Raw genomic sequence first — 56,551 nt, forward strand, 5'->3', positions numbered from 1 at the left:
CGCTCAGACACCCAGGGGTCGGTGATGAACTCGTCCGGCTGCCGTTCCAGGGCGCTGAGGACGGTGTTGGTGGAGACGGAGACGCCGGGGACGACGGCGGCGACATGGGCGTTGACCAGGTCGGTGAGCTGGTCGCGGTCGTCACGGCGGAAGGGGCGCACCTCAAGGGCGGACATACGGGACCTCCGGGTCGTGGTGGTGAGCGGGGAGGCCGCCATGAGATGCGGTACGCCGACGAGGGTACGCGGGGTCGGGAGCGTCCGGCCAGGGGGGTGCCGGACGGGTGCCCTCCCGCATCGGCACCGCGGGCGGCGTCGTCCTCGGCCTCACCGTCAGCGTCGGCGGTCTCCTGAGCCCCCGGCTCGGACACCTGGCCGACGACGCCACCTCGCTGCGGATGGCCCTGACCCTCCTGATCGCCATGCCCGTCCTGAGCCGACTCCTCTTCCGCGGCCTGGACGCGCCCTGGATGGCCGGTCGCCCGGTGCGGGCTTAGCGTGCTTCGGGAGGCACTCCCTGCGGAAGGAACGCCATGAAGCTCGACAAGCCGGTGACCGGTGGCCCCTGCTGGACCGAGCTGGGGACGAGTGATCTTGAGGGGGCCAAGCGGTTCTACACGCGGTTGTTCGGCTGGCGGCCCGAGACGGATCCGCGGCCGGAGGCGGGCGGCTACACGATCGCCCACCTCGGGGAGGCCCCCGTCGCCGCCCTGTCGCCGCTGTACCAGGAGTCGCAGCCGGTCGCCTGGAACGTGTCCTTCGCGGTGGCGGACGCGGACGCCGCCGCGGCGAAGGCGGAGGCCGTCGGGGCGACGGTGCTGGTCGGGCCGATGGACGTGTTCGACGTGGGCCGCTTCAGCGTGGTCCTGGACCCGACCGGGGCCGCCTTCCAGATGTGGCAGGCGCGCACCTTCCCGGGCGCCGGGGTGTTCAACGCGCCCGGCTCACTGGGCTGGGTGGAGCTGATGACCCGGGCGCCCGAGCGTGCCGTGGCCTTCTACACGGCGGTGTTCGGCTGGAGCGTCAACGCCTCCGAGCACTACACGCAGTGGGGCGTCGACGGGGCCGACTTCGGCGGCATGGTGACGATGGACGAGAAGTTCCCGCACGAGGTGCCGCCGCACTGGCTGCCGTACTTCGCGGTCGCGGACGTCGACGACACCGCGGCCGCGGCGACGGCGGCCCACGGCACGATCCTCATGGAGCCCACGTCGGTGCCCGAGGGCCCGCGGCTCGCGGTGCTGCGGGATCCGCAGGGCGCGGTCTTCGGTGTGTACGACGCCTCCTACGCACGCTGAACCGGCCTTGCGCTGGAGGGCACTCCAGCTCCTAGCGTCGACCGCACGGACGACCCGAAGGGACAATGGACGTGCGGTACACACTGTTCGGCAGGACCGGTCTGCGCGTGAGCGAGCTGAGCCTCGGCACAATGACCGTCGGCGACGACTGGGGCTGGGGCGCCGACAAGGAGACCAGCGCCCGGATCCTCGACGCGTACTCCCCCACGCTCGAATGAGCTCACGCGGGGGCACCCCCATCGCGGGCGGCAACTTCGTCGACACCGCGAACAACTACACCGACGGCAGCTCGGAACGCATCCTCGGGGAGCTTCTCCAGGGGCGGCGCGACCGGTTCGTGCTGGCGAGCAAGTACACGTGCGGGATCCGGGACGGCGACGTCAACGCCGCGGGCAACTCCCGCAAGAACCTGGTGCAGTCGGTGGAGGCGAGCCTGGAGCGGCTGCGCACCGACCGGCTGGACGTGCTGTGGGTGCACGCCCGGGACAACTTCACCCCGGTCGAGGAGGTCATGCGCTCCCTGGACGACCTGGTGCGCACCGGCAAGGTGCTGTACGTCGGCGTCTCGGACTGGCCGGCCTGGGAGATCGCGCAGGCCAACACCCTGGCGGAGCTGCGGGGTTGGACCGCGTTCGCCGGATCGCAGCTGCGCTACAGCCTGCTGGAGCGGACCCCGGAACGTGAACTGCTGCCGCAGGCGCGGGCGTTCGACCTGGCCGTGCTGGCCTGGGCGCCGCTGGGGGGCGGGAAGCTCACCGGGAAGTACCGCACGGGCGGGACGGGACGTCTGACGGGCGAGAACGGCGAGCCCGACCCGCGCCAGGAGGACATCGTCACCGCGGTCCTCGACATCGCCGAGCAGGGCGGCTGGAGCCCGGCCCAGGTGGCCCTGGCCTGGCTGCTGGGCCGGCCGGGCAATGTCGTGCCCGTCATCGCGGCGACCGGGGAGAGCCAGCTCGCCGACAACCTCGGCGCGGTCGACATCCGGCTCGACGCCGACGCGGTCGCCCGGCTCGACGCGGTGAGCGCGGTCCCGCTGGGCTTCCCGCACGACTTCCTCCGCGAGCCGCAGATCACCCGCAACGTCTACGGCGACCGCTGGACGGAGATCGACGACCGCCGCTCCACCCATCGCCGCACCGTGCACGACGTCCTCTGACGCCCACCCGCGCGGCGCCAGTACGGCGGCCTCGTACGCGAGTTGATCCGGCAGGAATCCGTTTGGCCACCCGCCTGCCGGGCGCGTCCCCCACTGATGTTTTGCCCGCAAGGCACCCCTCACCTGCCGTGCTCCGCCGAATGCTCCCCGTGTACACCCTTGCGCTCGCGTGCGCGCCGCGTGGCACGGGCATTCCTTGACCGACCGTCGGGCGACGCGCCCGGCACCGTCGAGCGGGGAGGGGCGCGTGTACCTACCGGCTTCGCCCGGCTGGCTGCTGGTCGCGCTGTGCGCGGCGACCGGCGCCTACTGTCTGCTGCGGATGCGCAGCAGCGTCGAGGAGCAGCGCAGCGCCGCGGGCGGCGAGGCGCTCATGGGCTTCGGCATGGCCGCCATGGCCGTGCCCGCCGCCGTGTTCACCCCGCCGTCGTGGGCGTGGCCCGGCTACGCGCTCGTCTTCGGGCTGGCCGGCCTGCGCGCCCTGTGGGCGGCGCGCGCGAGCGCCCACCATCTGCACCATCTGGTGGGCACCGGGGCCATGGTCTACATGGCGGTCGTGATGGCCTCCTCCCCCGCCCACCACGCCGGGCACGGCGGTTCCGGCGTCCCGGTGGTGACGGGCCTGCTCCTGCTGTACTTCACCGGCTACGTGCTGCTGGCCGGCGTCCGGCTGGTCCCGGCCGGTGCGGGCGGGGGTGCGGTGCGGCTGGGCGACCGGCCCGAGCTGGCGCGCGCCTGCCGGCTGTCGATGGGGATCGCCATGGTCGCCATGCTGCTGACGCTGTGAACCTGCCGTGGTCTGCGTCACTTTGCCGCGACAGGCCATACCCCAGGGCAGTACCGCGCTCATAGGCTGCTCCCATGATGGTCCCCGCGGCACTGCTGCTGCTCGCCGCCGTGACCGCTGTCGTCGCCCCGCGGCTCCTCGCCCGGGCCGACTGGCCGGACCGTGAACCGGTGGTCGCCCTGTGGGCGTGGCAGTGCGTGGTGGCGGCCGTACTCCTGTGCTGTGCGCTGTCGATGACGCTCAGCGCGGCGGCGGCCTGGCAGGCAGTGCGCGGTCACGTCTTCGCGCCGGCCCCGCAGTCGGTCGTGGAGGCCTACGCCCACGGCGTGACCGGCCCCTGGGCGGCGGCGACCGCGGTGGCGCTCGCGTGCGGCGGGCTGTGGAGCGGGGCGATGCTGGTCCGCGAGGTGGCCCGGGCCCGGCGCCGGGGCCGGCGGACCGAACTCCTGGTGCGGGCCCCGCTCCTGCCCGGCGAGCAGCCGGGTCCGGACCGCCTGGTGATCCTGGAGGGCGAGCGGCCGGACGCCTGGTGGCTGCCCGGCGCGGTGCCCCAACTGGTCATCACCACGGCCGCGTTGCGCCGCCTCAAGGGCAGGCAGTTGGACGCCCTGCTCGCCCATGAGCAGGGTCATGCGCAGGCCCGCCACGACTGGCTGCTGCACTGCTCGGCGGCGCTGGCCGCCGGGTTCCCGCAGGTGCCGGTCTTCGCCGCGTTCCGCGACGAGATGCACCGACTGGTCGAACTCGCCGCCGACGACACGGCCTCGCGCCGCCACGGGCGCCTCACCACCGCCCTGGCACTGGTCGAACTCAACGAGGACCGGGGCGTGTTCGGCCCCTGCCCGACCCCGCAGGCGCAGGTGCCGCACCGGGTGAACCGGCTGCTCACTCCCCCCGACCGGCTCACCGCGGGGCGCCGGCTGCGCCTGACGGCCGCGGCGGCGCTGGTGCCGGTGGTGCCGGTGCTGGTGACCTTCGTACCGGCCCTGCGGGCGCTGGGGTAGCCGGGCCCACCGCGGCCGCATTGGCCTCACGCCCCACAGGTGGGCGAGGATCGCAGTATGAGCACGCGGTCCGTCGACGCCCCGCCCCGCCGCCCCGTCCACCGCGCCGCCCTCCGCTGGGCCGGCGCGCTGGGGCTGTGTTCCACGCTACTGCTCGTCCTGGTCGCGGTCGCCTGGCACCCGTTGATCACCCTCGACGGGGACATCGCCGAGACCACGCACCGCTGGGCGGTCGAGGAATCCGGCGTCACCCGGGCGTGCCGGATCCTGACCGACTGGGTCTGGGACCCCTGGACGATGCGCCTGCTGGCCGCGGTCGTGGCGCTGTGGCTGGTGCGGTGGCGGGCGGCGCACTGGGCGGCCCTGTGGCTGGCGGCGACAACCCTGCTGAGCTCGCTGCTCCAGCAGGGCCTGAAGGCCGCGGTCGACCGCTCGCGCCCCGTCTGGCCCGACCCCGTCGACTCCGCCCACTACGCGGCCTTCCCCTCCGGTCACGCCATGACCGCCACGGTGGTCTGCGGCCTGCTGCTGTACCTGCTGCACCACTACGGCGCCGGCCGTGCCCTGTGGCGTACGGCGGTGGCGGTGGCGGTGGTCTCCGTCGTCGGCGTCGGCCTGACCCGCGTCTGGCTGGGCGTGCACTGGGGCACGGACGTCGTCGGCGGCTGGCTCATGGGTGCCGCGGTGGTGGCGCTGGCGGTCGCGGCGTTCGTCCGGTGGCGACCGTGAGCGGTCGCGTTTGCCCCTGACGGGGTTCTGTCCCCTCGTAGGATCCGACCATGACCGCAGTCCTGTTCGATTTCTCCGGGACCCTCTTCCGGATCGAGTCCACCGAGTCCTGGCTGCGCGGGGCGCTCGCCGAGCGGAAGGTCGAGCTGTCCGGAGCGGAGCTGGCCGAGGCCGTCCGGGGGCTGGAGGCCGCGGGGGCGCTGCCGGGCGGTGCCGCCCCCGCCTGGCTGCCCGAGGACGTCGCCAGCGTCTGGGGCGTCCGGGACAAGACCCCGGAACTGCACCGCGCCGCGTACACCGGCCTCTCCCGCCGCGTCCCGCTCCCGGACGAGCGGCTGCACGACGCCCTCTACGACCGCCATATGACGCCCGCCGCCTGGCGGCCGTACCCGGACGCGGCGGAGGTGCTGGGCGCGCTGCGGGAGCGCGGTATCCGGGTCGGCGTGGTCAGCAACATCGGCTGGGACCTGCGGCCGGTCTTCCGCGAGCACGGCCTCGACCGGTACGTGGACGTCTACGTCCTGTCCTACGAGCACGGTGTCCAGAAGCCGGACCCGCGGCTGTTCCGGGCCGCGTGCGCGGAGCTCGGCGCCGATCCGGGCGAGGTCCTGATGGTCGGCGACGACCGGCGGGCGGACGGCGGGGCCGCGGCGCTGGGATGCGGGGTGCACTTCGTGGACCATCTGCCGGTGGCCGAGCGGCCGGACGGGCTGCGGCCGGTGCTGGGCCTCGTCCCGCCCGCCCCGGAGAAGTAGCCCAGGGCCACTTTCCGAGCGGGGAATGCGCGCCCGCCTCGGGCGATCCCCCGCGTCGCCCGAGGCAGACGGCAGCCCTGACCGGCCGACCGCAGGGGTCGGACCGGACGCGCTGAGTATAGTTGGCTGGCAGCCAGTCAACGCAGGAGTTACAGGATGTCCCCGCGCAGCGCCTCGGTCAACGAAGAACTGCGCCGGCGTTCCCGGGAACGGCTGCTGCAGGCGGCGGTAGAGCTGGTGAGCGAGCACGGCTACGAGGCGACGACGCTCGGCGACATCGCGGACCGCGCCGGTTCGGCGCGCGGGCTGGTCTCGTACTACTTCCCCGGCAAGCGCCAGCTCGTCCAGTCGGCCGTGCACCGGCTGATGCACCGCACGCTGGAGGAGGCACTGGAGCGCGAGCCGCGCGCGGAGGACGGTCCGGAGCGGATGGCGCGGGCCATCGACGCCATCCTGGGGCTCGCCCAGGACCGGCCGGTCCTGATGCGCCAGCACATGGCGGGGCTGCTCCAGGCCGAGGGGTTCGTCCCCTGTCCCGAGCAGCGGCGGCTGGCCGAGCTGCTGCGCGACACGATGGCCCGCAACGGCTCCTGTGACGTCGACGCCGACTATCCGATGCTGCGCGCCCTGCTGATGGGCGCGGTCTACGCGGCGCTGGTCCCGGGGGCGCCGATGCCGGTGCCGGTGCTCCGGGCCGAGCTGTTCAAGCGTTACCGGCTCGCCTGGGAGCTGGGCGTCCCGCCGGACGCGCGGACGGCGGCGCCCGGCGGGAGCTGCGACACGGACCTGTCCCGGTTCTTCGCGACGGGGGCCGCACCGGAGTGCGACTCCTAGCTGCAGGAGGGCTGGACATGGGTGACACCGCCCTGGACTCCGGTGTGGCGTCGAGGGACTGTCCCGCAGTCCGGTATCGCCATGGCGTCGCCGGCGGTTGCCCCATGTCGACGCGCGGGCACGCGAGATGGCCATCTCGGCGGCGACGTAGGCGATCGGGCGGGTGCGGCAGCGTCCGATCAGGCGTCGACGGCCTTCGATGCTGAGGGGTGAATCGGCATGTGTCATCTCTTCTTCCTCCTTGGCGGCTGCCGGACGGACAAGCGCAGCAGGCGCGAGGCCTCGGGGCGGAGGCTCTGCCCGAGCCAAGGCACCCAGGGGCCGTGGTGTCCTCGGCCCGAGTCGTTCGAGGCCCGGGACGCCCGGGGGTCAATCTGCGGTGACCACGGCGTCTTCGTGGTTGGTCTCGCGCGCGGTGCGGGTAGCCACGACCGTCATGAGCAGGCCGCACACGGTCAGGCCCGCTGCTGCGAGGTAGATGGGCCTGGGGCCGGCAGCGGAGTCGGTGATCAGTCCGCCGACCAGGCCGGCGCAGGCGGCTGCGACCTGGTATCCGGAGGCGTTGACGGCCATCGCCAATGTCGGGGCGTCGCCCGCGGTCGTCATCACGCGAGCTTGCATTCCGGGGATGATGGCGAAGCCGAACAGACCGATCACGACAACTGCCACCCCGGTAAGGGCTGTCGAGGCCGCAACGAACCAGGTGCCGGCAAGTGTTGCCGCCAACAGGCCGAGCAGGGCGGGTTGGAACAGCCGCGGGTTGCGATCGTAGAGCGTGCCGCCGACGAGGTTGCCGATCGTCGCGCCGACGCCATAGGCAAGCAGCAGAAGCGGCAGTCGGGCCGTCGAGTGGCCACCCAGATCCGTGAGCAGGGGCGCGAGGTAGCTGAACACCATGAGCACACCGACGTTGCCGACCGCGGTGATGGCCAGTGCCAGCAGTACCGGCGCTTGTCGCAGCACTCGCAACTCCGAGACCGCGGAGGTCCGAACCTCCTCGCGAGGCGGCGTGAGTTGCCAGAACACCAGACCCAGCCCGATCAGGCACGCAACGGCAACCGCGACGAATGTCGAACGCCAACCCCACTGACCGCCGATCCGGGTGCCGATGGGCGCGCCAAGGATCATGGCCAGGTTCATCCCGAACGCCAGCCGGGCAACCATGGTCCCGGCTCGCTCAGGCGGCGCGGACTGGACCGCGACCACCATGGCTTGGGCGAAGAAGGTCGAGGTCACCAGCGCGGTGATCACCCGGGCCACCAACAACAAGGAGAACTCGGGAGCGAGGGCGGAGACCGCATTCCCGACGACCGCGACAGCCAGCAACGACAACATCAACGGTTTCCGGTCGACACCGGTGGTCACCGCAGTAAGCACCGGACCGCCGATGATCATGCCGACGGCGTACGCCGTGACCAGCAACCCCGCGGTGCCGACGGTGACTCCGAGGTCGGTGGCGACCTCGGGCAAGATCCCGGCGACCACGAACTCGCCGGTGGTGATGCTGAAGACGCAGAACATGAGGACGGCAAGTCGAAGCATGACCGGCACGCTAAACTCTCACGTCAACGTGAGGGTCAAGCCCGAGTTGTGAACGGGGTAGCCAGGTGAAGATCGGCGAACTGGCAGATCGGACCGGAGCGAGCGTGCGAGCGTTGCGCTATTACGAGGAGAAGGGCGCCCTCACCCCGGACCGGACCCCCAGCGGATACCGAATCTTCGCCGACTCCGACATCCACAAGGTCGCGCACATCCAGACCCTGCTCGCCGCAGGTGTCGGCATGGACCTCATCGGCGAAATCCTGGCGTGCCTGTCCGGCGAGTCGCTGCTGCTGGACGGCTGCCGGGAACGTCTCGAAGCAGAGCATCGCCGGATCACCGGCGACATCGACCGACTCGTCCACACCCGATCGCTGCTGGACGAGTTGCTCGCCACCACTCGCGGCCCCGCTCGACGAGACACTGCTGAGCCATCCGTCGCGTCACCGACCTCTCAACAGCTAGACGAGTAGTTCCGATGTGGCTCAGTGGTCGTATGCGATCAACCTGAGCTCGGACACGCCCGACCGCACCCGCGAGGCGGCGGGCCACGGCGCCGCGTTCCTCACCGGAGGTGTCATGGCCCCGGCGCCGACGGTCGGCACCGAGGCGTCCTACGTCTACTACAGCGGCCCCGAGCAGGTGATGGAGCGGCACCGGCCGGCGCCGACACCGATCGGCACACCGAAGTACCTCGGCACCGACCCGGGCCTCGCCCAGATGATGTACCAGGCCCGACTCGCGGTGTTCCTCACCACCTTGTCGTCGCTGATGCACGCCACGGCCACGCTGGGCAGCGCAGGGCTGAAGGCCGCGGATGTGCTGCCGGAACTGATCGCCACCGCCGACTCGATCGGCGAGATACTGAGGGCCGGCGAAGAGAGTCCCGGAACCGCGCTGGACGCCGGAGAACATCCCGGTGACCTCAGCACGGTCACCATGATGGGTGCGACGTCCGACCACATCGTCGCGTCCAGCGCGGCGATCGGCCTCGCATCCCAGAACCGCGCTGAATCCCGACTCCGGCCGCGTGGTCTCACAGTCGCCCGCCGGGCCCCGGCTCCCTCCTCGCGCCCGTTCCCGACTCCGTCCGCCAGGCGTTCCGGCAGTTCCTCGGGCCCCACTCCCTCCACCAGGACGAACCCGCAGGACGTGCGGCTGTTGCCCGGGTCCGGCCAATCCTGGGTCCGTTGCGAAAGTCCCGTCGTCCGCCCGAAGGGCAGGCGGGGCTTTCGCAACAGGCCCTCCAGCCGCACGTTCAGCGGCGGGCGTGGCGGGGTGTCAGGAAGCCCGCGTCGCGTGCCTGGGCGATCAGCCTGAGTGACTTGCGGCGGCTGTGTCCCGTCGCGCACATCACCGCGAGGACCGGGTCGAAGCCGTCCTCCTGGGCGGCGCGGTACTCCTGGGCGACCAGCCAGCGCCCCTCGACGCCCCGCGGCCAGGCGGGCCGGGCACGCCGCGCCCCGCCGTACGCCTCGACGGCCTCCCCCGCCTCGTCCGCCTCCTCCATGGGCTCGGCCGGGAGTCCGCACGCCTCGAACAGCGGTTCCTCGATCCAGTCGGCGAGCTCCGTCAGATCGTGGAGGGAGAGCGCCGGCTGGGCCCGTACGTCCTCGATGGAGAGGCGTCCCTCGGAGACCACCGCGACGGCCTCGACTCGGGCTCCATCGGTGAACGCCAGTCTGACCTGGAACCACGACGTTGCGCCGTCGCCCTCCTGCACTTCCCACGCGGGCCAGACGGACACCGTGCCGTCCGACGGACAGCGATCAGAAAGATTAAGAAACGATGCTTCTAGCACACACGCAACGTAACCGCATGATCACTTTCCATACGAACGGACACGCACGGCCGTGCCGCGCCTGCACCCTGTCAGCGCAGCACCGGCGGTGCCATGCTGGATAACACCAGCGATCTCCTGTAGGTCCCCCTCGGGTGAGGAGTTCCGCGTGCTGCATGTCGCCGTCATCGGCTCAGGGCCGAGCGGGTGCTACACCGCCCAGAGCCTCGTACAGCAGGACCCGCACGTAGTCGTCGACGTCCTGGACCGTCTGCCCTGCCCGTACGGTCTGGTGCGCTACGGCGTCGCGCCGGACCACGAGAAGATCAAGTCCCTCCAGAACAACCTGCGCACCGTGCTGGAGCACGAGCGCGTGCGGTTCCTGGGAGGTGTGCAGGTGGGCGGGGCCGGACTGCCGGCCGCCCGGCTGCGGGAGCTGTACCACGCCGTCGTGTACTGCGTGGGCGCCGCCACCGACCGGCATCTGCAGATTCCCGGTGAGGATCTGCCGGGCAGTTGGTCGGCGACCCAGTTCGTGTCCTGGTACAGCGCCCATCCGGACGCCGTGGACGACGGTTTCCTGCGCGGCGCCCGGTCGGCGGTGGTGATCGGCATCGGCAACGTCGCGGTGGACGTCGCGCGCATGCTGGCCCGGGGCCCGGCGGAGCTGAGCCCGACGGACGTGCCGCAGGCGGCGCTGGAGGCGCTGGCCGCGAGCCGGGTGTCCGACATCAGCATGGTGGGGCGGCGCGGCCCCTCGCAGGCACGGTTCACCACCAAGGAACTGCGGGAACTGGGTTCCCTGCCGGACACCGCGGTCAGTGTCGACCCGGCGGAGGCGGCGCTGGACCCGGCCTGGTCCGACCCCTCGGGACTGCCCTCGGCACAGCGCAGGAACGTCGAGGTGCTGCGCGGCTGGACCGAGGCACCGGCGGCGGACGCGCCGCACCGGATGCGGCTGCGCTTCTTCCTGCGGCCGGTGGAACTGCTGGCCGACGGGGGGCGCGTGGGCGCGGTGCGCTTCGAGCGGACGGTGCCGGACGGGCAGGGCGGGGTCACCGGCACCGGCCAGTACGAGGAGATCGAGGCGCAGTTGGTGCTGCGTTCGGTGGGCTACCGCGGCGTGCCGCTGGAAGGGCTGCCCTTCGACCCGGCGAGCGGGACGGTGCCGAACCTGGCCGGACGTGTGCTGCGCGACGGTGTGGTCATGCCGGGCGAGTACGTCGCCGGCTGGATCAAGCGCGGCCCCACCGGTGTCATCGGCACCAACCGGCCGTGCGCCAGGGAGACGGTGACCTCGCTGATCGAGGACGCCGCCGAACTCGTACGCAGGGACGTGCCGGAGGATCCGCTGGCGGCGCTGCGGGACGCGGGGATCGAACCGGTGCAGTGGGCGGGCTGGCAGTCCATCGAGCGGGCGGAGGCGGCACTGGGGGCGTCGCTGGGCAGGCGTGTGGTGAAGATCCCCGACTGGCCGTCACTGCTGGAGGCGGCGGGCGGGACGTCCGTGTAGGGCCCCGAAGGGCTGGGTCACCGAGCGGAAACAACGGTGAAATCAACAAACTGTTCAAGCCGCTTACGGTCTCGCCCATGACGCAAACGCACCCCGTCGACGAAGTCCCGCCCGTCCGCCAACTCGCCGCCTTCGGCCTCCAGCACGTCCTCGCGATGTACGCGGGCGCCGTCGCCGTTCCTCTGATCGTCGGCGGCGCCATGGGGCTGTCCCCGGCCGACCTGGCCTACCTGATCACCGCCGACCTCTTGGTGTGCGGTGTCGCCACGCTCATCCAGTGCATCGGCTTCTGGCGGTTCGGCGTCCGGCTGCCGATCATGCAGGGCTGCACCTTCGCGGCCGTGTCGCCGATGGTGATCATCGGTACGACGGGCGGCGGACTGCCCGCGATCTACGGCTCGGTGATCGTCGCCGGCCTGGCGATCGTGCTGCTCGCGCCGGTGTTCGGCAGGCTGCTGCGGTTCTTCCCACCGCTCGTCACCGGCACCGTGATCCTGATCATCGGCATATCGCTGCTGCCCGTCGCGGGCAACTGGGCGGCCGGCGGGGTGGGCGCGGAGGACTTCGGGGAGCCGAAGAACCTGGCGCTGGCCGCGTTCGTGCTGGCGGTCGTGGTCGGCGTGCAGCGGTTCGCGCCGGTGTTCCTGAGCCGGATCGCGGTGCTGGTCGGCATCGTGGTGGGGCTCGCGGTCGCGGTGCCGTTCGGGTTCACGGACTTCGGCGGGGTGTCGGACGCAGACTGGGTCGGCATCAGCACGCCCTTCCACTTCGGCGCGCCGACCTTCGAGGTATCGGCGATCGTCTCGATGCTGGTGGTCGCGCTGGTCTGCATGACCGAGACGACCGGTGACTTCATCGCGGTCGGCGAGATGACGGACCGCAAGGTCGACGCGCGTTCGCTCTCCGACGGCCTGCGCGCCGACGGTCTGTCGACCGTCCTCGGCGGTGTCTTCAACACCTTCCCGTACACGGCGTACGCGCAGAACGTGGGCCTGGTCGGCATGACCCGCGTGCGCAGCCGCTGGGTGGTCGCCGCCGCGGGCGGCATCCTCGTCCTGCTCGGTCTGCTGCCCAAGCTGGGCGCGGTGGTCGCGGCGATCCCGGCGCCGGTGCTGGGCGGCGCGGGCCTGGTGATGTTCGGGACGGTGGCCGCGAGCGGTCTGCGGACGCTGGCGGAGGTCGACTTCCGGGGCAACAACAACCTGACGGTGGTGGCCGTTTCGGTCGCGATGGGTGTGCTGCCCGTGGGCGTACCGACGATGTACGACCGGTTCCCGGACTGGTTCCAGACGGTGATGCACAGCGGGATCAGCGCCGGGTGCCTGACGGCGATCGTGCTGAACCTGCTGTTCAACCACCTTCCCTCGAAGGCGGGTTCACCGGCGGCCGTGGCGGCCGAGCCGCAACGGGAGTCCCTCTGAGCGTCCCTGGCGGATTCGGCTGCGGTGCGGCAGCGCCCCGAAGGGGCGCGGGGCTCCATCTGTCAGCGGCTCCGCCGCAGGGCACGACCGGCCACGACGAGTCCGCGGGCGAACGACGACACCTCACGACATCTCCGGCGGAGCGCTCACCGGACCAGCCTGCGCACCGTCTCCTCCAGCCGCGGCAGCGCCCGCTGTCCCGTCACCGCGAGGGCGATCGCCGCGGCCACGCCGGACCAGGCGACCGGGCCGAGCGGGGTGCAGCCGAAGAGGCGGCTGACGCCCGGGGTCTGGACCAGGGCGACCAGGGCCGCTGCCGAGCCCAGGCAGGTGGCGCGCACCAGGGGGCTGTCGCGGCGGTCGGCCAGGGTCTGGGCGAGCTGGGTACCGACCACCGCGCACAGGGCCATCGTCGTGGAGCGGCGGGCGGTGCCCGGGGTGAACCGGCCGATCAGCCAGGCCGCGACGGCGCCCAGGGTGGTGGTCAGGGCACGGTGGCGGATCTGTTCCATCAGCGGGGCGCCCAGCAGTGAGGTGCCGAGCGGCCGATCGTCGTGGCCCTCCTCGCCGTTGGGCTCCTTCTGCGGGGTGACGGCCACCGCCATCGCCGGGAAGAGGTCGGTGAACAGGTTCACCAGGAGCATCTGGCGGGTGGACAGCGGTGCGGCTCCGGCGAGGAGCGTGCCGATGATGCCGAAGCCGACCTCGCCCGCGTTGCCGCCGATGAGGATGGCGATGGCGTCGGCGACGCTGTGCCACAGGGCGCGGCCCTCGGCGATGGCCTCGATGAGGACGGTGAGGTCGTCGTCGGTGAGCACCAGGTCCGCCGCGTTGCGGGCGGCCGCCGAGCCGCGGGCGTTGATGCCCACGCCGATGTCGGCGGCGCGGATGGCCGCCGCGTCGTTGGCGCCGTCGCCGACCATGCCGACCACCCGGCCCGCGTCCCTGAGCGCCTCGACGACCTGGAGCTTCTGCTCGGGCGCGACCCGGGCCACCACGCCCACGTCGTGCAGCATGCGGGCGCGTTCGGAGCGGTCGACGGCGGCCAGTTCGTCGCCGGTGACCACGGTCGTGTCCTCGGGCCAGCCGAGGTCCACGGCGATCGCCCGCGCGGTCTGCGGGTGGTCGCCGGTCAGCATCACCGGGCGTACGCCCTCCTCGCGCAGCCCGTGGACCAGCTCCGTGGACGTCTCGCGCGGCACGTCGGCCAGGGCGAGCAGGCCGGTGAACTCCAGGTCGTGCAGGGGTTCTTCGAGGACGTCCGGGTCCTTCTCGGTGTCGGCCGGGCGGCGTTGGGCCACGGCCAGCACGCGCAGGCCGTCGCGGGCCAGGGACTGCGCGGTCGCGGAGGCGTGTTCGGGCAGGCCGGAGCAGGCGGGCAGGATGGTCTCCGGCGCGCCCTTGACGACCAGGACGCGGACGTCGTCACCGGCGTGGCCCACGGCGGCGGCGTAGCCGCGGGCGGCCTCGAAGGGCCGGCCCTCGGTCTGCACCCACTCCGGGTCGTCGTCGACAGCGGCCAGGACCGCCTCGTCGGTGGCGTGCACCGGCCGTTCGGAGCCGCCGTTGACCACGGGGCAGGCCCGCGCCGCGGCCCGCAGCACGGACTCGACGTCCTGGTCGCCGGGCCGCCCGGCGTTCCCCTCGGCGTCGGTGACCCGGACCAGGCGCAGCCGGTTCTCGGTGAGAGTGCCCGTCTTGTCGAAGCAGAGCGTGTCCATCCGGCCGAGCGCCTCCAGCGTGCGCGGCGCCCGCACCAGGACGCCCCGGTGGCTCAGCCGGCGTGCCGCCGCCAGTTGTGCGGCCGTGGCGACCAGCGGCAGGCCTTCCGGTACGGCGGCCACCGCCACCGCCACACCGCCGCTGACCGCCTGGCGGATCGGGGTGCCGCGCAGCAGCGCCAGGCCGGTCACCGCCGCACCGCCCGCGAAGGTCAACGGCATGGCCTTGCCGGTGAGTTCCTGGAGGCGGGCCTGGACTCCGGCGGAGGGCGGCTTGCGGGCGGCGAGGGAGACGGCCCGGGACGCCTCGGTGCGGTCGCCGGTCTCCACCACGACCGCCCGGGCCTCCCCGGCGACGACGGTCGTGCCCTCGAAGACCATGCACCGGCGGTCGGCCACGGGGGCGTGCGGGGTGGGGTCCGTCTGCTTGTCCGCGGGCAGGGATTCGCCGGTCAGCGCCGACTCGTCGACCTCCAGTCCCTCTTCCCACAGCAGGCGGGCGTCGGCGGGGACGACGTCGTCCGCCTTGAGTTCGATCACCTCGCCGGGTTTCAGCTTCGCCGCGTCCACGGTGCGCGGGTTCTCGGCGGAGTCCTCGGGCGCGACCCGGGCCTTGCGTTTCTGCTCCGCGAGCAGCCCGGACAGCGCCCGCTCGGCGCGCAGCCGCTGCACGCCGCCCACCAGTGCGTTCAGATCGAGTGCGCCGACGACGAGCAGGGCGTCCACGGCGGACCCGAGGATCGCCGACGCGGCCGAACCGACGGCCAGCACCGGGGTGAGCGGATCGTCCAGCTCACCGCGGACCGCCCGGGCCAGCCGCCACGACCAGCGCGCCGGCGCCAGTACCGGGACGCGGCCCGCGGCCCGGGCGGCCCGCCGCAGGCCTGTCGACGCCTGCTCGGCGACCGTGGGCCCCTCCTCGGGCGCGTCTTGCAGCCGGGACCGTACGTCCCCCGGCCGCAGGGCGTGCCAGGCCACACGCGCGCGTGGATGCGGCGCCGGGGCGGCGGCCACGCCGAGGGCGGCGCGCGCGCCGGACAACAGCGCCACCGCGGCGCTCAGGTCGACGGGGACGTGCCGCGCCCCCGGCAGGAGCCGCCGGCGGCCCCGCCGGGACTCGCCGACGGCCACGAGGAGCCCGGACAGCGCGGCACCGGACCGGGCGAGCGTCTGCGACCTGCGGCCGACCTTGCGCGCCGCGGAGACGGAGGACAGCAGCCGCCACACATCCGCCAGGCCGCCGGGCGCCACGACGTCCGCGCCCCACACCACGGCCGCGTCGCCGTCCGCGAGCGCGACGGCCACGTCGGAGCCCAGCAGCCCGTTCAGTACATCGTCGTCGGCCTCCGGGCCGGGCCGGGCGACGGTAACCACGCCGCCGTGCTCGCGCAGCCCCTCCACCACATCGGCGAGCGGCCGCCCGTCGCGTACGACGGTGTCGGCGAGGGCGGTGAAGTCCTCCAGCGCGGGATGGTCCACGACCACGACCCGGAGGCCGGCGTGGCGGGCGGCGTCCAGGACGGCCTCGGTCCACGCGTCCGCGCAGGTGTCGGTGTCCCCGGTGCACAGGGCGCTGGGGTGCAGCACGAGGGTGCGGGCCGTCTCCAGGCGGCGCACCCGCTCCGGGTCGCGCACCAGCACTCCGGTGCGGGCCAGCGCGCAGCCCAGGACGGCGCCGAACGCGGCCGGACCGTAGCGGGCGGCCTTCGGCGACCCGGCGAGCACGGCCTCGGCCGCCTCCGCCGCGTCATGCTTGACCAGCAGAGTCGCCGCGGCCCCCAGCACGCTGCCGGACTCGGCGTGGACGGCGTACTCGTGGGCCGGGGTGGCGCGCAGGGGCGGGCGCGGGACGGCGTCCGGCGCGACGTCGATCCGGTCCGGCGCGCAGAGCCGGTCGTGCCCGGCGTCGAAGGCGGCCGCCCGCGCCACGGCCTCCGCCAGCTGGAGCGAGCGCAGCGCCGCGTCCAGCAGCAGGGAGGTCGGGGTCTGTCCGGCGCCGTGGACGGCGGCGTTGGTTACGGCCAGCAGCAGGTCGGTGCGGGAACGTCCGTAGCGCTCGCGCAGCAGGCGGCGGAAGCGCGGGTTCTCGCGCAGCAGCGTCATGGCGGCGGTGACGAAGCGGGGTGAGGGGGGCAGGCGCAGGGCGTACGCGGTGATCGCGGCCCCGGTGCCGACGGCGTCGGCCAGGAGCGCCGCCGCGACGGTCCGTACGGCCCGGGGGTCGCCCGGGTGCGCGAACTCCTCCACCGTGTCGTCGCTCGGTCCGAGGCCGTAGCGTTCGGCGAGGGCGGTCGCCCTGTTCATGACCCGGTCGGTGACCGCGTCCTCGGCCGCGGCCACCACCAGCCGGGCCAGTCCGCCGTCCCAGTAGGCGTAGGCGACCTCGGGGTGCTCGGCCAGTTTCGCGGCCAGTCGTCGTGCCGCGTGTTCCTTCCCGCCCTCCCGCCGGACCCGGTCCGGTGCGGCCGGCCGCAGCGCGAGATGCAACCGCCGGCCGGACCTCCAGTGCTGCGCGCCGCCCGGTACGGCGTTGCGGGCGACGCGGACGACTCTGACGGCGGCGTCGGCGCCGCGCACTCCGGCCCGTGCCGTTCCGGCGGCCGCGCCGGCGGCGACGCCGACCGCGGGCGCGGCCGTGCGCGCCACCAGCCGGGGTCCGGCCAGCGCGAGTCCGGCGGCGGCCGCTGCGGTTGCGGTGATCAGTCCCCGTGCCATGGCGGCCTCAGCTCGCTGCGCGGCCGGGCTGCCGCGCGGTCGTACGTGTCGGGGAGGCGGTGGACTTCTCGGCCGTGGGTGCGTGGCCGGTCGAGGCCGTGCCCGTGGGCTTCCTGCCCTGCTGCGTCCCTTCGGGGTTCCCGGGCGGGGAGGCGGTGGCCTTCCGGGCCGTGGCCGCCTTGCCCGTGGGTTTCCTGCCCTGCGGGGCGGTCCCGCGGTGCCGGGTCCGCTCGGAGGTCTTCGGCGAGGACGCAAGGGTCTTCGAGGCCGTGGACGCCTTGCCGGGCGACGTCCCGCCCGCGGACTTCCCGCCCTGCTGCGTTCCCTCGGGGTCCTTGGGCGTCGGCTGGGTCAGCCAGGCCACGGCGGCGCCCGCGGCGGCGACGGGCCACTCGACGATCCCTGCGACGCCGAGCAGTCCGGCCCCGGTGTACACCGCGATCCGGCGGCCGCGCGGCGACACAGTGCCGATCACGTCCAGTGTTCCGCCCGCCGCCCGGCTCACCGTCCCGGCACCGGGAACCTTCCGCAGTGCCGAGACGGTGGTGCGCAGCGGCTCCGGCAGGGTGGACGCCGATGTCTGCCGTGCCATGACTCTCTCGCCTCCCGAGCGGATCCGTGCAGATCTCTTCCCGGTCGGGCGGGTTCCCGGATTACGCGTTCCGAAAAGGGTGGATCAGCCCGCGGTGCAGGCGGTTCCGTTGAGCGTGAAGGCGCCGGGCGCCGCGCTGTTCCCGCCGTGGCTCGCCTGGTAGCCGATGCTGACGCTCGCGTTCGGCGCGAGGGTGCCGTTGTACGCGACGTTGGTGGCGGTGACGGCTCCGGAGGACGGGGTGTACGTGGCGTTCCAGCCGTTGGTGATCGTCTGGCCGGTGGGCAGGGTGAAGCCGAGCCGCCAGCCGTTGACCGTCGCGGTGGAGGTGTTGGTGATCGTCACGGAGGCGGTCAGGCCGGTGTTCCAGGTGTTGGTGGTGACACTGACCTTGCAGGGGCCGGCCGGGGGCTGGGGTGCGGGTCCGTCATCGTCCAGGCCGAAGAAGGCGATGGCGAGGGGGCCCATGACGCCGTAGCGGTACAGGTTGTGGTCGACGCCCCGGAGGCTGATCGCCTCCACGGGTGCCTGGTCACCGGTTCCTCCGTAGCGGGTGCGGGTCCAGCCGTCGCGGGGCGAGTCGGTGGCGGCGGGGGTCTGGCCCAGGCCGTGCAGGTTCGTCCACTGCTTGATCTCCTCCCCGAAGTTGGGGTAGCGCAGGACGTCGTCCTGGGTGCCGTGCCAGAGCTGCATGCGCGGGCGGGGGCCGGTGTAGCCGGGGTGGGCGGTGCGGACGAGGTCGCCCCACTGCTGCGGGGTGCGGGTGATCGTGCCGTTCGCACAGGCGCTGTTCCACTCGGAGCCGTCGGTGGTGGCGAAGCAGCCGAACGGGACGCCCGCGAAGGCCGCCCCGGCCCGGAACACGTCGGGGTACACGCCGAGCAGGACGTTGGCCATCATGGCGCCGGAGGAGATGCCGGTGGCGAAGATGCGGTCGGTATCGGCGTCGTAGGTGCGGGTGACCCAGTCGACCATGGACCTGATGCCGACCGGATCGCTGCCGCCGCCGCGGCGCAGGGCCTGCGGCGAGGACACGTCGAAGCACTTGCTGGCGCGGGTGACCGAGGGGTAGATCACGACGAAGCCGTACCGGTCGGCGAGCGAGGCGTACTCGGTGCCGGAGTGCATCGCCGGGCCGGACCCGGTGCAGTAGTGCACGGCCACCAGGACGGCGGGGTTGGCGGTGACGCTGTCCGGCACGTACAGGTACATCCGCAGGTTGCTGGGGTTGGTGCCGAAGTCGGTGACCTCGGTGAGGGCGGCGGCGGGCACGACGTCGTCGGTGTCGGCGGACGCCGTGGGGGCGGTGACGAGCAGGGCCGCCAGGAGCGCGGCGACGGCGCAGGCGAGCGTGGCGTGGAGCGGCCTTCTCGCGGGGGTGGGGGTGGGCACGTCCTTGTCCCTTTCCGGTCGTGGCTCGTGGACGTGGTGCGAGGGGCTCGGCAGAGGACCGGTGAGCATCGTGGCATGCACATGTTCGCCATGGAAGCGCTCCCACGCTCCGAAAGAATTCGCCCGGGACACCCGGCGGGTGCAGTCGGACGCGTCCTGCGCAAAGCGTTGACTAGAAAGCGCTTGCCCTCTACGTTCCGTTCAGCAGTGTGACCGTCCAGCCTTCAGGAAGGCTTGATCGGCCGCACAGCTCGCGAAAGTCGTTCAACATGGCGGACGGCATACACGTAGAGGATTTCTCTGACCCCCACTGTCAGCAGAAGGACAACGGCACATGACTCCACGGACCAACAGGCGACGCACCCTGGTCGGCGGGCTCGCCTCACTCGGTGTCACGATTGGCATGATCACGACAGGTACGGCTCCGGCGGCGCACGCCGCCACCTGGCCGACCCCCACGAGCAGCCAGCCGGTCAGCGCCACCATCCCCGTCTCCGGCGTCGTGGACGGCGGGATGAAGCGGTACTACGGCGCGGGCAACCTGGCCGGTGGCGGCCAGCAGGAGGGCCAGGACCCGATCTTCCGGCTCGCGGCCGGTGCCACCCTCAAGAACGTCGTCATCGGCGCGCCCGGCGCCGACGGCATCCACTGCCAGGGCGACTGCACTCTGCAGAACGTGTGGTGGGAGGACGTCGGCGAGGACGCGGCCACCTTCCGCGGCGGCTCCACCTACACGGTGACCGGCGGCGGCGCCAGGAAGGCGGCCGACAAGGTCTTCCAGCACAACGGGCCCGGCACGGTGAACATCTCCAACTTCGCCGTCAGCGAGTTCAAGACGCTGTACCGCTCGTGCGGCGACTGCTCCACGCAGTACACGCGCAGGGTCAACCTCAGCAACATCGAGGTGACCGGCACCGGGTCCACGGCACGACTGGTGGGCATCAACGTCAACCGCAACGACGTGGCGACACTGAGGGGCATCACGATCCTCAACGACGCGAGCCGCAAGGTCGTGCCCTGCCAGAAGTACAGCAACAACACCGCGGTCGGCACCGGCCCCGACGGCACCAACTGCCTCTACTCCGGCTCGGACATCACCTACCGCTGATCCCCCCACGGTGACAGGGGCGGCCGTACGGAGCGTCCCCGCACAGCGCTCCGCACGGCCGCCGTGTCATGTCGCGGCGCCGCCCCCACGCGCGCGTGCCCCCCGGATACCGCATGCCGGACGAGCTACTGGAGACGGCTGCCCCCACGCGCGCGTACCTCCTCCGCCAGCGCCCGCCGGTAGTCGGCGTAGGCGGCCCGCAGCCGCGTCCCCGGCCAGTCGGCGGGGAGGAGTCCGGGCGGCAGCACGGGGTCGGCGAGCAGATGGCGTACGACGGCCGCGTAGGCGGCGAACCGGTCGGCGGGCCGGTCCGCGGCCTCCGCGTGGGCGAGCAGCGCCCGGCCCGTGTCCGACCAGGCCGCCAACGGCCACAGGGCGTGCGCCAGTTCGGCTGCGGGACGGTCGGGGCGGGCCGTGTAGTGCTGGGTCACCGCGTCGAGGTCCGGCGGCAGCGCGCGGCGCAGGTTGGCGGGGCGGAGCCAGACGCCCTCGCGGAGTTCGGCGAGGCGCAGCGCGGTCAGCCGGGCGCGCAGGTCGGCGCGTTCGGCGGGGCCGCGGCCCGACGCGGTGATGACGACCATCTCCCAGTCGCCGCCCCACGCGCGCGTGCGGGGCTCCACGGCCTCGTCCTGGCGTCGCTGGCGCTCCAGCAGCCGGTCGCTGAGGCGGTACACGGTGTCCGTGCGGTGCAGGTCCCCGGCGGCCACCATGCGGCTGAGCGCGGCCCGCACCGTGGAGCCGCCGACACCGAAGGGCTCCACCTGGCGCACCAGCTCCCTGACCGGCAGCTCGGGCGGGTGCGTGCCCAGCAGCAGGCTCAGGACCACCGAGCGCGCGGACAGCGGACGCAGCCCCGCCTCCGCGGCCCGCGCCGCCTCGTTCATGCGCATGACCACGTACTGTACGGCGCGGAATCTCATGTTGCAGGATTGCTGCGGCCGCAGCGCGAGTGCAACACTCGCCGTATGGTCGCGACACACGAGCACGAGCCGTACGCCACCCACGACGTCACCAACCAGCCCCCTCCCCTGGCGCCGTACGACGCCGCCGAGGACGCGGCCCTGATCGAAGGGCTGCGACGCGAGGGCGCCGGCTGGGCCGAACAGGACGTCCGCCGCCTGGGCCTGCGCGCCGGCGGCAGGGAGGCCCAGGAGTGGGGCGAGCTGGCCAACCGCCACGAGCCCGAACTGCGCCCGTACGACCGCTACGGCCACCGCGTCGACGAGGTCGACTTCCACCCGAGCTGGCACCACCTGATGCGGGTCGCCGTCACCGAGGGGCTGGCCGGGGCCCCCTGGGCGGAGGACCGGCCCGGCGCCCACGTGGCGCGTACCGCCGGCGGGCTGGTGTGGGGGCACGCCGAGGCCGGGCACGGCTGCCCGACCTCGATGACGTACGCGGCCGTTCCGGCCCTGCGCGCGCAGCCCGAGCTCGCCAAGGTCTACGAGCCCCTGCTGACCAGCCGGGAGTACGACCCGGGGCTGCGTGTGCCGACCGAGAAGCGGGGCCTGCTGGCGGGCATGGGGATGACCGAGAAGCAGGGCGGCTCGGACGTCCGGACCAACACCACCGCGGCCACGCCGACCGCCGAGCCGGGCGTGTACACGCTGCGCGGCCACAAGTGGTTCACGTCGGCGCCCATGTGCGACGTCTTCCTGGTCCTCGCGCAGGCGCCGGGCGGCCTGTCGTGCTTCCTGGTGCCGCGGATCCTGCCCGACGGCAGCCGCAACACCTTCCGTATCCAGCGGCTCAAGGACAAGCTGGGCAACCGTTCCAACGCCTCCTCCGAGCCGGAGTTCGACGGGACCGTCGCCTGGCTGGTCGGCCCCGAGGGGCGGGGCGTGAAGACCATCATCGAGATGGTCAACTGCACCCGCCTGGACTGTGTGATGGCGTCCGCGACGCTGATGCGCAGGACGCTGGTGGAGGCCGGGCACCATGTGCGCCACCGCAGCGCGTTCGGCGCGCGGTTGCTCGACCAGCCGCTGATGCGCAATGTTCTGGCCGACCTCGCCCTGGAGTCCGAGGCCGCCACGACGCTCACGCTGCGGCTGGCCGGGGCGGCCGACCGCGCGGTGCGCGGCGACGCCGGGGAGGCGGCGTTCCGCCGGATCGCCACCGCCGTCGGCAAGTACTGGGTCACCAAGCGGGGTCCGGCCTTCACCGCGGAGGCCCTGGAGTGCCTGGGCGGCAACGGCTACGTGGAGGAGTCCGGCATGCCCCGCCACTACCGTGAGGCCCCCCTGCTGTCGATCTGGGAGGGCTCGGGCAACGTCAACGCCCTCGACGTGCTGCGGGCCCTCGGCCGCGACTCCGCCACCGCCGAGGCGATGTTCGCCGAAATCGACCTGGCCCGGGGCGCCGACGCCCGGCTGGACGCGGCCGTGACACGGCTCAGGACGCAGGTGTCCGGGGCCTCCCAGTCGGGTGCCAGGCGGCTGGTGGAGCTGATGGCGCTGACGCTTCAGGCCTCCTTGCTGGTCCGACACGCCCCGGCCGCGGTCGCCGACGCGTTCTGCGCCACCCGCCTGGGCGGCGACTGGGGCCACGCCTTCGGCACGCTGCCCGACAGCGCGGATCCGGGCGCGATCCTGGACCGGGCGCTGCCCGCGGCCCCCTGACCGGATCGCACACAGTCACGCGCCGATTCCTCTTCGTTGTCAGTCCCGTGGTGCAGACTCCGAGCAGTGGGACTTCGCCTGGGGAGGACAACGTGTTCACGGGGATCGACGAGGTCGACTGGGCCTCGATGCACCACGCGTACGGCAGTGCGGAGAACGTGCCCGGGCTCCTGAGAGGGCTGGCCTCCGCGGACCCCGCCGAGCGTGAGTGCGCGCTCGACGGCATGTACGGCGCCGTGCACCACCAGGGAGACGTGTACGACTCGACGCTGGCCTGCGTTCCGTTCCTGTTCGCACTCGCGGCGCGCCCGGACGTCCAGGACCGGGGCGGCATCGTCGAACTCCTCGTCAGCATCGGCGGCGAGGAGGACGGCGACGGGGCGTACGCGCAGGCCCGCGCGGCGGTCCGGGCCCGCGCCGACGTCTTCGCCGAGCTGGCCGGGGACGCCGACCTCGGGGTGCGCCGGGCGGCGCCGAAGGCACTGGTGCGCTTCTTGCCCGAACCGGCGCGGGTGCTCGGTCTGTTGCAGGAGCGCATCAGGGTGGAGCGGGACGACCGGGTCCTGATCACTCTGACCGAGAGTCTCGGCCTCTTCGCCCGGCGGTACCCCGCGCACGCCGACGCCGCGGTGGATCTGCTGGCGGCGCAGAGCGCGCCGCCGTACGGCCCCGGGCTGCGCCTCGCCGCGCTGGGCCGGCTCGCCGACTGCGCCCCGGACCGTCTTCCGGCCGATCTGGTGCCCACCGCCGTCCGGCTGCTGCGGGAGCGGTCCGCGCGACGCTCGCCCGAGGTCTGCGAGCCCGTCGGCGCGGGCACGGACACGCTCGTCGGACGGCTGCGCAGGCTGCGGCCCTCCGACGAGGAGGGCTCCCACCTGCTGCGCACCCTGCACACGGCGCTCGACGACCGGGTGGACGACCGGATCGCCCTGCTGGTCGGGCAGTTGAGCAGCCCGGACTCCACCGACCGGTGCAACGCGGTGTGGATGTCCGGGGCGCTGTTCCGCGAGTGGCGTGCCGACTACGGCGAGCCCGTCGGGCTGATCGGGGCGCAACTGGCCGCGGAGGAGGACCGGTTGCGCGAGGCGGCGGTGTCCGTGCTGCAGGACCTCTTCGGCCTGGCCGCGCCCGCCGCCGACCATCTGCATGCGCTGGTCGGCTCCCGCCCCGATCTGTGGGTACGGCGGTGGGAGGGCGGGCCGCCGACCCTGGGCGCCCCGGTCAGGGCCCTGGCCCGCAGCGGGGACCCGCGGGCGGTGCCGGTGCTGGCCCGGCTGCTGGAGGGGCCGGACGCGCCGGACGACCTCGGTCGGGAGGTCGTCCATCTGGGCCCGGCCGCGGCCCCGCTGGCACCCGCGCTGCGGCGCCGGCTCGGCGCCGTCGCCCTCGACTCCCCCGACGTGTCCCGCCTCGCGCCCCCGCTGTTGCTGGCGCTGCGGGCCCTGGGGGACGCGCAGGCCGTGCCGGAGGTGCTGCGGCTGCTGACACACCCGCGCCCGCACGACGCGCCGACGGGGTACGCGGTCCGGGCCCTGGGCGCGTTCGGACCGGCCGCGCGCGAGGCGGCACCGGCGCTGCGCGCCCTGCTGGACAGCGAGTACGCCGCCGCGGCCGCGGGCGCCCTGTGGGCCGTGGAGGGCGACGCGTCCGTCGTCCTGCCCGTCCTGCTGCGCGAGGCTTCGAGCACGGACGCCGGCCGGCGCCGGCGGGCGGCGGAGGAACTGGGACGCCTGGGACCGCCCGCCCGTGCCGCGCTGCCGGCGCTCCGGCGCATGACGGGGGCGGAGTGGCTCTGGGAGCGGACGGCGGCGGCCTGCGCCCTGTGGCGCGTGAGCGGGGATGCAGAACCGGTCATTCCGGTCCTGCGCTCCGCCTGGGCGGAAAACCCCCACACCCGCCCCACCATCGCCGCCTGCCTCGCCTCCCTGGGCCCCGCCTCCCACCCCCTGCACGACCTCGCCCAGGCGGAACTCACGACACCGAGGAGGCATACCGCACAGCCGGGAGCGCACGGCGGCCACGAGTCACCGAAGAGGGACGAGGAGCTGTTGGAGAGGTGCCGGGCGGCGCTGGCGGCCTCGTAGCGGCACGCGTGCGGGACGCCGCGACGGACGGCGGGACTCGGACTCCCCGCCCTCGGCCGCCACGCACACCACCCACCGCGCGGCCGCCGCGCGACCTCACGCAAGGGGAGGCCGCGACACCACAACGGCACAGGCGCAGCGAGCCACCGAACGGCGACGAGGAACCGTGGGAGACGTGACGGGCGGCGCTGGCGGCCTCGTAGCCGGAGGGATGGGCTGCTGTGGTGGGAACCGGCGCACGGCCCGCCGCCCGTCCGCACCGCCGCGAGCGGGCTGCTGCGGCCGAGTGGCGGGGCGTTCAGCCCGCTGTCCGCCCCCAGGACGGTCCGAACCGCGCCCACTCCGCTTCCCACTGGTCGACCCGCCGACGTTCCAGGCGGCAGCACAGCATCCGGGCGCCCGCCACCGGCAAGGTCGCCGCGCTCACTCCCACCAGGGCACCGGCCAGCGCGGCTCGGTCGCGGGCCTGGGAAGCGGTGGCGGGCTTGCTGACCAGGCGTCCCTCGCGGTCCGTCCAGACGGTGACGGGCGTCCCGGCGCCGCTGCCCTGGCGGACCCGTGCCTGGCCGGTGCGCGAGGAGCCGTCGGGCGCGGCCCAGCGCACCTTCGCCCACACGTACGCGCCGCTCGACCCCAGGGCCTGCGGGTCGGCGGAGTCGGTCGCCCGGTCCGTGAGCCGGGCCTCCACCGGGCGCCATTCGGCGCGCTCACGGGCCAGGCCGCGCTCCACGGATGCGGCGGTGCACAGACCCACGACCACGCCGACGAGGACGGTGAGCACGCAGGCCGCCAGCAGCACCCAGGACTCCACCACATCGGCGCGACGCTTGAGCGGATTGCGCCGCAGGCGCCAGAGCCACACCCTCGGACCACGGAACGCCATCGACGGCTTCCTCCTCATGAACACACGGAATGAACACACGGACGTGCCGGACCGCCGTCCCATACGAGGGGCAGCCTCCGAATGCTCACGGCAGGTACCCGGCCCCGACCGACGCACGGCTGTGATCCCCGTCCTGACCTGCGACGGATCCGCTTCCAGAGGTGACTGTCAGTGCCGGGGTGCAGACTGGCCCGTGGCTGAGACAAAGCCGCAAAAACGCAGCGGAGGTGATCGGCATGACCGAGGTACTGCTCGCCGTGGGCACGCGCAAAGGCCTGTTCATCGGGCGCAGGCGGGGTGGCGCCTGGGAGTTCGACGAGAGTCCCTACTTCAACGCACAGGCCGTGTACTCGGTCGCGATCGACACCCGCGGCGAGCGCCCGCGGCTGCTGGCCGGGGGCGACAGCGCGCACTGGGGGCCGTCCGTGTTCCACTCCGACGACCTGGGGCGCAGTTGGACCGAACCGGCGCGGCCGGCGGTCAAGTTCCCCAAGGACACGGGTGCTTCGCTGGAGCGGGTGTGGCAGTTGCACCCGGCGGCCGCGGAACCGGACGTGGTGTACGCGGGCACGGAACCGGCCGCGCTGTACCGCTCCGAGGACCGGGGCGAGACGTTCGAGCTGGTCCGCCCGCTGTGGGAGCACCCCACTCGTTCCAAGTGGGTGCCGGGCGGCGGCGGAGAGGGCCTGCACACCGTGCTCACCGACAAACGGGACGCCCGCGCGGTGACCGTGGCCGTCTCGACCGCGGGCGTGTTCCGCACCACGGACGGCGGGGCGAGCTGGGCACCGTCGAACTCCGGCGTCTCCGCGGTGTTCCTGCCGGATCCCCACCCGGAGTTCGGCCAGTGCGTGCACAAGGTCACCCGGGACGCGGCGAACCCGGACCGGCTGTACCTGCAGAACCACTGGGGGGTGTACCGCAGCGACGACGCGGGCGCGCACTGGACGGACATCGGCGAGGGCCTGCCGTCCACGTTCGGCTTCGCGGCGGCCGCCCATCCGCACCGCGGCAACACGGCGTACGTCTTCCCGATCACCGCCGACTCCGACCGGGTCCCCGCCGACCGGCGCTGCCGGGTCTTCCGTACGGCGGACGCGGGCAAGACGTGGGAGCCGCTGACGGCGGGCCTGCCGGAGGGCGATCACTACGGCACGGTGCTGCGCGACGCCCTGTGCACGGACGACGCCGACCCGGCCGGCGTGTACTTCGGCAACCGCAACGGCGAGGTGTACGCCTCCGCCGACGACGGCGACAGTTGGCGGCAACTGGCCTCCCACCTGCCGGACGTGCTGTGCGTGCGGGCCGCGGTGGTCGGATGAGCCGTCGGGGTGCGGGGGCGGGTCTTGGCCACCGGTTGATCGGCGCCGTGTGTACGGCAGTAGGGTGACAGCCGTGGCACCACGACCCTTGCATGAAATCGTCGAACCGGGCTGGGCGAAGGCCCTCGAACCCGTCGCCGGACGGATCGCCGAGATGGGCGACTTCCTGCGCGCGGAGATCGCCGCGGGACGCACGTACCTGCCGGCCGGACCGAACGTCCTGCGGGCCTTCCAGCAGCCGTTCGACGACGTACGGGTTCTGATCGTCGGTCAGGACCCGTATCCCACGCCGGGGCACGCGGTGGGGCTGTCGTTCTCGGTCGCCCCCGAGGTACGGCCGCTGCCCGGCAGTCTCCTCAACATCTTCCGCGAGCTGAGCACCGATCTCGGACTGCCGCAGCCGTCCAGCGGCGATCTGACGCCGTGGACGCAGCAGGGCGTGCTGCTGCTCAACAGGGCGCTCACCACGGCCCCGCGCAAGCCCGCCGCGCACCGCGGCAAGGGCTGGGAGGAGGTCACCGAGCAGGCGATACGTGCGCTGGCCGGCCGGGGCAAGCCGCTGGTCTCCATCCTGTGGGGCCGCGACGCCCGCAACTGCCGCCCGCTCCTCGGCCCGCTGCCGTCGGTGGAGTCCGCCCACCCGTCCCCGATGTCGGCCGACCGCGGGTTCTTCGGCTCGCGCCCGTTCAGCCGGGCCAACGACCTGCTGATCAAGCAGGGGGGACAGCCGGTGGACTGGCGCCTGCCGTGACCGCCGCACCGGGCATCCTGGCGGTCGACTCCGGAGGCTCCGGGCTGCGGGTCGTCGTCGGCACCGCGGACGGCGCCGAGGCCGGTCCACGGCAGTCGCGGGAGCCGGTGCGGACCGGCCCCCGGGGTATCGATCCGGGGCACCTCATGGCGCAACTGGTCCCCATGGTGCGCGCGTTGACCGCCGAGGCCGGGATCGCGGAGCTGGGCGCCGCTACCATCGGGGCCGCCGGGATGACCACCTTGGGCGATGCCCTGCGCGCGGAGCTGCCGGGCGCGCTGGGGCGGGAGTTCGGGGTGCGCAGGGTGGCTCTCGTCGCGGACGGCGTCACCGGCTATGCGGGCGCTCTCGGGCCGGTGCCGGGCGCCGTGGTCGCCGGCGGCACCGGGCTGATCGCGATCGGCACCGATCTGACCCGTTGGCACCGCGCGGACGGCTGGGGCCATCTGCTCGGCGACTGCGGCAGCGGCGCCTGGATCGGTCGGGCCGGCCTGGAGGCGGCGATGCGCGCGTACGACGGGCGGCCGGGCGGTTCCACCGGGCTGCGGGCCCGGGCCGAGGACTTGTTCGGCCCGCTGACCGGCCTGCCCGGCAAGCTCTACCCGCGCACGGACCGTCCCGCCGTGCTCGCCTCCTTCGCCCCGCAGGTGGCCGCCTGCGCGGACGGCGATCCGGTCGCCGCGGGCATCCTGCGCACGGCGGCCGGGCACATTGGGGACGCCGCCGCGGCCGTATGCCCGGACACGGCGGACGCGCAAGTGGCGTTCACGGGTGGTCTTTTCCGGATCGGCGAGCCGCTCCTGGCGCCGCTGGAGGAGGAGTTGGCCCGGCGGTTGCCGCACGCGCGCCGGGTGCCACCCGCCGGGGATCCGCTGCGGGGCGCGGTGCGCATCGCGAGGGACCTCGCCGGCGACACGCTCACTCTGCCGAGTGACGAGACGATGCTGTACGTGGTGGCCGAAAAGAACGGTTGACACTCATGCGTGCATTGACCATCGACAAACGGGACTACACGCGCCGATCACTTCTGATGGGCACGTAACTCATCAGACAAAACCGGACGGATACCGCTCACCTGCACCCTCCCCGAACAGGGGAACCCGAGAAGCCAGTAACATGCGGCGCCATGAGCTCCCCCACTGGGCCCGCGTCCGGCCTGCCAGTACGAATGCCGCGCCCCCGCCAGCCCGGGCGCCACCGCCGACCCGAGCCCCTGGCCGCACCCGAGGGCGCGCCCGCGCTCGTCCTCGCCGTGCCGGGCGCGCCCGGGGCCGCCACGCGCGGCCTCGCCGAGGAGGTCGTGAGCATCGCCCGCTCCGAGCTGCCCGGTCTCGACGCCCGGATCGGCTACCTCGACGGCGACGACTCGGAGTTCCCCACGCTCCAGGCCGTGCTCACCCACACCGCCCAGGAGCGCACCGCCCGCTACGAGCAGGCGGTCGCCGCCGGCGTGGACGCCAAGGAGCCCGAGGGGCCGGTCGCCGTCGTCGTACCGCTGCTCGCCGGCCCGGACAACGCGCTGCTGCGCCAGGTCCGCCAGGCCGTGATGGACAGCAGGGTCGCCGCCGACCTGACGGACGCGCTCGGCCCGCACCCGCTGCTCGCCGAGGCGCTGCACGTGCGCCTGTCGGAGGCCGGTCTGGCCCGTGCCGACCGGGCCCGGCTGTTCACCGTGGCGACGGCGGCGGACGGCATCATCCTGGCCTCGGTGGGCGGCGAGGAGGCCGTGCAGGCGGCCGGGATCACCGGCATGCTGCTGGCGGCGCGCCTCGCCGTTCCGGTGATGGCGGCGGCGCTGGACCAGGAGGGTTCGATCGCCTCCGTCGCCGAGCAGCTACGGTCGTCCGGCTCGCAGCAGCTGGCGCTGGCGCCGTACCTGATAGGGCCGGAGATCGACGCGGCGCTGGTCGAGGACGCGGCCAAGGAGGCGGGCTGCTCCGCCGCCGAGCCGCTCGGCCCCTACCCGGCCATCGGCAAGCTCGCCCTGGCCAAGTACACGACGGCGCTCGGCATCACTCCGCAGCAGCCGCACGGCACGCCGGTGCGCTGACCCGGGCGGCGCCCGCAGCACGCAGAACGACGAAAGGGCCCGCTCCGGAGCTTGGAGCGGGCCCTTCTGCATGCCCGCTGGGCGGGGGGGTGGGCGGAGCCATGGGCCTGGCCCTGGCTGCAGCTCTAGGTCTGGGTCTGGGGCTGGCTCTGGGTCGAGCTCTGGGGCTGACTCTGGGGCTGGCTCCAGCTCTAGCCGATGATCACGCAGGACGCGGCGGGTACCTCGACCGAGCCGCCGTAGCGGGGCAGGCCGGTGGCCGTGTCGACGGCGAACCAGGCCACGTCGCCGGAGCGCTCGTTGGCGGCGTACAGGAAGCCGTCGGCTTCGGCGAGGGCGCGCGGCCAGTGGCCGCGGCACGGCACGGTACCGAGCAGGCGCAGGGTCTCCCCCTCTACGGCGAACGCGGACAGGACGTCCTCGCCGCGGGTGGCGGTCCACACGAAGCGGCCGTCGGGTGAGGCGACGATGCCCGACGGGTAGGCGTCACCGACCGGCGCGCCGGGGAGAACCGGGGTTTCGGCCAGGGGTTTGAGGGAGCCGTCGGCGGCGTCCCAGCGGCAGACGGTGACGGTCGGGGTGAGTTCGTTGGCGATGTAGGCGAGGGTGCCGTCCGGGTGGAAGGCCAGGTGGCGGGGGCCGGAGCCGGGACGGAGCGCGTACTCGCCGTGGATGTCGAGGCGGCCGTCGGTCAGGGTGCACACGCGTACCGAGTCGGTACCGAGGTCGACGGTGACGGCCCAGCGGCCGGTGGGGTCGGACTGCGCGTGGTGGGGGTGCGGGGTCTGCTGGCGGGGGGTGTGCGGGCCCGAGCCGGTGTGTCGGAGCACGGCGGCGGGGGCGGCATCCGCGAAGGTTCCGTCGGGGTGCAGGGGGACGGTGGTGACGCTTCCGGAGCCGTAGTTGGCGGTCAGCAGGTGGCCGGCGTGGAGGGCGAGGTGGGTGGGGCCGCTGCCGTGTACGTCGGCGTGGCCGAGGAGGGCGGGCTTGTCGCCGTCGCGCACGCGGTACGCGGCTACCGTGCCCTCGGTCGTCTCGCTGACGGCGTAGAGGGTGTCGCCGTCGGGGGTGATCGCGAGGTAGGACGGGTCGGGCAGGTCGGTGATGCTGTCCTGGAGGGTCAGGGCGCCGGTGTTCGGGGTCACGGAGGCTGTCACGATGCCTGGGCCTCCGGCGGCCGTGAACGATCCGATGAAGGCCCGCCTGCGTTGCCTTTCGCCGTCTGCCACCGATGTCCCCTCTCGGTCGGGTGCGTCCGGGGGTGACGGTAGCAGTCGACATGTGCGGTCTAGACCAAGTGGGTGAGGTGTGCCGCGCGCGCGGTCTTCTGCGCCGGTTGTCTTCTTCGCCCCCGCCGCCCCTACCCGTCCCATCCCCCAGGGGCTCCGCCCCTTCGACCCCGCCAGGGGGCTCCGCCCCCTGAACCCCCGCGGGGCTTCGCCCCTGCACCCCACCGGGGCTTCGCCCCTGGACCCCAGCGGAGCGACGCCCCCGCACTCCACCGCAGCATCACCCCCACACCCCACCGGGGCTTCGCCCCTGGACCCCACTGGGGCCTCACCCTTGGCCCTGGGACCTCACCCCTGAACCTGGCGCCTCACCCTTGGCCCTGGGGCCTCCCCCTGACCCCCATCGACCTCAACGGCCTCCTTCTCAGGCTCCCCCCAGAGGGGACCCTCAGCAGGGTGGGGCTACCGGCCTGCGCCCTGGAGTCCGAGGGGGGTGGCCAGTTCGGTGAGGGCTTGTTCGAGGCTGTGGAGGTGGGTGAGGGCCGGGTCGGTGGCGGGGGGTTGCTGGGGGGTGAGGGGGGTGGTGTGGGTACCGCTCGTGAGGGCTTCGACCGCTGCCTCCACACGCCAGCAGGCCGCGGCCAGGCGGGCGTCGTGGGAGGCCACGGGGTCGGCGGCGACCGCTGCCAGGCCGCGGATCTCGCGGGCGCAGTCGTCGAGGAGGGTCAGGACGCGGCGGGCGCGGCGCTTGCGGCCCCGCATCGGGTTGAGGGGGTGGACGAGGGGCGCGACCGAGAGGCGGACACGGGCGAGGAGCTGTTCCAGTTCGGTGACCCGGGAGGCCGGGTCGGCGGTCGTGGAGCCGGCCAGGCGGGCTGCGGCCTCGGCGGTGGCCGCGTGGACGCAGCGCAGGGCCCGCTGGATCCAGGCGTCGGTCACCGCGTGGGTGGTCACGGGAAGCACGAACAGCACCGCCAGGACGGCGCCGAGCGCGCCCACGCCGGTCTCCGCCAGCCGCAGCGCCAGCAGCGCGGGGTCGAGGACGCCGAGAAGGCCGTAGAGGAGCTCGGCGAGGATGGTGACGCAGAGCATCATCCAGGTGTACGAGACCGCTGCCGTGTAGAAGATGCCGAAGACGCAGGCGGTGAGGAGGGCTGTCGACGGGACGGGGGCGCCTTGCAAGGGGACCGCTATGAGCAGGCCCAGGGCTATGCCGATCACCGTGCCGAGGACCCGGCGGAAGCCGCGGACCAGGGTCTCGCCGCGTGAGGTGGTGTTGACGAAGATCCACCAGGCGGCGCCGACGGCCCAGTACCAGCGCTCGCCGGAGACCAGCTGGCCGATCACGAGGGCGAAGGCGGCGCCCGCGGTCGCCTGGACGGCCTGGCGCGTGGTGACGCGGGCCAGGCCGGTGCCGTCCGGCGGCGCGGGGACGGCGGCGGGCGGGAGGCGGCGCTCGTAGCACCACAGGCCGAAGCGGACCGCGGATGCCACGAGGAGGGAGAGGAGGACGGCGGCGTAGAGCTCGGGGAGCTGGGGCGGGGTGGCCTGGAGGAACTGCGCCACGAAGAAGGTCATGAACGCGAAGACGCCCAGGCTGTGGCCGCGCGGGCCCCAGCGGCGCGCGTACACGCCCGCGCCGACGACCGCGAGGAAGGTGAGGTCGCGGGCGAGGGGGTGGTCGTGGAGGCCTGCCGCCGCGGCGAGCACCGGCAGGCCGACGAGCGGCAGCAGCGCGGTGGTGACCGCCTGGCCGCGCACCGTGGAGTCGGTGACCGTGAACAGGGCGAGCAGCGCGGCGAGGCCGCCGGTGACGGCGCCGACGAGGGAGTGTCCGGCGAGGCCGCAGGCGACGACCGCGAGACCGATCCCGAGCACGGCGCGCGCGGCGAAGCGCAGCCGCGCGCGGCCCGGGTCCGGAGCCATGAACACCCTCTTCAGCACTGCTTCCCGCCCCCTGCTCGGTCGTGGCACGAAAAAGGCGCCGCGGGGTCCGCAGCGCCATCGACGGCCTCATTGCAGCATCCGCCCGGCTGCTGGCTCAAGTCAGGTCGAATATGCTGGTCCATTGGTACAGGAGAAGGGGGTCCGGTCCGCCCGTGGGCGGGCCAACGGACCATGCGTGAGGAGGCAGGGCCGATGGCCGTGGACGAGCTGGACACCCGCATCCTGCGGCTGCTGCTGGAGCAGCCGCGCACCAGTGTGCGCGAGTACGCCCGCATCCTCGGGATCGCCCGCGGCACCCTGCAGGCCCGGCTCGACCGGCTGGAGCGGGACGGTGTGATCACCGGCACCGGCCCGGCGCTCTCCCCGGCCGCCCTGGGCCACCCGGTGCTCGCGTTCGTGCACATCGAGGTCACCCAGGGGCATCTCGACGACGTGGGCGACGCGCTGGCCGCCGTACCGGAGATCGTCGAGGCGTTCTCGATCACGGGCGGCGGCGATCTGCTGACCCGCGTCGTGGCGCGTGACAACGCCCATCTCGAGGACGTGATCCAGAAGCTGATCAGCATGCCCGGCGTGGTCCGCACCCGTACCGAGGTGGCGCTGCGCGAGCGGGTCGCGCACCGGCTGCTGCCGCTGGTGGAGTCGGTGGGCCGTACGGCCCGGAGGTGATCCTTGGCATGCTGGACCCCATGAGCAATCCCGGTCACCTCGCAGTCATCTTCGATCTCGACGGAACGCTCGTGGACAGCGAGCCGAACTACTACGAAGCCGGCCGGCAGCTCCTCGCCGAGCACGGCGTCCCGGACTTCTCCTGGGCCGAGCACGAGCGGTACGTCGGGATCAGCACGCTGGAGACGGTGACCTCCTGGAAGGCCCGCTACGGCCTGCGGGCCTCGGTGGAGGAGCTGCTGGCCGCCAAGAACCGCCGCTACCTCGATCTGGCCCGGTCCGCCACCCGCGCGTACCCGCAGATGCGGAAGTTCGTGGAGCTGCTGGCGGGCGAGGGCGTTCCGATGGCGGTCGCCTCGGGCTCCTCGCGGGAAGCCATCGACGCGGTCCTGGCGGGCACCGGACTGGACGCGCACCTGCACACCGTCGTCTCGGCCGACGAGGTCGAGCGCGGGAAGCCCGCGCCCGACGTGTTCCTGGAGGCCGCCCGCCGGCTCGGGGCGGCGCCGGGCGACTGCGTGGTGCTGGAGGACGCCGCGCCGGGCGCCGCCGCCGCGCACGCGGCCGGGATGCGGTGCATCGCGATCCCGTACGTGGCCGCCCAGGCCGACGCGCCCGAGTTCGCGACCGCCGACCTTCTGCTGCGCGGCGGGCAGGAGGAGTTCACGGCGCGTGCGGCGTACGACTGGCTCATGGCGGGGCGGGCGACGTACGCACCCTGATCCGCCGCGCCCGGCGCGTGCTTCAGCGGTAGTCCGGGTTGGGGGCGTCGAAGCGGCAGCCCGCGTCCCACTCGGAGCGCTGGTTGCCGTGGGCCGGGATTCCCTTGGCACGCTTGAGCATGGCGGCCACGTGCATCAGGTTCCAGGTCATGAACGTGGTGTTGCGGTTGGTGAAGTCGTTCTCGGGGCCGCCCGAGCCCGGGTCGAGGTACGACGGGCCGGGACCGGCCGGGCCGATCCAGCCGGCGTCCGCCTGGGGCGGAACGGTGTAGCCGAGGTGCTGGAGGCTGTAGAGGACGTTCATCGCGCAGTGCTTCACGCCGTCCTCGTTGCCGGTGATCAGACAGCCGCCGACCCGGCCGTAATAGGCGTACTGGCCCGCGGAGTTGAGCATGCCCGAGCAGGCGTACAGCCGCTCGATGACCTTCTTGGTGACCGAGCTGTTGTCGCCGAGCCAGATCGGTCCGGCGATCACCAGGATGTCGGCGGCCATCACCTGCTCGTAGAGCTGCGGCCAGGCGTCGGTGGCGAAGCCGTGCTCGGTCATGTCCGGGTAGACGCCGGGCGCGATGTCGTGGTCGACGGCCCGGATCACGTCCGTGCTCACCCCGTGCGCCATCATGATCGCCCGGCTCTTGTCGACCAGGCCCTGGGTGTGGCTGACCTGGGGCGAGGGCTTGAGCGTGCAGTTGACGAACAGGGCACGCAGGTCGTCGAAGCGGTAGGCGTCGTCGGAGGAGGGGTTCGCTGCGGTCATGTCGGCTCCTTCGCGCGGGGCGGTCGGAAGCAGCGTCTCGCGTGCGGGCCGTCCTGTCCCGCTTCGACCCACCGTGCGCCCGGCGCCCGGCGCGAGGATGCTGGAAGCACGATGACGATCGACGTATCCGTGGAGCGGGTCGTCCCGCTCCCTCCCGAGCGTGTGGCCGGTTATGCCATGGACTGGCGCCACGACGCCGACTGGACCCAGGGCATCCGGACCGCGGAGCTGACCCGTGAGGCGGACGCGGGCGGGTTCGGCGCGGGCGCCGAGGTCACCCGTACGGCGTCGTTCCTCGGCCGGCGCATCGACTACGTCCTGCGCGTGACGGCGTACGACCCGCCCCGGCTGCTCGACATGGAGTCCGTGGCGGGCCCGCTGCCGATGCACGTGACGTACGCCTTCGCGCCGCATCCCCGCGGTACCCTCGCCCGCATCCGCGTGCGGGGCGGTTCCGGCGGCTTCTACCGCCTGGCGGCACCCCTCCTGGCCCGCCAGGTCCGCTCCTCCCTGCGCAAGGACCTGCGCGACCTCGAACTCCGCCTCACGGAATGAGCACCGCCATGGCCTACGACGAAGGGCTCGTCCAGCGCGTACGGGAGCGGCTGGGAGCCCGCCCGGGGATCACCGAGAAGCGGATGTTCGGCGGGCTCGCGTTCCTGGTGCACGGCAACATGGCCGTCGGCATCACCGGCGACGACCTCATGGTCCGGGTCGGCCCCGAGGCCGCGGACGCGGCACTGGCACGGCCGGGCACGCGGGTGTTCGACATGACCGGCCGTCCGATGCGCGGCTGGATTCTGGTCTCCGGGCCTGTACTCGCGCAGGACGAGGCGCTGGCGGAGTGGGTGACGGAGGGGCACGCTTTCGCGGCGGGGTTGCCGGAGAAGTGAGCGGAGCGCTCCGCGGAAAGTGCCGTGATGTGTTGTCGTTCGGCTGCGGGCTCGTCGTGGCTGGTCGCGCCCCGTGGCGAAGCCACCCGTGGATACAGCCCCGCGCCCCTTTGGGGCGCTGCCGAGCCGTAGTCCAATGCGCCAGGTCCGCCTAGCCGCGGCGGCGGGGCTTGCCGCCGCGGCGGGCGCCGGTGGCCTTGCCCGCTCCCCCGCCCTTGCCTGAACCCTTGCCCGAGCCGCCGTGCTTTGCCGACCCGCGGTTCCTGGACGTGCCGCCTGCGCTCCGCTGTCCCTTGGCCGGGGCGGGCTTGGGCTGGGGGGCGGGGGTGCGGCCGCGGGTGCTGTTGACCGTGCGGCCCCGGACGACGCCGATGAAGTCCTCGACCAGGTCGGTGGTGGCCTCCTCCGGCCAGGAGAGCGCGATGCTCGACTGGGGGGCGTCCACCAGGGTGCGGTAGGTGAGGTCCTTGCGGTGGTGCAGCCGGGCCAGCGACTGGGGTACGACCAGCAGGCCGACGCCCGCCGCGACCAGCTCGACGGCGTCGGCCGTGGTGGCCGGGCGCTCGAATCCGGGCTCGCCGGGGGGCTGCTCCCAGCCGATGACGTCGTCCAGGGGGTGGAAGACGACCTCGTCCGCCAGGTCCTCCGCGGTGACCTCGTCGACGGCCGCGACGGCGTGGTCCTTGGGGATCACCACGACCGTGGTCTCGGTGTAGAGGGGGATCGCGCTGAAGACCGTACGGTCGACCGGCAGCCGGACGAATCCGGCGTCGGCGCCGCCGTCCCGCAGCACCCCGGGCGCCTCGGCGGCGGTGACCGCGAGCAGTTCGAGGGGGACGTCGGGGTAGCGCTCGTTCCAGATCCGCACCCACTTCGAGGGTGTCACTCCCGGGACGTACGCGAGCCGGAACGAAGGGGATACTTCCGAGCCTGTCACCTGGCCAGGTTACCGGCCGTGGTCGGCACTCGGTCATCCGGTCGATACCCTTGACGCATGACGCAGCACCAGAGCGCCCAGACGATGAAGCCCGCCACGGCGGCCAAGAAGCTGGGTGTGTACCTCGATGCCACCCCCGCCGAGTTCCGCGAGGGTGTCGTCTCCCGCGCCGAGCTGAACGCACTCCAGGCGGACCCGCCGGAGTGGCTGCGCGAGCTGCGCCGCACCGGCCCGCACCCCCGTCCGGTGGTCGCGGCGAAGCTCGGCGTGTCCATCTCAGGCCTGGCCCGCGGCGGGGTCACCGAGGCACTCACCACCGAGCAGATCGAGGCCCTGAAGCAGGAGCAGCCCGAGTGGCTGCAGAAGGAGCGCGCCACCCAGGCCGAGGTCCGCAAGGAGGGCGCCCGCATCAAGAAGCAGCAGGCCGAGCGGGCGGCACGACAGGACTCCTGACCCCCGCCTGCGCGAAGCCCACCCGGCTCCGGGTGCCGTAAAAACCCGAATGCGGACGCACGTACGACCCTGGGATCATCCCGGCATGCAGCGCAGCCTGGAATCCCTGGTCGTCCGACACACCTACCGGCTCCCCTCCCCCAACGGTCCCGCGGGGCAAGGGGCGGTCGCCGCGCGGCAGTTCGACGCGGCGCTGATGTCGGTGGGGTTCAAGCTGTCGGCGGAGCTGCTGGAGCATCTGTCGGGGCTGTCCGAGGACACGGTCGTCGACACCGCCGTCCGCACGCTCGCCACCGTCCGCGAGATGGTCGGCGACCATGTGCGGCACAACGTGTACTTCGTCGACTTCCCCGCCAACGTGCCGGACACACTGGACTTCTGGCGGGACTGCATCGCCAAGGCCCTCGCCGACGAGTCCGTGCGCCCCGGCGTTCTGGCCCGGTTGAGCACCGGTGTGGTGGACCTGCTGACCCTGCCGTCGTACGGCCGTTACCAGCACTCCTACGAGGAGATGCTGGCCGCCCACGCCGAACTGGTCCCCGCGGCCGGTGACCGGGTGACCCTGCTGCACCTGGGCGCCGGTCTCGACCAGGAGGTCACCGGCCTGTATCTGGCGCTGGCGGGGTCCTCCACCCCGCTGGGCGAGGAGCATCTCGCCGACCTCGCCGTGCTCGCCGGGACGTGCGCGGACGGGCCGCAGCCGGAGGCGATCCCAGTGCGGGAGAACCGGGCTGTCGTCAACCGGGCGCGGCTGGCGGCCGGTTCGGCTCCGCTGCTGGACACGGTCACCGATGTGCTGCGGCTGGCCTGCGCGCTGTCGGACGGTGATGTCACGCTGCAGGAGCGGACCCGTTTCCGGGCGCTGTCCCGTCCGGTACGCCGGGCGCTGCTCGCGGGACTGGACGCCGTGGTGGCGCAGGCGCCCGCCAAGCTGGCCGACGTAGCGGTGCACCGCGAGGCGTGGAAGCGGCTCGGTGAGCGGCTGCATCCGCACGAGTACCCGAAGTGGCCGCACGCCGCCGAGGTGTTCGCGGTGGCGCGCGGCGAGCGGAAGGCGCCGTCCTTCGAGGGGCGGCTGGAAGGGCTGCTCGACGCGGGGGACGTCGTCGGTGCGGCGGAGCTGCTCAAGGGCGCGCCCGGTCGGCTGTTCCGCTCCCTGGACCGGCTGCTGCGGCTGTGCGGGACGCGGGAGGAACGGGACGCCGTCGTGGCCGCCGCCGAGGCGGTCGCCCCGCAGGTCTCCGGGCGGGTCGTGCTGTCGGTGCGGGAGCATCTGCACAACCGGGGCGGGGAGACCGGCGCGCGCCGGGTGTTCGTCAACCGGATGGGCCGGGCGTGGGTGACCGGCGACGAGCGGGCGCCCGTGCCGGAGCCCGAGCGGGCCCGGCTGGTCGCGGCGCTGGACGCCGAGATCAGGCGCCGGCTGCCGGACCCCGGCCGTCTGCTGGTCGACCCGGACGTCCTCGACGTGGCGCTGCCGCTCAGCGGCCGGGCGACGGCGGCGGGGCTCGGTGTGCTGCCGCGGGGCTCCGTCTCGGCGGTCGACGGCGAGCTGCTGCGGTTCTTCGTGTACTGGAAGCAGCGGAGCCGGGTCACCGACTACGACCTCTCGGCGCTGATGCTGGACGCCGACTACGCGACCGTGTCCTGGCTGTCGTACACCAACCTCCGTGACGTGGACGGGGAGCACTCCGGGGACATCACCAACGCCCCGCAAGGCGCCTCGGAGTTCATCAACCTGCGTCTGGGTGCCGTGCGGGGCACGTTCGTCGTGCCGCAGGTCAACATCTATTCCGGGGAGCGCTTCGAGGAGGCCGAGGAGTCGTTCTTCGGGTTCATGCTGCGGGAGGGCGAGCAGAAGGGGCGGCCGTTCGAGCCGCGGACCGTGCGGATGAAGTCGGAGCTGCGCGGGCCGGGCCGGGTGGCGCTGCCGCTCGCCTTCGTGCGCGGGGAGGACGGGCGGTGGCGGGCCAAGTGGCTGCACCTGTATCTGCGGGGCACGCCGACGCACAACCAGGTCGAGGGCAACCGGGTGTCGGTGGCGACGCTGCTGCGCGGGATCGTCGAGCGTGAGCAGCTGACGGTGCGGTACCTGGCGGAACTGATGGCCGGCGGGGCGGTGGACGTGTGGGACGGTGAGACGGTCCCGGACGGGCCGGTCACCTACATCGGTGTACGGCGGCCGGACGGGCTGCACCCGGACTCGCGGATCGTGACCGTCGAAAATCTGCGCGACCTGATCCCGGAGTGACTGGTAGCGTGAGCAGCGGTGAGGCCATGAAGGGGCTTCCTTCTCCCCTGACGTGAAAACGTCTTTCCTGAACTAGTCCTTTCGCTCTCCTCGCTCTCGGTCCGCGGCCGCCCCGTTTCGGGGCGGCCGCGGACTTTTTTCAGCTGTCGTAGTCGACCGTCAGCGTCTCCGAGACCGGATACGACTGGCAGGTCAGCACGTATCCCGCGTCGACCTCGGCCTCTTCGAGGGCGAAGTTGCGGCGCATCTCGGCCTTGCCGTCGGTGACCAGGGCGCGGCAGGTGCCGCAGACGCCGCCCTTGCAGGCGAACGGCAGGTCGGGGCGGGTGCGTTGGGCGCCGTCGAGGACGGTCCGGTCCCTGGGCAGGGTCGAGGTGGTGGAGCGGCCGTCGAGGACGACGGTGACCTGGCTGACGGGTCCGTCGGGTCCGGCCTCCTCGTGCCGCACCTCGCGGACGGGCTCGTCGTCGGCGTAGAACAGCTCCTGGTGGACGCGGTCGCCGGGGACGCCGAGGTCGGCCAGGACGCGCCGGGCGTCCTTGACCATGCCGTGCGGTCCGCACAGCCACCAGTGGTCGGCGCCGCGCACGTCGACCAGGGCGCCGACGAGGGCCGAGAGGCGGTCGGCGTCGAGGCGGCCGGAGAGCACCTCGGCCTCGCGGGGTTCGCGGGACAGGACGTGGGCGAGCTGGAAGCGGCTCGGGTACAGGTCCTTCAGGTCGGCCAGTTCGTCGGCGAACATGACCGTGCCGGTGCGCCGGTTGCCGTAGAAGAGGGTGACGGTGGAGCGGGAGTCGGCGGCGAGGACGGACTCGGCGATGGAGACCATGGGGGTGATCCCGGAGCCGGCCGCGATCAGGACGTGGTGGCCGGGGGTGGTCAGGTCGGGGGTGAAGGTGCCGGTGGGGGCCATCACTTCGACGGTGTCGCCGGGGCGTACGTCGTTCACCAGCCACGAGGAGAACAGGCCGCCGGGGACCACGCGTACGCCGATGCGCGGGGCCGATCCGGCGGGCGAGCAGATCGAGTACGAGCGGCGCTCGTCGCGGCCGTCGATCTCGCGCCGCAGGGTCAGCGACTGGCCGGGCGCGAAGGCGAACTCCTCGGCGAGCTCGGGCGGGATGTCGAAGCCGACGGCGGCGGCGTCCTCGCACAGCGGCTGCACGGCGGCGACCCGCAGGGGGTGGAAGACCGGGCGGCGACGTGCCGGCCGGGCCGGGACCGGGCTCAACAGGTCCTCCATCAGATCTCCTTGAGGTACTCGAACGGTTCGCGGCAGGCGCGGCAGCGCCACAGCGCCTTGCAGGAGGTGGCGGCGAACCGGGAGGTCTCCTCGGTGTCCGCCGAGCCGCAGCGCGGGCACGCCACCGTGCGCCGGGTCGGGGACAGCGTGAGCGGGACCGGGCCGCGGGGTGCGGCGCCGGGCGGGGCGATGCCGTGCTCGGCGAGCTTGCGGCGGCCGGCCGGGGTGATCCAGTCGCTGGTCCACGGCGGGCTGAGCACGGTGCGGATCTCCACGCGCGCGTATCCGGCGTCGCGGAGCCGGGCGGCGACGTCCGCGCGCATCTCGGCCATGGCGGGGCAGCCCGAGTAGGTGGGCGTCAGGCTGACCACCACCGTGCCGTCGTCGGTCTCCTCGACGCCGCGCAGCACGCCGAGGTCGGCCAGCGTCAGCATGGGCAGCTCGGGGTCGGGCACCTGCTCGGCGAGGTGCCGTGCGTCGAGCAGGGTGGTCACCATGTCGCCTCCGGGTGGGCGCGGGCGACGCTCTGCAACTCGGCGAGCAGCGGGGCGAGATGCTCGGTGTGCTCGCCGTCGCGGCCGGAGCCGGGGGACGGCCGGTACACCGGCATGGGCAGCCCGGCCGCCTCGGTGACCTGCTTCAGCACGGCGACGACCTCGGCGCGGACGTCGCAGGCGGTGAACAGCTCGCCCAGGTAGGGGGCGGCCTGCTCGACGGCCCTGCGCATGCGGCGGTGCGACTCCTCGGTGCCGTCGCCCAGGCGCACCGCCCACTCGGCGGCGTACTGCCGGTGGTACGTCAGTTCCTTGACGCCCTTGGCGGCGACGGCGGACAGCACCGGGTCGGGGTGCGAGAGCAGCCGTTCGAAGTGGGCGAGGCGCCAGCTGGACAGGACCAGCAGTCGCACGATCGTGAACGCGAAGTCGCCGTTGGGGAGTTCGGCCAGGCGTACGTTGCGGAAGTCGGCGGGGTCGCGGAAGTAGGCGTAGGCGTCCTCGTCGCGGCCGGTGCCGTCGGCCTGGCCGGCCCGGGTGTAGAGCAGCCGGGCCTGGCCGAGCAGGTCGAGGCCGATGTTGGCGAGGGCGACCTCCTCCTCCAGCTCGGGGGCGCGGGTGATCCACTCGGCGAGCCGCTGGGCCGCCACCAGGGCGTCGTCGGCCAACGCCACGCAGGTCGCGGCGAGTTCGCCGGCGTCGACGCCCTCGGGCACGGTGGTGTCGACGCCGTGCAGGGGGTCCTCGAAGCCGGTGCCGTAGGCCCAGCGGGTGTCGTCCTCGTGGCCCTCGGCGAGGGTCAGGTAGACGTGGTCCTCACTCATCCCCGGCTCCTAAATGTGCGGGACATCGTCGGGGATGTCGTAGAAGGTCGGGTGGCGGTAGACCTTGTCGGCGCTGGGCGCGAAGAAGGGGTCCTTCTCGTCGCGGGTGGAGGCGGCGATGTGCTCGGAGCGCACCACCCAGATCGAGACGCCCTCGTTGCGCCGGGTGTACAGGTCTCGGGCGTGGGTGAGGGCCATCGTGTCGTCGGCGGCGTGCAGCGAGCCCACGTGGACGTGGTTCAGGCCGCGCTTGCCGCGCACGAACACCTCGTACAGGGGCCAGCTCTCGGTGTCGCTCATGCCGCCGGTTCCTTCCGGGCCCGCTTGGCCGCGTGGGCGGTGGCCGCCTCGCGCACCCAGGCGCCTTCCTCGTGGGCGCTCCTGCGCCGTCGCATCCGCTGTTCGTTGCACGGGCCGCCGCCCTTGATGACCCGCATCAGCTCGTCCCAGTCCGGGTTGCCGAAGTCGTGGTGGCCGCGCTCGGCGTTCCACTTCAGCTCCGGGTCGGGCAGGCTCACGCCGAGCTTGTCGGCCTGCGGGACGGTCATGTCGACGAAGCGCTGACGCAGCTCGTCGTTGCTGTGCCGCTTGATCTTCCAGGCCATCGACTGGGCCGAGTTGGGGGAGGCGTCGTCGGGCGGGCCGAACATCATCAGGGACGGCCACCACCAGCGGTTGACCGCGTCCTGCACCATCTCCCGCTGGGCCTCGGTGCCGCGCATCATGGTCATCAGCAGTTCGTAGCCCTGCCGCTGATGGAAGGACTCCTCCTTGCAGATCCGCACCATCGCGCGCGCGTAGGGGCCGTAGGAGCTGCGGCACAGGGGGACCTGGTTGCAGATGGCGGCGCCGTCCACGAACCAGCCGATCACGCCGACGTCGGCGAAGCTCAGCGTCGGGTAGTTGAAGATCGACGAGTACTTCTGGCGGCCCTCGATCAGGCGCGCGGTCAGGTCCGCGCGGTCGGCGCCCAGGGTCTCCGCCGCCGAGTACAGGTACAGCCCGTGCCCGGCCTCGTCCTGCACCTTGGCGAACAGGATCGCCTTGCGGCGCAGCGAGGGCGCGCGGGTGATCCACTCGCCCTCGGGCTGCATGCCGATGATCTCCGAGTGGGCGTGCTGCGCGATCTGCCGCACCAGCGTCCTGCGGTAGCCCTCGGGCATCCAGTCCCGCGGCTCGATCCGCTGGTCGCGCGCGATCGTCGCGTCGAAGTGCTCCTGCAGTTCGTCCGGCGGCGCGGCCCCGGCGGAGTCTGTCGTGGTCATCTGCACCAGCTTCCCAACCGACCATTCGTTCGGTACCAGTGTGACGCGTTTCCCCGCCCCGGGCAAGACCCGGAGCCGCCCTTGACAGCGGATGGCCCGCCTGATTGCTTGGCCGGACCGAATGATCGGTTGGGGCATCGGTGGACGAAGGAGTCGCGATGAGCAAGCTGGGCGAGCCTCTCCCGCACGATCTGCTGGACGAGGGCGAACGGCTCACCCGCGAGGAGCTACGGGAACTCCAACTCGTCCGATTGCGGGCGACGTTGCGGCATGCCTACGACCATGTCGAGCTGTACCGCAAGAAGTTCGACGCGGCCGGTGTCGGCCCCGAGGACTGCCGCACGCTGGAGGACCTCGCCCGGTTTCCCTTCACCACGAAGGCGGATCTCAGGGAGACCTATCCGTTCGGCATGTTCGCCGTGCCCATGGACCGGGTCCGGCGCGTGCACGCCTCCAGCGGCACCACCGGGCGCCCCACGGTCGTCGGCTACACGGAGAACGACCTGTCGATGTGGGCGGACGTCGTGGCCCGCTCCATCCGGGCCGCCGGCGGCCGCCCCGGCCACAAGGTCCATGTCTCCTACGGCTACGGCCTGTTCACCGGCGGACTCGGCGCGCACTACGGCGCCGAACGGGCCGGCTGCACGGTGATCCCGGCGTCCGGCGGGATGACGGCGCGCCAGGTGCAGATCATCCAGGACTTCAAGCCCGAGATCATCATGGTCACCCCGTCCTACATGCTCACCCTGCTCGACGAGTTCGAGAAGCAGGGCGTCGACCCGCGCGCCACCTCGCTGGAGGTGGGCATCTTCGGGGCCGAGCCGTGGACGGAGGAGATGCGCCGCGAGATCGAGGAACGCGCGGCGATCCACGCCGTCGACATATACGGGCTGTCCGAGGTGATCGGCCCGGGGGTGGCGCAGGAGTGCGTGGAGACCAAGGACGGACTCCACATCTGGGAGGACCACTTTTATCCTGAGATCGTCGACCCGGTCACGGACGAGATCACCGAGGAGGGCGAGATCGTCTTCACCTCGCTCACCAAGGAGGCGCTGCCGGTCGTCCGCTACCGCACCCGGGACCTGACCCGGCTGCTGCCGGGCACCGCCCGCTCCGCCTTCCGCCGGATGGAGAAGGTCACCGGCCGCTGCGACGACATGATCATCCTGCGTGGGGTGAACGTCTTCCCCACCCAGATCGAGGAGATCGTGCTGCGCACGCCCGGTGTCGCCCCGCACTTCCAGATCCAGCTCACCCGGCACGGCCGCATGGACCGCATGACCGTCCGCGTCGAGGCCCGCCCCGACGCCGGTCCCGAGCAACGGGAGACGGCCGCCGGGGCGATCGCCCGGGGCGTGAAGGACGGCGTCGGGGTGAGCGTCGAGGTGGAGATCGTCGCCCCGGAGACCCTGGAGCGCTCGCTCGGCAAGCTCAAGCGGGTCAAGGATCTCCGCCGCGGCTGACTCACACGTTCGGTACCTTCAGCTTCGCCCAGCTCACCCGGCCGGGGATGCCGTCCGCGTCCTTGCCGGTGTAGCCCAGCTTGTGCTGCCAGGCGGCGTAGGAGCGGCGGTCGGCCTCGCTCCACTCCGGTCCGGGGCCCACCTCGTAGCGGCCGCAGCCCTCCGCCACCAGGCGGCGGCCCATGGCGGTGATGACCGGGGACTTCTGTCCGATGTGGAAGAAGGCGCTGCCCGGGAACGGCTCGTACGACGGTTTCGGCGGCGTCGGCTTCGGTGCGGGCGCGGGCCCCGGCGCCTTGCCGGCCAGCCGGCCGGCGATGCGCCGGCGCATGCCGTCCATGGTGAAGCCGCGCGGGTCGACCTTGCCGGGCTGCCACTCCTTGTGGCCGATGACGGACCGCTCGCTCCAGCCGTGGTGCCGGCAGATCGCCGCCGCCACCTTCTCGATGGCCTCCTTCTGCGCCGCGGGCCAAGGGTCCCTGCCGTCCCCGAGGTTGACGCACTCGAAGCCGTAGAAGTGCCGGTTGCCGTCGGTGTCGGCCTCGTTGTCGGCGGGCAGCTTCGACTCGTTGATCACGGCCCGCAGGACGTCGCTGTCGCCGAGACCGGCGTGGTTGGCGCGGCCGTTGCCGACGAGGTGGACGTGGCCCTTCTTGTCGATGACGCCGTGGCAGAGGGGGCCGGGCAGGCCGGAGTAGCCGTTGTAGCAGATGTTGACGGAGGCTTCGGTGCCCTTGGTGACGGTGTGGTGGATCATCACGCCGTTCACCGGGCCCCAGGGGCCCTTGGAGTTGCGGTTGTGGGTGCGCCAGTTGCGCACCTCGTGCACCGTCAGGCCTTCCGCGCGCAGGATCTCCACCATCTTGGCAGCGCTCAGGGGCTTGGCCATCACTCGTCTCCTTCCGCTGCGGCCTCCGCCTCGGCGGTGGTCCGGGACGCGTCGTCGGAGGGGTCGTCCTCCGCGGCCTGTTCCTCACGGCGTGCCTGCTCCTCCGCCGCGAGGGCCGCCTCGTCGGCGGCCGGGACGTTCGCGGCCAGCGGGCCGAAGGCCAGGCGCAGGTCGACGGCGCCGTACTCGCCCTTGACCAGGGCGAGCGGGGCGAAGTGGCGCGCGATGCCGGCCGGTGCCTGAAGCAGCGGGCGGCGGGCCGGGTCGGTGGGCCATTCGACGCTGCCGGTGGCGGTGCGGGCCGGGACGATCCAGTGGTCGCCGGTGCGGTAGGTGCCGTCCTTGGCGAAGTACACCTCGACACCGTCCTCCAGGGGCAGCCACTCCCCCTCCGCCAGCGGCACGGCGCCGCCCTTGAGCTTGGTGGTACGGCCCTTGCGCCGGGGGCCCTCGTGATGGTCCCAGCGGCGCAGGAACGGGTTCAGGTGGGGCAGCCGACCGACGCCGGGGGCCGGTTCGGCGTGCAGGCGGACGCGGCGGCCGGGCAGGTCCAGTTCCTCGACCCGCAGCAACGGCAGGGGCTCCAGCCGTGAGGCGTAGGCGGTGTCGGTGAGCTCGACGAGGTCGCCGACGTCGAGGTCGAGCTTGTCGTCGTGGCCGAGGGACGCCAACTGCACCCAGGTGCCGTCGAGTTCCTCGACCGGGAAGACGACCGAGCCGTTCTCGCGGGACCACTTGAAGGTGGCGTCCTTCGCCGCGCCGCCCGCGTGCACCTCGACCCGGTACAGCTGGTTCTCCGGGCCGCGGTAGCGGGCGTCGGGCTTGACCAGGCAGGGGTCCTCGTCGGCGCGGTCGGGGCGCTCGCTGCGGGCGGCGAGCCGGGCCGAGGGCGCGGACTGACGTGCGGCCCACCGGTCGAAGGCCTCGCGCACGTCCTCCTTGGACGGGTCGGTGTCCTCGATGTCCAGCGCGGCCAGCGACAGCGGCAGCACCTGCCAGACCACCTTGGCGCGGGCGGCGGTGTCCGGCAGGGCGGCGCCGAGCGCAACCTCGCGCAGGGCGGGGTCCTCGGCGGCGCTCACCGAGCGCTCCCACACCTTCAGGTAGACGACGAAGGGCGCCTGGGCGGGCGAGGGCAGCCGGTCGCCGGGCTTCTCCGGGTCGCGGTGGGCATCGGGCTGGTCCCAGTACGTCCAGTACGCGGGCGGCTCGGCGCCCTCCTGCTCCTCGGCGTCCTCCTCGGGCACCGGCACACCCGGCGCCGGGCGGTCCGCGTCGCACAGGATGCCGTCGACGTAGTAGCGGCCGCCGTGGATGTACAGGGTGTCGATCTCGTGCCGTCCGCCCACGTACTCGATGCGGAAGCCGGCCGCGTCGCGCGGTCCGCCGTGCCGGCCGATGAGGTCGGCGGCGAGGGTGCGGGTCTGGTGGAGCTGGATCGCGGTCTGCTCGTTGGTGTCGGCGTCGAGCTGGACGCGGCCCTGCTGGGCGATGACCGCCGAGTAGTGCCGTTCCGGGCGGAACGTGAGGCGGGAGAGGTCAGCATGCATGAAGGGGGTCCCCCTGGTTCGAGAAGTGTGCGAATGCGGCTCAGTTGACGAAGAAGATCCCGGCGTCCGAGCCCGCCGGTGTGTACTCGGCGAGCCGCGCCCGCAGGCCGTCCTCGCGCTGCGGCCGGTACAGGTCGTGGAAGGCGCCCGGCTCGGCGCCGTCGTCCGCACCGCGCCTGATGGACTCGGGGCAGCGGTCGGCGAGCAGCCCGTAGCGGGGCGTGCCGTAGCGCTCGGAGGCGAACAACGGGCGTACGTCCGTGACGCACCGGTACCTGCGGGGCGTACGGGATCCGGCGGGGACGTAGGAGTGGCGCAGGCAGCCGATGCCGCGCCGGGCGACGTTGAGCCGGCCGGTGAGGATCGAGTTCTCGGCGATCTCCACGGCGTGGGTGTGGACTTCGCCGATGACCGTGGTGCGGTGCAGGTGGAGGACGGCGTGGGCGTGGCGGCAGTCCGGTGCGGACAGGGCCGCGCGGTCGTGGCCGGTGGCGTCGAGGATGCTGTCGCGCAGATGGATGGGGAGCGGGTCCTCGCTGACCTCGTCGCCGATGACCTCGATGGTGCCGAGGATGCTGTGCTCGGCCTGGAGGCAGGCGGTGGTGCGTTCCAGGACGATGCTGGGCTCCTCCGGCGAGTGCGGTGCGCACTCGGGCTCCAGCGACCAGCCGGGGACGAGCGTGCAGTGGCGTACGACGACGGCGCCCATGGGGCCCGTGACGTTGATGCCGCGCCCGGCGACGAGGAGCCCGTCCAGGACCATCCTGGGCCGCTCGTGCGGGGCGCAACCGTCGTCCACGGCACGGATGTTGAGGGCGTCGGGCCGGTTGCTGTACCAGTCCAGCAGCCGGATCACCGGCCGGGTCCCCTCGGCCGCCCGCAGTTCGAGGCGGTCGCCGGGGTCGAGGTCGAAGTCGAGCTGTTCCTGGTAGGCGCCGCTGTGGGTGATCTCGATGATGCCCTCGCCCGCGCGCCCGGCCCGCCGGTCGTGCCGCCAGGCCCGGTAGGCGTCCATGATCTGCCGGTACGGCTGTTCCGGCCCGACGCGGTAGACGTCGGCGTCGGGCCGCGGCACCCGGTCGAGGCGGTCGTACTCGCCGCCGCCCAGGTCCGCCCCGAAGGCGTGGTGGTAGTCCACCCATACGCCCTGCCGGGGTGCGCAGCGCGCGCCGAACGCGATCCTGCCGAGTTCGGGGTCGACCACGACCTGTCCGCGCCCGGGCCGGTAGCGCCAGTCGGACAGGTCGGCGACGACGATGTCCGACGGCGGTACGGGCCGGTCCTCGCCGTCGCGCCGGATGACGAAGCTCTTGCCGGGGCCGTAGTAGTCCAGCAGCCGGTCGTGGAGCTGTCGGCGGGTGATGAAGGCCGGGACGTTGTCGATCGTGGCGATGTGCGTCGGCGACGGCTCCGGGAACGGCTTGGTGACCAGCGGGGTGTCGTTGCCGAGGATCGAGAAGGTGTAGAGGTGGCGGGCGCGGTCGATGCAGTACGCCGGTGACCGGGTCAGCGAGTGCGCCTTGAGCCGCCAGACGAAGAGGGCGACTCCGGCCGGGGTCAGGCCGCCCGGGGTCCTCGGGGAGTCGGCGCGGCGGACGTCGACCGTGCGGGCCGTGGTGGCGAAGGGGCCGCCCGCGAGGTCGAGGGCGGAGGTGTCGCGCAGGTCGGCGAGCCGGCCGCGGCCGGTGTCCCGGTGGAGCTTGACCGACTGGTGGTGGGCGACCAGCCGGGACAGCTCCACGGCCCGCGCGGGCCACCCGGCGACCTGTTCGGAGATCTCCTCCAGCAGGTGCAGGGTGCCCTTGCGACGGCGGTTGGCGACGGTGGCCGCCACGTCGGCGCGCGGGGCGACCGCCTCGGCGAGGGCGGCCCGTCCGCCCTCGTGCAGGCCGGCGGTCAGCACGCGTTCGTAGCCGGGCAGGGTGCGGTAGCCGACCAGGTCGCCCAGGTACGGCAGCACCCAGGGGGCGGCGGTCTCCACGAACAGGTCCTCGTAGCCCTGCTGGACGCCGTCGCGGACCCGGTCGAGCTGCTCGGTCATGACGGCGAGCAGCGCGCGCAGGGCCGCGCCCTCCTCGGCGTCGCGCAGCAGGTGGCGGGGCAGCAGGGCGGCGAGTCCGTCGGGCTCCCGGAACGCGGTGGCCGCGGCCGTGTGTACGTCCAGGGACATTACTTGACCTCCGTCAGGATCAGGGTGTCCGCGGCCCTCGGCGACAGCAGCGCGAGCTGGGCCGGGCGGATGCCGCGGAAGACGTACACCGACCGGCCCCCGGGCAGGCGCCGGGTGTCGGTGATGTCGGGGTTCAGGCGCAGGAGTTCGGAGAGCGGGACGCCGTGGCGGGCACAGATCTCCGAGAGCGTCTCGCCGTCGGCGGCGCGGACGGTGTGCACCTTCTCCTCGTGCGTCGCCGGGTGCGCCGGGACGGATGCCCGCAGCGGGCCGGGGCGATGGAGGATGCCGGTGAGTTCCAGCGGGGTGGCGGAGGCGGGGACGCCGGTGAAGACGTCGACGTCCACGTAGTCGACGCCGGGCACCGAGTGGGCCGTGGCGAGGACGTCGGAGAGGCGGGCGGGCCGGGCCAACTCGCGCCCCTCGTAGCCGAGTCGGCGCAGCAGGGCCTGGCGCAGGCGTGGCTCGACCAGCTCCCAGGCGTGGTCGGGGGCGACCTTCACGCGGGCGGCGAGCAGGAGCAGGACGAGTTCGCGGGCGTCCACCCGGACCTGGAGGTTCGGGTCCCCGTAGGTGGTGAGCGCCTGCCGCAGGGCGTCCAGGGAGTCGCCGAGCGGCACGTCGTCGGTGCCCGCGACGGTGACGTGCAGGACACGCCGCCGCCCGTCGAAGAGTTCGCGTGCGACGGCCCGGCCGATGCCGGCGCGGGAGCGGGCGAAGTCCTCGTAGTCGGCGGCGGACACCAGCCGGTCCAGGGCGGAGACGGCCAGCGGGATGGTACGGCGGGTCAGGCCGGGGCCGTCCGCGTCCGAACCGCCGGTCGCCGGGCGGGGGTTGGTGACCTTGGTGACGCCGAGGGGCCGGGTCAGCGGCTGGGTGATCCGGTCGGCGGCGACGTTCGCGGCCCGTCCGGTGCCGAAGCGGTAGCGGGCGCGGACGTTGTCGTGGCCGCTGGGCAGCCGGGCGCCGTGCACGCCGTCGCCGAAGGTGACCGTGGTGCGGCCGTCGCCGGTGGTGCCGGTGATGTAGACGCGCTCGGCGGGGCCGCGTCCGGCGAGGCTGTCCACCTCGTGCCAGCGGACGCCGTCCACGCGGATCTCCAGTACCGGGGTGGCGCCGAGGGGGCTGTCGTCGGCGAGCCAGGTCAGCGGGGACTGCCACAGCGCGAACGTCTGGTTCGTGCGGCCGGAGTCGCCGCTGCCGATGGCCTCCTCGCGGCTCTCGCCATGACCGGCCTCGACGACGTTGCCGAGGATCCGTACCGTCTCGCGGCGGTAGCGGTGGGCGAGGCCCCGGGTGAGCGTGAGCCGGGTGTGGACGCGGTCGCCGGGCAGCCGGGGGTCGACGGACGGATCGGCGGTGGCGATCGTGACAACCTCGATGGCCTGCACGCCCGCGGTGCCGGGGATGTCGCTGCGTTCGCCGGTGACGATCAGGGTGCGGCCGGGGCGCAGTCCGTCGTACAGCTCGGCGAGTTCGATGTCGTCGCCGTGCACGTCCTCGCCGAGCGGTTCGTCGGCGAAGTGCAGGGGTTCGCCTGCCGCGTGCACGGTGGTGTCGCGGATGTGCGACAGCAGGACGTCGAACTCGTCCAACCACGGTTCGGAGAGGGTGAGTTCGGTGCCGCGGCCGGTGATGCCGTAGTTGCTGTACGCGGCCGTGCGGGCGGCGACGACCTGGGTGGTGACGAAGGCCAGCTTCGCGTCACCCGGGACGCTCTTCCCCTTCGCGGGGCGCTGGATCGCCACCCAGCTGCCGACGGTGATGCCGGCGTGCACGGTGTCGAGCTGGAGGACGCGCCGGTTGACGGGCTCGGGCTTGGAGGCGATGACGACCTCGACGTGGGGCTCGGTGCTGCCCACCGTGTAGCGGACGCTGACCTCGTACTCGCCGTGCGTGAACTGCTCGCTGTCGCCGGGCCGTACGGGGATCTGCTCGGCGGTGCCGTTGTGGATGCCGATCTGGATCAGGCCGTCCTCGCCGGGCCGGGACACGGTGAGGGTGCGCTCGGGCAGGCCCGAGTGGAAGCGGGCGGTGACGGCGGGATCCTGGTCGCCTCCGGTGAGGTCGACCCGCCCGGTGCCGAGCGCGAACCGCACCGGCTGGGTGACCGGCAGGTTCTCCGCCCGCTGGTCCGAGCCGCTGCCCTCGACGTACTGGAACTCGGCCCGGGTCGGTGTCCGGCCCGCCGGGTCGAACACCACGCGCATGCTCGCCAGGACGGCTCCGGTGAGCGGCCAGTCGGCGGTACGTACGACCCGGCCGCGCTCGTCCTGGACGGGCTTGAGCGGGGCGGTGGCGCCGAAGGGCGCGGCGGTGACCCGCATCGCGAGCAGCTCGCGCAGGAGTTGGGGTGCGCCGGGGGCGGCGGTCTTCCGCCAGGCCGGGTAGAGGGACCCGAGGGACGGTTGGAGAGCGGCGAGGAGACGGGCGGGGTCGGCGGCGGGGCGTGCGGCGCCGGTGCGCGGCCGGGCAGCCGCGGACCGCAAGGCGGGGAGTATGTCGCTCAGTGCCTCAAAGGCAGCGGTGCGCGCATCGCCCTTGAGGGGCGCGGGGAACTGCGCGCCCAGCCCCAACGCTGCCGCGGCCGCCCCCGGACCTGTCGCGGCACTCCCCTCCGCGCTCTGCGCAGGCGCCAACTCCCGCGCCCGCTCTGCCAGTTCGGCAAGCACTGCTTCCAACTGCTCGAACCAGGCGGCCACATCCTCGTACGGCGTGGCCAGCACCTGCGCTTCCCCCAGCCGTGCGACGGGTTCCGCGAGTCGGGCCGCAAGCCGCTCCGGGGTCTTCACCCCGTCCAGGTCCGCCCGCAACGGGGCGAGCACCTGGTCCTCGAAGTCCTCGATCAGCCGGCTGACCGGCCGCGGGTTCGGCACCTCGGGCGTGGGCGGCTCGTCCCCCGGCTCGCCGGGCTGCGCGGGGGCGGCGGTCCACCGCCGTACCTCCTCGACCAGTTCCTTCAGGGTGGGCGGGGCCGACCGGGGCAGGGAGATCGCGGTGATCTCGTCGTCCCGGTCGACGCGCGTCCGCGCCACCGGCAGCAGCCTGCGCTCGCCGCCCGCCCGCTCGCCGAAGACGAAGAGCAACTGGTCGCCGGTCTGCAGGGAGTTGGCCGTGCCCTCGACGAACAGCTCCGAGCGGCGGTCGAGGTCGTCGGGGGTGACCAGCGAGGGCCGCCGCCTGCGTACCTTCAGCTCGTTCCAGTCCCAGCGGGCGGTCAGGTCGCGGCTCGTCTCGAAGGTGAGGGACTGCTCGTCGGCGGAGGCGGGCACGCTGTGGCTGCGGGCGCCGCGCGGGATCTCGACGGGCAGGGCCTCGGCGCGCGGGTCGCGTTCGAGGGTGTACGCGAGGTGCGTGGTGGCGGCGACTCCGGGGCGTGGCCGGTGGCCGACGAGGCGGCCGAGCAGCGCCAGCGAGCGGTGCTCGTTGGCGGTACGGAGGTAGGCCTCGTCGGCGATGCGCTCGGAGTGGAAGGTGAGCAGGTCGCCGAGGACCGCGGTGGCGTCGAGCAGGCCGATCGCGGGGTCGTCGGGGGTGCGCACGGTCAGCCCGGCCAGCTCGGGGTGGGCCGGGGAGGCGAGCCGGTCGAGGAGGGCGGCCAGGAAGGAGCCGTACTCGCCGACGCGGTAGTCCAGCGCGGTGCGGCCGGGCGGGTTGTGGATCGGCACGGGGGCCAGGCGCTCGTCGTGGCCGCCGCGGGCGCGGTCGTCGCGGGCGCGGGCGCGGTCATCGCGGGCGCGGGCGCGGTCATCGCGGGCGCGGGCGCGGTCGTCGCGGCTCATCGGGCTCCTCCCAGGGATATCGCCAGCCGGCCGTTCTCGGGCCGGTCGGGGTCGTTGTCGCAGGTGGCGATCTCCAGCGGGCCGAGCCGCAGTACGCCTTCGTCGCGCTCTCCCCGGTCCTGCTCGAACAGGCGCTGCAGGCGGGTGACGTGGACGCTCTCCACACCCGGTACGGCGGCCGCGACGGCGACCAGGCGGCTGAGCCGGACCGGTTCGCCGAAGGTCAGCGCGTCGGGGTGGAAGAAGCCGCCGCGGCCGCTGCCGAGGACGCGGTACAGCTCGGCCAGGATCTGCCCGTGCTGGTGGCCGGGCCGGGCGCACACGGCCAGCGCGATGTCCAGCGGGACGAGCCGGGCGGGGCCGACGACGAGGTCGTGGCCGATGCGCCGGTAGGCCTCCAGGGCCTGGGCGACCTCGTCGAGCAGTCCCTGCGGCGGTGTGCCGGTGCCGAGTGCGTCGACGGCGACGTGCGCCTCCTGGACGCTGCCGGTCCAGCGCAGTTCGGCGGCGGCGCGCTGCACGCCGGGCAGTGCGCTCGCGAGGGCCGCGTAGTCCTCGGCGGTGACCGCGCGCAAGCGGGTGCGGCGCAGGTCGAGCGGGGCCAACTGACGTACCTGCTCGACCGGTTCGGGTGCGGTGCCGCCGGTGGCGGGCAGCGGGTTGCGGACCGCGGCGACGGGCGGCGGCTCGCAGTCGCTCTGTACGACGAGGTGGTTGATGGCCTCGGCGCCGACGTTGCCCGCGGTGCCGCCGCCGAGCCGGTAGTGCAAGGCGAGCCGGGCGCCCGGGGTGGGCCTGGCGCCGTGCCGTCCGTCGCCGAAGCGCAGGGCGAGGCGGCCGTCGTCCTCCTGTTCGCCGACGAAGTGCCGGTCGCGGGGGCCGCTGGCGAGCAGGTCGCGACGCGGCTCCCACACGAGGCCCTCCTCCTCGCGGAGGCGTACGGCGGGCAGGGCGCGGCGCGGGTCCTGGTCGAGGGCGGCCGTCGCGGAGCCGCGCAGCACGGGCTCGTCCGGGTGCAGTCCGGCGGCGTGGGCCGGGCCCCAACTGTGGGCGATCTCCCAGGCGATGTGCCCGTCGAGGACGGTGCCCGCGCGGGCGCGGGCCGCGAGGACCTCGATGCGGCGCAGCTTCGCGTCGAGCAACCGGTCGCTGCGGTGCAGCAGTTCGCGCAGGGCGCGGACGGGGTGGCGGCGCAGTTCGAGGCGTTCGAGGACCTTCAGGCCGTAGATCACGGCGAGTTCGGCGATCTCCTCGTCGCCCAGTCCGTCCCGGTCGCGGGCGCTGCGCCACAGGTCGACGAGGCGCTGCCGGACCCGGCCGGGGATGGCGGCGATCCGTTCGGCCTGTCCGGCGGCGACCGTGCGGGGGTCGGGAAAGGGCACGGTCCGGGCGACGGGCGCGTGGCCGAGGACGGGGCGGAACCGCGGCCGGATGCCGGGGTACACGGACTGCGCGAGCAGGGTGCGCAGGGCGGCGGCCTGGGCGTAGGCCGTGCCGGGAACGACCTTCTCGTGGCGTCGGCCGGCGCTTTCGAGGCCGAGTCCGGCCCGGGTGGTGGTCCTCTCCCCCACCACCCGGAACAGCTCCCGGACGTCGTCGGGGGTCAGTGCCTCGCCCGATTCCGCCCGGTCGGTGAGGGAGTTGATCAGTCGTGCGGGCGCGTTGCCCTCGACGCGGTCCGCGCAGCCGAAGGCCGGGGGGCCGCAGGGGGCGACGACGGCGGGCTCGGGCGGCACGGTGGCCGTTTCGGGCAGGCCGGTGAGGGTGCGGCCGTGGTCGACGAGGACGACGTTGCCGCGGGCGACGGTGACGTCCTCGACGGGGAGGCAGTCGCGTCCGCCGCGGGTGGTCAGGGACAGCGGGAAGCGCAGGGCGTCCTCGGCGGCCCAGGTGACCTCCAGGACGGGCTGGTCCTCGATGCGGTCGACGGCGGGGGTGACGGAGGTGAGGCGGACCGCCTGGCGGTGGCGGGGGTCGGCGTCGCCGGGCGTGCCGGTGCGCGCGCCCTTGACCTCCTCCAGGATCAGCAGGTCGCCGGGGCGCAGGTCCAGCCTGCGGTCCCGGCAGGTCTCCGGGTCGGTCCACTCGTCGCGCAGGGTGGCGGCGGTGGCGCCCTTGGGGAGGGTGGGGGTCTCGCCGCCCCAGCTCCACAGCCGGATCGTGTTGTGGGCGACGCGCAGCTCCAGCGGGTCGGCGGTGACGACCGGTTCGAAGACCTCCACCGAGCCGCGCTCGTCGAGGTCGCCGAGTTCGCTCTCGTCGACGACCGTGCCGGGCTCGGGCCGGTCGTGCGGGTCGAGGGTGCGCACGTCGACGGAGGCGAAGCGGTAGGTGCCCGGGGCGAGGGTGTGGTCGTCGGCGGTCCGCACGGTGACGTAGGCGCGGGAGGCGCAGCCGTCGTGCATCGCGTAGTCGATGAGCCGGACGTGGCGGCGTACGGAGACGCGGCGGCGCGCGGTGTCGAGGTAGGCCTCGGTGGCGACGGCGTCCTGGTGGTAGCTGATCCGGTCGCCGGTGTGGGCGAGGAGTTCCACGAGGGTGACGCCGAGGTCCGCCGGGTTGCGTTCCACCCAGTCCGGGGTGGTGAGCGCGAGCCGGTCCAGGAGCAGCTTGCGGATGGTGTCGTAGTCGCGGGCCGTGTAGTCGATGACCGGGGCGGCCGGGAAGGCCCGTTCCGCGGGGGCCTCTTCCTTGCAGTCGAAGGGGGTCGGGCAGTCGGGCCGGAAGGCGAAGGTCGCGCTGTGGTAGCGCTGGTCGAAGCCGCGGAAGGGCTCGGTGCCGGGGCGGCCGTACGGGTCGGCCTCCACCAGGGAGAGGCGGTAGCGGGAGGTGTCGCCGGTCCGGTCGAGGGTGACGTGGAGCCGGTCGTCGAGCTCGGGGTCCTCCTCGCGTTCGACGCTGACGTCGAGTGCGGTGATGCCGGTGACACGGCGGCCGCCGTCGATGCGGACGTTCT

46 protein-coding genes and 3 pseudogenes (2 of these 49 cut by a window edge) are annotated in these 56,551 nt (G+C 73.4%); 26 read left to right on the top strand and 23 right to left on the bottom strand.

Annotated features, from left to right (window positions below; translation table 11 throughout):
• Positions 1-176, bottom strand: the 5' portion of a protein-coding gene (locus ICC28_RS17965) for an N-acetyltransferase (protein ID WP_188289604.1). It extends 724 nt beyond the left edge of the window; the window shows 176 of its 900 coding nt (coding positions 1-176); it begins with the start codon at positions 174-176; its stop codon lies beyond the left edge, outside the window.
• A gap of 107 nt (positions 177-283) precedes the next feature.
• Between ICC28_RS17965 and ICC28_RS17970 the strand changes: the two genes are divergently transcribed.
• From ICC28_RS17970 to ICC28_RS18005, 8 genes and pseudogenes are all read left to right on the top strand, one after another.
• On the top strand, positions 284-496 hold the full coding sequence (locus ICC28_RS17970; RefSeq protein ID WP_411158604.1) for a hypothetical protein: 213 nt from the start codon (positions 284-286) through the stop codon (positions 494-496).
• Between the two features lie 36 nt (positions 497-532).
• Entirely contained in the window at positions 533-1,297 is a 765-nt protein-coding gene (locus ICC28_RS17975) for a VOC family protein (protein ID WP_188289605.1), read from the top strand.
• A 71-nt stretch (positions 1,298-1,368) separates the two neighbouring features.
• Positions 1,369-2,456, top strand: a pseudogene (locus ICC28_RS17980) (aldo/keto reductase).
• 247 nt (positions 2,457-2,703) lie between these two features.
• Positions 2,704-3,243 carry a DUF5134 domain-containing protein gene (locus tag ICC28_RS17985; RefSeq protein ID WP_188289606.1) on the top strand — a complete coding sequence of 180 codons (540 nt, stop codon included), beginning with the start codon at positions 2,704-2,706 and terminating at the stop codon, positions 3,241-3,243.
• Positions 3,244-3,317: 74 nt separating this feature from the next.
• On the top strand, positions 3,318-4,247 hold the full coding sequence (locus ICC28_RS17990) for a M56 family metallopeptidase (RefSeq protein ID WP_188289607.1): 930 nt from the start codon (positions 3,318-3,320) through the stop codon (positions 4,245-4,247).
• A gap of 57 nt (positions 4,248-4,304) precedes the next feature.
• Positions 4,305-4,976 (top strand): phosphatase PAP2 family protein, encoded by a 672-nt coding sequence (locus ICC28_RS17995; protein ID WP_188289608.1) that lies wholly within the window; start codon positions 4,305-4,307, stop codon positions 4,974-4,976.
• 50 nt (positions 4,977-5,026) lie between these two features.
• Positions 5,027-5,731 (top strand): HAD family hydrolase, encoded by a 705-nt coding sequence (locus ICC28_RS18000; protein ID WP_188289609.1) that lies wholly within the window; start codon positions 5,027-5,029, stop codon positions 5,729-5,731.
• A gap of 156 nt (positions 5,732-5,887) precedes the next feature.
• Positions 5,888-6,565 carry a TetR/AcrR family transcriptional regulator gene (locus ICC28_RS18005; protein ID WP_188289610.1) on the top strand — a complete coding sequence of 226 codons (678 nt, stop codon included), beginning with the start codon at positions 5,888-5,890 and terminating at the stop codon, positions 6,563-6,565.
• A 33-nt stretch (positions 6,566-6,598) separates the two neighbouring features.
• Here the strand turns inward: ICC28_RS18005 and ICC28_RS18010 are convergent.
• Together ICC28_RS18010 and ICC28_RS18015 are read right to left on the bottom strand one after the other, a co-directional pair.
• A pseudogene (locus tag ICC28_RS18010) lies at positions 6,599-6,793 on the bottom strand (IS481 family transposase); the annotation flags it as partial.
• A gap of 141 nt (positions 6,794-6,934) precedes the next feature.
• Positions 6,935-8,107, bottom strand: a complete 1,173-nt coding sequence (locus ICC28_RS18015) for an MFS transporter (RefSeq protein ID WP_188289611.1) — start codon at positions 8,105-8,107, stop codon at positions 6,935-6,937.
• Positions 8,108-8,172: 65 nt separating this feature from the next.
• Here ICC28_RS18015 and ICC28_RS41535 point away from each other — a divergent pair, with 65 nt between their 5' ends.
• Positions 8,173-8,577, top strand: a complete 405-nt coding sequence (locus ICC28_RS41535) for a MerR family transcriptional regulator (protein ID WP_188289612.1) — start codon at positions 8,173-8,175, stop codon at positions 8,575-8,577.
• A 28-nt stretch (positions 8,578-8,605) separates the two neighbouring features.
• Positions 8,606-9,097: pseudogene (locus ICC28_RS18025) on the top strand (NAD(P)-dependent oxidoreductase); the annotation flags it as partial.
• 265 nt (positions 9,098-9,362) lie between these two features.
• On the opposite strand, the gene ICC28_RS18030 reads toward ICC28_RS18025, so the two are convergent.
• Positions 9,363-9,851 carry a DUF6214 family protein gene (locus tag ICC28_RS18030; RefSeq protein ID WP_188289613.1) on the bottom strand — a complete coding sequence of 163 codons (489 nt, stop codon included), beginning with the start codon at positions 9,849-9,851 and terminating at the stop codon, positions 9,363-9,365.
• Between the two features lie 202 nt (positions 9,852-10,053).
• On the opposite strand from ICC28_RS18030, the gene ICC28_RS18035 reads away from it, so the two are divergent.
• Both ICC28_RS18035 and ICC28_RS18040 read left to right on the top strand, forming a co-directional pair.
• Positions 10,054-11,397: an FAD-dependent oxidoreductase gene (locus ICC28_RS18035; RefSeq protein WP_188289614.1), complete on the top strand. Its 1,344-nt coding sequence runs from the start codon at positions 10,054-10,056 to the stop codon at positions 11,395-11,397.
• Positions 11,398-11,474: 77 nt separating this feature from the next.
• A complete protein-coding gene (locus tag ICC28_RS18040) occupies positions 11,475-12,818 on the top strand; it encodes a nucleobase:cation symporter-2 family protein (protein WP_188289615.1) in 1,344 nt (447 codons plus the stop codon).
• Positions 12,819-12,964: 146 nt separating this feature from the next.
• Here the strand turns inward: ICC28_RS18040 and ICC28_RS18045 are convergent, their stop codons facing one another.
• The 3 genes from ICC28_RS18045 to ICC28_RS18055 all read right to left on the bottom strand — a co-directional run bounded on the left by ICC28_RS18045 (position 12,965) and on the right by ICC28_RS18055 (position 19,238).
• The gene (locus ICC28_RS18045) at positions 12,965-17,254 is read right to left on the bottom strand and encodes a cation-translocating P-type ATPase (protein WP_188289616.1); all 4,290 of its coding nucleotides are present in this window, start codon (positions 17,252-17,254) and stop codon (positions 12,965-12,967) included.
• Between the two features lie 7 nt (positions 17,255-17,261).
• Complete coding sequence (locus tag ICC28_RS40610; RefSeq protein ID WP_223189029.1) at positions 17,262-17,846, bottom strand: hypothetical protein; 585 nt, start codon at positions 17,844-17,846, stop codon at positions 17,262-17,264.
• Positions 17,847-17,930: 84 nt separating this feature from the next.
• Positions 17,931-19,238, bottom strand: coding sequence for a PHB depolymerase family esterase (locus tag ICC28_RS18055; RefSeq protein ID WP_317454041.1), 1,308 nt, complete (start codon positions 19,236-19,238; stop codon positions 17,931-17,933).
• Positions 19,239-19,572: 334 nt separating this feature from the next.
• Here ICC28_RS18055 and ICC28_RS18060 point away from each other — a divergent pair, with 334 nt between their 5' ends.
• On the top strand, positions 19,573-20,346 hold the full coding sequence (locus tag ICC28_RS18060; protein WP_188289618.1) for a pectate lyase: 774 nt from the start codon (positions 19,573-19,575) through the stop codon (positions 20,344-20,346).
• 125 nt (positions 20,347-20,471) lie between these two features.
• Here ICC28_RS18060 and ICC28_RS18065 read toward each other — a convergent pair whose 3' ends face one another.
• Positions 20,472-21,236, bottom strand: coding sequence for a PaaX family transcriptional regulator C-terminal domain-containing protein (locus tag ICC28_RS18065; protein WP_188289619.1), 765 nt, complete (start codon positions 21,234-21,236; stop codon positions 20,472-20,474).
• A gap of 75 nt (positions 21,237-21,311) precedes the next feature.
• Between ICC28_RS18065 and ICC28_RS18070 the strand changes: the two genes are divergently transcribed.
• The gene (locus tag ICC28_RS18070) at positions 21,312-22,967 is read left to right on the top strand and encodes an acyl-CoA dehydrogenase family protein (RefSeq protein ID WP_188289620.1); all 1,656 of its coding nucleotides are present in this window, start codon (positions 21,312-21,314) and stop codon (positions 22,965-22,967) included.
• Between the two features lie 92 nt (positions 22,968-23,059).
• Positions 23,060-25,051 carry a HEAT repeat domain-containing protein gene (locus tag ICC28_RS18075; protein ID WP_188289621.1) on the top strand — a complete coding sequence of 664 codons (1,992 nt, stop codon included), beginning with the start codon at positions 23,060-23,062 and terminating at the stop codon, positions 25,049-25,051.
• A 298-nt stretch (positions 25,052-25,349) separates the two neighbouring features.
• On the opposite strand, the gene ICC28_RS18080 is transcribed toward ICC28_RS18075, so the two are convergent.
• Complete coding sequence (locus ICC28_RS18080) at positions 25,350-25,934, bottom strand: hypothetical protein (RefSeq protein WP_188289622.1); 585 nt, start codon at positions 25,932-25,934, stop codon at positions 25,350-25,352.
• Between the two features lie 236 nt (positions 25,935-26,170).
• Here ICC28_RS18080 and ICC28_RS18085 point away from each other — a divergent pair, with 236 nt between their 5' ends.
• The 4 genes from ICC28_RS18085 (at position 26,171) to ICC28_RS18100 (ending at position 30,057) form a co-directional block, all read left to right on the top strand.
• On the top strand, positions 26,171-27,256 hold the full coding sequence (locus ICC28_RS18085; protein ID WP_188289623.1) for a WD40/YVTN/BNR-like repeat-containing protein: 1,086 nt from the start codon (positions 26,171-26,173) through the stop codon (positions 27,254-27,256).
• Between the two features lie 73 nt (positions 27,257-27,329).
• Positions 27,330-28,007 carry a uracil-DNA glycosylase gene (locus ICC28_RS18090; RefSeq protein WP_188289624.1) on the top strand — a complete coding sequence of 226 codons (678 nt, stop codon included), beginning with the start codon at positions 27,330-27,332 and terminating at the stop codon, positions 28,005-28,007.
• Positions 28,004-28,981: an N-acetylglucosamine kinase gene (locus tag ICC28_RS18095; protein ID WP_188289625.1), complete on the top strand. Its 978-nt coding sequence runs from the start codon at positions 28,004-28,006 to the stop codon at positions 28,979-28,981. Before ICC28_RS18090 ends, ICC28_RS18095 begins: the two co-directional genes overlap by 4 nt.
• A gap of 152 nt (positions 28,982-29,133) precedes the next feature.
• A complete protein-coding gene (locus ICC28_RS18100; RefSeq protein WP_188289626.1) occupies positions 29,134-30,057 on the top strand; it encodes a sirohydrochlorin chelatase in 924 nt (307 codons plus the stop codon).
• Positions 30,058-30,248: 191 nt separating this feature from the next.
• On the opposite strand, the gene ICC28_RS18105 is transcribed toward ICC28_RS18100, so the two are convergent.
• Positions 30,249-31,286: a lactonase family protein gene (locus ICC28_RS18105; protein ID WP_188289627.1), complete on the bottom strand. Its 1,038-nt coding sequence runs from the start codon at positions 31,284-31,286 to the stop codon at positions 30,249-30,251.
• A 462-nt stretch (positions 31,287-31,748) separates the two neighbouring features.
• Positions 31,749-33,230, bottom strand: coding sequence for an FUSC family protein (locus ICC28_RS18110; RefSeq protein ID WP_188289628.1), 1,482 nt, complete (start codon positions 33,228-33,230; stop codon positions 31,749-31,751).
• A 195-nt stretch (positions 33,231-33,425) separates the two neighbouring features.
• Here ICC28_RS18110 and ICC28_RS18115 point away from each other — a divergent pair, with 195 nt between their 5' ends.
• Together ICC28_RS18115 and ICC28_RS18120 are read left to right on the top strand one after the other, a co-directional pair.
• Positions 33,426-33,902, top strand: a complete 477-nt coding sequence (locus tag ICC28_RS18115) for an Lrp/AsnC family transcriptional regulator (protein ID WP_188289629.1) — start codon at positions 33,426-33,428, stop codon at positions 33,900-33,902.
• A 20-nt stretch (positions 33,903-33,922) separates the two neighbouring features.
• Positions 33,923-34,624, top strand: a complete 702-nt coding sequence (locus ICC28_RS18120) for an HAD family hydrolase (RefSeq protein ID WP_188289630.1) — start codon at positions 33,923-33,925, stop codon at positions 34,622-34,624.
• Between the two features lie 22 nt (positions 34,625-34,646).
• On the opposite strand, the gene ICC28_RS18125 is transcribed toward ICC28_RS18120, so the two are convergent.
• Complete coding sequence (locus ICC28_RS18125) at positions 34,647-35,381, bottom strand: flavodoxin family protein (protein ID WP_188289631.1); 735 nt, start codon at positions 35,379-35,381, stop codon at positions 34,647-34,649.
• 111 nt (positions 35,382-35,492) lie between these two features.
• Here ICC28_RS18125 and ICC28_RS18130 point away from each other — a divergent pair, with 111 nt between their 5' ends.
• On the top strand, positions 35,493-35,936 hold the full coding sequence (locus ICC28_RS18130) for an SRPBCC family protein (protein ID WP_188289632.1): 444 nt from the start codon (positions 35,493-35,495) through the stop codon (positions 35,934-35,936).
• Positions 35,933-36,274: a TfoX/Sxy family protein gene (locus tag ICC28_RS18135; RefSeq protein ID WP_223189031.1), complete on the top strand. Its 342-nt coding sequence runs from the start codon at positions 35,933-35,935 to the stop codon at positions 36,272-36,274. The genes ICC28_RS18130 and ICC28_RS18135 overlap by 4 nt, the downstream gene beginning before the upstream one ends.
• 151 nt (positions 36,275-36,425) lie before the next feature.
• Here ICC28_RS18135 and ICC28_RS18140 read toward each other — a convergent pair whose 3' ends face one another.
• Complete coding sequence (locus ICC28_RS18140; protein WP_188289633.1) at positions 36,426-37,211, bottom strand: LysR family substrate-binding domain-containing protein; 786 nt, start codon at positions 37,209-37,211, stop codon at positions 36,426-36,428.
• Positions 37,212-37,268: 57 nt separating this feature from the next.
• Here ICC28_RS18140 and ICC28_RS18145 point away from each other — a divergent pair, with 57 nt between their 5' ends.
• Both ICC28_RS18145 and ICC28_RS18150 read left to right on the top strand, forming a co-directional pair.
• Positions 37,269-37,664: a DUF5997 family protein gene (locus ICC28_RS18145; RefSeq protein ID WP_188289634.1), complete on the top strand. Its 396-nt coding sequence runs from the start codon at positions 37,269-37,271 to the stop codon at positions 37,662-37,664.
• An 85-nt stretch (positions 37,665-37,749) separates the two neighbouring features.
• Positions 37,750-39,915, top strand: a complete 2,166-nt coding sequence (locus ICC28_RS18150; RefSeq protein ID WP_188289635.1) for a TerD family protein — start codon at positions 37,750-37,752, stop codon at positions 39,913-39,915.
• A gap of 139 nt (positions 39,916-40,054) precedes the next feature.
• On the opposite strand, the gene paaE is transcribed toward ICC28_RS18150, so the two are convergent.
• From paaE to paaA, 5 genes are read right to left on the bottom strand one after another with little or no spacing between them, the layout of a single operon-like run.
• Entirely contained in the window at positions 40,055-41,158 is a 1,104-nt protein-coding gene (gene paaE / locus ICC28_RS18155; protein WP_188289636.1) for a 1,2-phenylacetyl-CoA epoxidase subunit PaaE, read from the bottom strand.
• Positions 41,158-41,655: a 1,2-phenylacetyl-CoA epoxidase subunit PaaD gene (gene paaD / locus ICC28_RS18160; RefSeq protein ID WP_188289637.1), complete on the bottom strand. Its 498-nt coding sequence runs from the start codon at positions 41,653-41,655 to the stop codon at positions 41,158-41,160. Before paaD ends, paaE begins: the two co-directional genes overlap by 1 nt.
• The gene (paaC, locus tag ICC28_RS18165) at positions 41,649-42,476 is read right to left on the bottom strand and encodes a 1,2-phenylacetyl-CoA epoxidase subunit PaaC (protein WP_188289638.1); all 828 of its coding nucleotides are present in this window, start codon (positions 42,474-42,476) and stop codon (positions 41,649-41,651) included. Before paaC ends, paaD begins: the two co-directional genes overlap by 7 nt.
• A gap of 9 nt (positions 42,477-42,485) precedes the next feature.
• On the bottom strand, positions 42,486-42,776 hold the full coding sequence (gene paaB, locus ICC28_RS18170) for a 1,2-phenylacetyl-CoA epoxidase subunit PaaB (RefSeq protein WP_188289639.1): 291 nt from the start codon (positions 42,774-42,776) through the stop codon (positions 42,486-42,488).
• Positions 42,773-43,741, bottom strand: coding sequence for a 1,2-phenylacetyl-CoA epoxidase subunit PaaA (paaA, locus tag ICC28_RS18175; protein WP_188289640.1), 969 nt, complete (start codon positions 43,739-43,741; stop codon positions 42,773-42,775). Before paaA ends, paaB begins: the two co-directional genes overlap by 4 nt.
• 158 nt (positions 43,742-43,899) lie before the next feature.
• Here paaA and paaK point away from each other — a divergent pair, with 158 nt between their 5' ends.
• The gene (gene paaK / locus ICC28_RS18180) at positions 43,900-45,204 is read left to right on the top strand and encodes a phenylacetate--CoA ligase PaaK (protein ID WP_188289641.1); all 1,305 of its coding nucleotides are present in this window, start codon (positions 43,900-43,902) and stop codon (positions 45,202-45,204) included.
• Position 45,205: 1 nt separating this feature from the next.
• On the opposite strand, the gene ICC28_RS18185 is transcribed toward paaK, so the two are convergent.
• The 5 genes in view from ICC28_RS18185 to ICC28_RS18205 are tightly spaced (at most 40 nt apart) and all read right to left on the bottom strand, a layout consistent with a single transcriptional unit that may run on beyond the window.
• The gene (locus tag ICC28_RS18185; protein WP_188289642.1) at positions 45,206-46,093 is read right to left on the bottom strand and encodes a peptidoglycan-binding protein; all 888 of its coding nucleotides are present in this window, start codon (positions 46,091-46,093) and stop codon (positions 45,206-45,208) included.
• Complete coding sequence (locus tag ICC28_RS18190; protein ID WP_188289643.1) at positions 46,093-47,643, bottom strand: DUF6519 domain-containing protein; 1,551 nt, start codon at positions 47,641-47,643, stop codon at positions 46,093-46,095. The genes ICC28_RS18185 and ICC28_RS18190 overlap by 1 nt, the downstream gene beginning before the upstream one ends.
• A 40-nt stretch (positions 47,644-47,683) precedes the next feature.
• Positions 47,684-49,813, bottom strand: coding sequence for a hypothetical protein (locus tag ICC28_RS18195; RefSeq protein ID WP_188289644.1), 2,130 nt, complete (start codon positions 49,811-49,813; stop codon positions 47,684-47,686).
• Complete coding sequence (locus ICC28_RS18200; protein ID WP_188289645.1) at positions 49,813-53,595, bottom strand: putative baseplate assembly protein; 3,783 nt, start codon at positions 53,593-53,595, stop codon at positions 49,813-49,815. The genes ICC28_RS18195 and ICC28_RS18200 overlap by 1 nt, the downstream gene beginning before the upstream one ends.
• On the bottom strand, positions 53,592-56,551 hold the 3' portion of the coding sequence (locus ICC28_RS18205; protein ID WP_188289646.1) for a putative baseplate assembly protein. 130 nt of this gene lie beyond the right edge of the window; only the last 2,960 of its 3,090 coding nucleotides appear in the window; the start codon falls outside the window, past its right edge; it ends in the stop codon at positions 53,592-53,594. Before ICC28_RS18205 ends, ICC28_RS18200 begins: the two co-directional genes overlap by 4 nt.

It is taken from the genome of Streptomyces sp. TRM68416 (assembly GCF_014596915.1).
Taxonomy (GTDB): domain Bacteria; phylum Actinomycetota; class Actinomycetes; order Streptomycetales; family Streptomycetaceae; genus Streptomyces.

Bases quoted from the DNA above. Each gene is read 5' to 3' on its own strand.
- paaK (WP_188289641.1), top strand. From the start codon at position 43,900: ATGAGCAAGCTGGGCGAGCCTCTCCCGCACGATCTGCTGGACGAGGGC.
- ICC28_RS18045 (WP_188289616.1), bottom strand. From the start codon at position 17,254: ATGGCACGGGGACTGATCACCGCAACCGCAGCGGCCGCCGCCGGACTC.
- paaD (WP_188289637.1), bottom strand. From the start codon at position 41,655: ATGGTGACCACCCTGCTCGACGCACGGCACCTCGCCGAGCAGGTGCCC.
- ICC28_RS18115 (WP_188289629.1), top strand. From the start codon at position 33,426: ATGGCCGTGGACGAGCTGGACACCCGCATCCTGCGGCTGCTGCTGGAG.
- ICC28_RS18070 (WP_188289620.1), top strand. From the start codon at position 21,312: ATGGTCGCGACACACGAGCACGAGCCGTACGCCACCCACGACGTCACC.
- ICC28_RS18185 (WP_188289642.1), bottom strand. From the start codon at position 46,093: ATGGCCAAGCCCCTGAGCGCTGCCAAGATGGTGGAGATCCTGCGCGCG.
- paaC (WP_188289638.1), bottom strand. From the start codon at position 42,476: ATGAGTGAGGACCACGTCTACCTGACCCTCGCCGAGGGCCACGAGGAC.
- ICC28_RS18190 (WP_188289643.1), bottom strand. From the start codon at position 47,643: ATGCATGCTGACCTCTCCCGCCTCACGTTCCGCCCGGAACGGCACTAC.
- ICC28_RS17975 (WP_188289605.1), top strand. From the start codon at position 533: ATGAAGCTCGACAAGCCGGTGACCGGTGGCCCCTGCTGGACCGAGCTG.
- ICC28_RS40610 (WP_223189029.1), bottom strand. From the start codon at position 17,846: ATGGCACGGCAGACATCGGCGTCCACCCTGCCGGAGCCGCTGCGCACC.
- ICC28_RS18040 (WP_188289615.1), top strand. From the start codon at position 11,475: ATGACGCAAACGCACCCCGTCGACGAAGTCCCGCCCGTCCGCCAACTC.
- ICC28_RS17995 (WP_188289608.1), top strand. From the start codon at position 4,305: ATGAGCACGCGGTCCGTCGACGCCCCGCCCCGCCGCCCCGTCCACCGC.
- ICC28_RS18065 (WP_188289619.1), bottom strand. From the start codon at position 21,236: ATGCGCATGAACGAGGCGGCGCGGGCCGCGGAGGCGGGGCTGCGTCCG.
- ICC28_RS18100 (WP_188289626.1), top strand. From the start codon at position 29,134: ATGAGCTCCCCCACTGGGCCCGCGTCCGGCCTGCCAGTACGAATGCCG.
- paaA (WP_188289640.1), bottom strand. From the start codon at position 43,741: ATGACCACGACAGACTCCGCCGGGGCCGCGCCGCCGGACGAACTGCAG.
- ICC28_RS18060 (WP_188289618.1), top strand. From the start codon at position 19,573: ATGACTCCACGGACCAACAGGCGACGCACCCTGGTCGGCGGGCTCGCC.
- ICC28_RS18015 (WP_188289611.1), bottom strand. From the start codon at position 8,107: ATGCTTCGACTTGCCGTCCTCATGTTCTGCGTCTTCAGCATCACCACC.
- ICC28_RS18085 (WP_188289623.1), top strand. From the start codon at position 26,171: ATGACCGAGGTACTGCTCGCCGTGGGCACGCGCAAAGGCCTGTTCATC.
- ICC28_RS18135 (WP_223189031.1), top strand. From the start codon at position 35,933: ATGAGCACCGCCATGGCCTACGACGAAGGGCTCGTCCAGCGCGTACGG.
- ICC28_RS18200 (WP_188289645.1), bottom strand. From the start codon at position 53,595: ATGAGCCGCGACGACCGCGCCCGCGCCCGCGATGACCGCGCCCGCGCC.
- ICC28_RS18120 (WP_188289630.1), top strand. From the start codon at position 33,923: ATGAGCAATCCCGGTCACCTCGCAGTCATCTTCGATCTCGACGGAACG.
- ICC28_RS18005 (WP_188289610.1), top strand. From the start codon at position 5,888: ATGTCCCCGCGCAGCGCCTCGGTCAACGAAGAACTGCGCCGGCGTTCC.
- paaE (WP_188289636.1), bottom strand. From the start codon at position 41,158: ATGGAGGACCTGTTGAGCCCGGTCCCGGCCCGGCCGGCACGTCGCCGC.
- ICC28_RS17990 (WP_188289607.1), top strand. From the start codon at position 3,318: ATGATGGTCCCCGCGGCACTGCTGCTGCTCGCCGCCGTGACCGCTGTC.
- ICC28_RS18130 (WP_188289632.1), top strand. From the start codon at position 35,493: ATGACGATCGACGTATCCGTGGAGCGGGTCGTCCCGCTCCCTCCCGAG.
- paaB (WP_188289639.1), bottom strand. From the start codon at position 42,776: ATGAGCGACACCGAGAGCTGGCCCCTGTACGAGGTGTTCGTGCGCGGC.
- ICC28_RS18000 (WP_188289609.1), top strand. From the start codon at position 5,027: ATGACCGCAGTCCTGTTCGATTTCTCCGGGACCCTCTTCCGGATCGAG.
- ICC28_RS18080 (WP_188289622.1), bottom strand. From the start codon at position 25,934: ATGGCGTTCCGTGGTCCGAGGGTGTGGCTCTGGCGCCTGCGGCGCAAT.
- ICC28_RS18125 (WP_188289631.1), bottom strand. From the start codon at position 35,381: ATGACCGCAGCGAACCCCTCCTCCGACGACGCCTACCGCTTCGACGAC.
- ICC28_RS18150 (WP_188289635.1), top strand. From the start codon at position 37,750: ATGCAGCGCAGCCTGGAATCCCTGGTCGTCCGACACACCTACCGGCTC.
- ICC28_RS18145 (WP_188289634.1), top strand. From the start codon at position 37,269: ATGACGCAGCACCAGAGCGCCCAGACGATGAAGCCCGCCACGGCGGCC.
- ICC28_RS18195 (WP_188289644.1), bottom strand. From the start codon at position 49,813: ATGTCCCTGGACGTACACACGGCCGCGGCCACCGCGTTCCGGGAGCCC.